This window comes from Photobacterium phosphoreum (assembly GCF_002954725.1).
GTDB lineage: Bacteria > Pseudomonadota > Gammaproteobacteria > Enterobacterales > Vibrionaceae > Photobacterium > Photobacterium phosphoreum.
Window position 1 is genome coordinate 1,399,442 of the sequence record NZ_MSCQ01000001.1, and the last position, 57,671, is coordinate 1,457,112.

Sequence of the window (57,671 nt, forward strand, 5' to 3'; positions counted from 1 at the left end):
AGCCTTTATGGCTGCTTTTTTTTACACTGTATTACCGCCCTCATACTTATCTATTGCGTAACTCTCTCTACGTTTTCACTATCGTTATAATGAAATAAATATCCCCTATAAGAAATAATATCATTAGTATCCAACAATAAATCACCTTACATACATGATTACGACATAATGACTAAATAATCATTTCATGAAAATAGTCAAATATGCAATTTAAGACATTTTTATACCTTTAAATGCTAATGCACATTTTACGTTTGCTTATTGTTAAATAAAATCATCAAAAACCCATTCTATAACCTACCAAATCGTTAAAAATTAAACAATTAAGTAACATAATGCTTTTTTTTTACATTTTACTTGCATAAGATATCGTGGTGAGTAGTATATAAATTAAGTGACAATTAATGCAGTATTAGAGCATGAGTATTCAAGTAAGTAATATCAATAAATTTTACGGCCAAAACCAAGTACTGCATGATGTGAGCTTTACTTGTAACACTGGCGAAACCCTCGTTTTATTAGGTCCTAGTGGTGCGGGAAAAAGCTCACTACTTCGCGTTTTAAATCTTCTTGAAAATGCAGCCAATGGTGAATTAACCATTGCTGAAAATGTGTTTGATTTTTCTAAGCCAATTTCAGAACAAAAAGGTTTAGCTTTAAGACGTAAAGTAGGCATGGTGTTTCAACAATATAATCTTTGGCCACACAAAACAGTGATCGAAAATTTAACCGAAGCACCTATAAAAGTATTAGGCGTAGATAAAGCGACCGCTAAACAACAAGCACTGGATATTTTGACACAATTGCATCTCGCAGATAAAGCAGACGCATGGCCATTACAACTCTCTGGTGGACAACAGCAACGGGTTGCGATTGCTCGTGCATTAATGATGAAGCCTGACGTGTTGTTATTTGATGAACCAACCGCGGCACTTGATCCAGAGATCACCAGTCAAATCGTTAAGATCATCAAAGATCTCAGTGGTACAGGAATAACCCAAGTTGTTGTTACCCACGAAGTAGATTTTGCAAAAAAAATTGCAAGTCACATTTTATACATGGAAAACGGTCGCGTTGTTGAACATGGTAGCCATGCCTCTTTCGTTACCCCAAAAACCACCCAATTTGCAGAATACCTTAACCATTAATAGGTGTCCTTTTTAAAGCCGCGTAGATAGAACTACGTAATAAACCGCATGGAGTATAGCGATGAAGAAAATTTTATTAGCCGCAATGATTGGTCTAGCATCTGGTCACGCAATTGCACAAGATCTTAAATTTGCCACTGAAGCTACTTACGCACCGTTTGAATACATGGATGCGAACAATCAAATTCAAGGCTTTGATATTGATATCGCTAAAGCATTATGTTCAGAAATGAAAGCAACCTGTACCTTCCATAATCAAGCATTTGATAGTTTAATTCCTGCGCTTAAATTCAAGCGTTATGATGCCGCTATTTCAGCGATGGACATTACCGAGGCACGTCAACAACAAGTCAGTTTTAGTAATACCTATTATGACAATGCCGCCGCGTTTGTATCATTAAAAGGCCATGTTACCGATCAAGCGGCATTAAACGGTAAGCGTGTGGGTGTTCAAAATGGTTCAACTCACCAGAGCTATATTACCGATCAAATGCCAGCAGTTACTGCTGTGCCTTATACCAGCTATCAAGATGCATTTATTGATATGCAAAATGGCCGTATTGATGCGGTATTCGGTGATACAGCAGTTGTGGCTGAATGGTTTAAAAAAGGTAATGGTGACAAACTTTCTTATGTCGGTAAGCCAGTGACTAATGCTAAATATTTTGGTAATGGTTTTGGTATTGCGGTAAATAAAGATAACCAAGCATTAGTAAAACAATTCAATAAAGCGCTGGCAGCTATAAAAGCAAATGGTCAGTACCAAGCAATCTTTGAACAGTATTTTGGTAAGTAAGTTATGATATTAACGGGATATTCACAATCCCTGCTAGAAGCCAGCTGGATGACAATCCAGCTCGCTTTTGTCAGTTTAGCGGTAGGGTTAGTTTTAGCGATGTTATTTGCAGTCGGCGAAATGTCACGTTATCGTGCTATCGCTTGGCCAACAACATTTATCGTGACTATCCTTCGTGGTCTGCCTGAACTATTAGTAGTACTTTTTATTTTTTTTGGTTCAGGCCAAATTATTTATTACATCACTGGCGAATTTATTGAAATTAGCCCTTTTTTATCGGGTGTTATTGCGTTATCACTGATTTTTGCATCATACGCTGCTCAAACGATACGGGGGGCATTAAAAGCCGTCCCTAAAGGTCAACAAGAAGCAGCCAATGCTCTGGGTATCAGTAAACAACGCACTTTTTTCAGTATTATTTTACCGCAAGCTGTTCGCCATGCATTACCTGGGTTAACCAACCAATGGCTAGTATTATTAAAAGATACCGCTCTAGTTTCGTTAATTGGTGTTACTGATCTATTAAAACAAGCCCAGTTAGCATCTGCAGCCACCCATGAAAGTTTCACTTGGTATGCTACAGCTGCGGCAATATATTTAATCATTACCTTAATTACTCAACGCATTATTAAAATAATCGAAAAGAAATTCAGCGAGCAAGATGGCTCTAATGGTATAACAAATAAAAGCCAAGGAACGATCGCATGAATGAACAAAATTTTTGGCTGATGGTACAAGGGTTAATTACTAGCCTTGAATTAACCGCTGCATCTTTATTTGTCGGCTGTAGTTTAGCTTTATTAATGACGGCAAGTTTAATATTACGTACTCCAATTATTCATTGGATAAGTCGCGGTATTATTACCCTATTTACAGGCACACCATTATTAGTACAAATATTCTTAGTCTATTATGGTCCGGGGCAATTTGAGGTTATTCGTCAAAGCTTCTTATGGGATTGGTTAAGCCAGCCGTGGTTTTGTGCAATGCTTGCATTAGCATTAAATACTGCGGCTTATAGTACTCAGTTATTTAAAGGTACGTTTGATGCAATACCTAAAGGTCAGTGGCATGCTTGTCGAGCATTAGGCATGAATACTAAAGCAACCCTCGGAGTATTATTACCTTTTGCTATTCGTCGTGCTGTGCCTGCCTATTCAAATGAAGTTATTTTAGTATTTAAAGGTACATCACTCGCAAGTACGATCACGATTATGGACATTATGGGTTATGCACAACGCATTAACGCTCAGACCTATGACACTTTAACCGTATTTGCAGTTGCTGGTGCATTTTATCTGACAGTTAATGGATTACTAACACTCGTTTTCCGTGTATTTGAGAAAAAAGCACTCGCATTTGAAACAGCACGTTAACGGTATTATTACCAATAATTCAGCCAATTAAAAAGCCGACATTATGTCGGCTTTTTAATCACTGGATATATAAATATATATCATAAATTAATGACTTAGTTTGGCATTAATCTTTAATACCATTTGTGAATTAGTATTTTGTACTACGTCAATTCTATTCTCTTTAATATGAGAAAATTGCGATAATAATAACGCAAGTTCGTCTTTCATGAGTTGTAGATGACGTGACGTTCTATGGCGGGTAATTTCGCTGACAAGCCTTTGCTTTGCTTGTGATGCAGTTGCTACCTTCTCAGACTTCTTTGAGCGAAAGAAGAAATTCATCGTTAATATCCTTATTATTTATGACTCCTTATAAAGTATTAGATTATGCCTAAAAATGCTATCAAATAGTTTAATATTTATGACCTTGTTATAATAAAGTATCCACTATAGAACTATTTACTCTATAAATTATGCCAATCTCCTTTCAAAAAAATCCTCTTATTACATTATCAACGATATATAGACTCAAACAAAAGGCGCTACTTTATCAATAATAATACCTTGAACCGTTGATTAATTAACTATGCCACTTCAATCAATCGCTATATTGAATTTTGTTCTTTCGGACTAAAGCGCACCGTAAGGCCATGCTCTTTATCTTTATCATCATCAATAACAGTGAGGAATAAACACGGTATGCCCATCGCAGCCATAAACCAAAATACATTAATATCACTGTGATGGTAAATCCACCCACAAGCAGCAGAGACTAATGCCAATGCAAATCCAGCCGGAATCGCATGGTAAAGAGCTTGTAGCCCCATATAATTATGGCATTTATTCTCTTCAACATAACGAACTGACGATAAAATCGTACCTGAAAAAGTAATACCATGCAGAATCTGACACACAATAAGCACTGGTAATTCTGTTGAGTAAGCCATTAACGCCCAACGGATAACAACAGAAATCGCTGCTAATTTAAATAATGACTTAACCTGCCAATTAGAAAACGCTTTACGGCTAATGAAATAGAAAACAATGACAGAAATTGTTGATAGGCTCCATAAATAACCGATAACTTCTGTGCTATATCCAGCATCTTTCCAATAAATAGCGCTAAAGAAATAATAACCACCATGGCTACCCTCAAGTAATGAGGCGACTAAAATAAATACTAAGGTTTTCTTATCACATAACACTTTAATAATATTAATTTTATCTGTTTTTTTATGATTACATTTCATTGGCACTGATGGTTTAATCATTGTGCCTAAGAACGTAACAAATAAGCCCAACGCACCTAAAATAGGCACAGCCGAAATACCCCAGTGTGTAGTAATTAATCCCATTGATGCTGATGCGACAGTCAAAGCAACCGCTCCCCACAAACGGGTATAACCATAATCTAACTGTCTATCTGCTGCATAATGATTTGAAATAGCATCTGATATTGCGACCGCAGGTCCAATAGCTAAATTAAACAAAATAATCAAAATAGCGAGGGCCCAGAAATTTGCTTTTAATTCACCAATGTAAATAAAAGAAATAAAGCCTAAAACACCAAGAAACATTGACCATCGAAGTGCTGGGATTAAGTGCTCAACCTTATGAAAAAGTGGTGTCAGCGTAAAATTGATAATGCAACGAGAAGTTAACCCTAATCCAACCAACATGCCAATATCAGCATCCGTTATCCCTAACTTTTCTAACCATAATCCTCTAAAAGGTAAATAAACACCGTAAGCAAAAAAAAACGTAAACTGGTAAATGGACATCCATATCGCAGGTCGACATTGAAACATAAAATAAGCAACTCTTCTTTAGAATATTAAACAATCACCCCAACAGTAACGTAAATTATTATCATTTACATATGGCAATTTTGAGTAATATCCTATTCATCATTAAAAATAAAATTGTCACAACCTCGTCTATTTTTCGTTTTTTTATTTAAAAACATTTAAATGCAGCCCTGACAGTCCTACTTTTAAGAATCAACACCCCACTGTTTTATCAATCTAACATTCCAAAAAAACATCACATCTTCTATCTTTAAAGAGCATTTTTTAACCACCTACACTTTTACTAACAACCGTAATGATAAAAGTGAGTATCAGTAATGACAAAAAACTTACGCGTAAAATTACGACTTATTCTCTATACGCTACTCTTTCCGATAACAGCGTTCGCAACAGAAGTGGTCGCTGAAACACAATTTTCACTAGGAAAGGAAAAGGCTATCGTGTGTATGACCTGTCATGGGGTTGACGGCATTTCCACAATCGATACCTACCCCAATTTACAAGGGCAAAAGCAGGCCTATTTTATCGCAGCCCTTAAAGCCTATAAGTTGCGTCAGCGTAATGATGGGTTAGCTATTCTCATGCATGCCCAAGCTGATGTTCTGAGCGATAAAGACATGCAGGATATTGCATTTTATTTTAATCAAGTGAAGTCAACCCCTGTAAAAAGTGATGATTAATATCAGCATTATTGGTTGACATAAATAGGTGTGATTAGTTTTTTGATATCACTTTTTTGACCAATAACACAGTCAAAGGTTTTTGGAATGGATATTCAATACAATTATAAAGTGGTTAAATACTTCATGGTCACCAGTGTTATTTGGGGACTCATCGCAATGACGATTGGAGTAATATTAGCCGGGCAACTTTATTGGCCAGCGCTGAATTTAAACTCAGAATATTTTCAATTTGGTCGCTTACGTCCATTACACACCAATGGTGTTATTTTTGGCTTTGTGGTTAATATTCTAATGGGTACTTCTCTTTATATTGTGCAACGCACCTGTAAAGTACCCTTGTTTAATCACAGTTTATCTTGGTTTGTTTATTATGGTTGGCAACTGGTATTAATACTGGCTGTGATCACCCTTCCGCTTGGTTTTACCACCTCAAAAGAATATGCAGAACTTGAATGGCCAATTGATATTTTAATTGCGGTTATTTGGGTACTTTATGCCATTTTATTTTTTGGCACTATCGCTAAAAGAACGGTCTCCCATATCTTTGTCGCTAATTGGTTTTATGGCGCTTTTATTATCGTGATTGCGATGATTTTTATTGTCAATAATCTTGAGTTACCGGTCACTTTTTGGAAGTCATACTCAATTTATTCCGGCGCGGAAGATGCAATCGTACAATGGTGGTGGGGCCATAATGCGGTCGGCTTTCTTCTTACCGCAGGTATTATCGGCATGAACTACTACTTCATTCCTAAAATATCTGAACGGCCTATTTATTCTTATCGCTTATCCGTGATTCATTTCTGGGGTTTAGTTGGCTTTTATACGTGGGCAGGAACACACCATCTTATTTATTCATCAGTGCCCGATTGGTTACAAAACCTTGGGATAGTTATGTCGTTGATTTTATGGTTGCCATCATGGGGTGGTGCGTTTAATAGCATTATGACCTTGCTCAACAATAAACCAAAACTCAAACATGATTATATTATGTGGTTCTTTTTCTCTGCCATCGTTTACTACGCTTTAGCCACTTTTGAAGGCCCTTTGCTGGCAATTCGATGGTTTAACATGATTGCCCACAACACTGATTGGATCATTGGGCATGTACATTCAGCCGCGCTGGGTTGGGTTGGCATGTCAGCTATTGCGGTCTTTTATTACTTTATTCCGCGGCTTTGGGGCCACCAGCAATTATGGTCAAATCGCTTGGTTAAATGGCATTTTTGGTTTGCTCATATAGGCATTCTCATTTATGCCGTCGCCCTGTGGATTGCAGGTATTGGTCAAGGTTATATGTGGTTACAGCAAGAACCTAATGGCAGCTTAACCTATAGCTTTGTGGATGCGATGAATTTTTCTTCGCCATGGATGCTCGCGCGTTTCATTGGCGGTGTCAGCTTTGTGCTGGGTTTATTATTAATGATATATAACCTTTACCGCACGCTTAAACAGCCCTTAGCAGCAGTGTCCTCAACCGAGGAGGTCAATGACCATGCTAAATAAAGATTTCACGCAATCGGTGTTTATTCTCATTATTTCCACCGTTATTGTTGCCAGTTTTTCCTTTTTAGTTTGGGTATTACCGGCTTTTTTTTATCAAGATAAATTGATTGCGGAGTCGAGTGCAAAACCCCTCACCGCACTCGAAGTCGAAGGACGTGATATCTACATCAGTGAAGGTTGCCACACTTGCCATACAATGATGGTGCGACCCTTAGATGCCGAAGTAAAGCGTTATGGCCGTTATAGCCGCGAAAGCGATGATATTTATGAGTTTCCAAACCTGTGGGGTTCTAAACGTACTGGTCCCGATCTCACTAATCTTGGGCGAAAATACTCTGATGAGTGGCATGCTATCCATCTTAATAATCCTCGCCATGTCGTACCCACATCAATTATGCCCGCTTACCCGTGGTTATTTGAACAAGTGCTTGATGGTGAAGATACAGAAGACAAACTCAAAGCATTACGCATGCTAGGCGTACCTTATAACGTTCGAGAAATACAACAAGCTCGTCTGGCAGTTAAAGGCAGCACCAAAGCCGAAGCACTGATTGCCTATTTACAAAGTTTGGGACAAGATCAGGGAATACAGCAATGAACACTTTCTGGAGTAACTGGGTTATTGTATTAACCTTAGTCTTTCTGATTTTTATGCTTATCGTTGTCGTGTATTACTGGCGAAAAAATCATACTGCCGATAAAAATAAAACAGTTGATAGCTTTGATAATATTAAAGAAAATGATGCAGCAGTACCTAAATTGTTACTGTTTTCCTATTTTATCGCTTTTGTATTCGCGGCGGGCTTTTTCGTGCTTTATCCTGGTTTAGGTAATTGGCAAGGGCTGATGGACTGGAAATCAACCAGTGAAGCGACTCAACCTCACTCTACCGACTTAAAAAAGCAAATCGCCCAAGCGAAGCTAAGTGGAAGTTCATACCAACAACTCAGTCAAGATGCAACGATCGTCAGTGCTGGTGACGCACTGTTTCAAACCCATTGTGCAGCCTGTCATTTAAGTGAAGCTGAAGGCCAAACACATTTTCCTAATCTGTCTGATGATGTATGGCTTTATGGTGGTACTGATAAAGACATTCATTATTCTATTACTAAAGGTCGAAATGGCGTAATGGCTGGTTGGAAAACCATTTTATCCGCCGAAGAGATTGATCATGTCGCTACCTATATTGCCTCTTTGCAAGCTGATCGTATTATTTCTGCTCCCGCTTTTGCATTACAACAAGGGAAAACGGTATTTAATAATAACTGCACCAGTTGCCATGGCAGTAATGCGCAAGGTAATCAACTGCTCGGTGCACCCAATTTAGCCGATAATATCTGGCTTCATAATGGCAGCATTGAGGGTATTACTCATACCATTAATAATGGCTTAAATAACGTTATGCCTGCGTTTGCCAACCAACTTTCAGATACTGAAATTCAAGCACTTGGCGCTTATATTCGCCATCAATATACCGTTCACGCCAATAAAGTCGCTCAATTAGATAAAGCGTTAATCACTAAAGGCCAATATTTAGCCTATGCGGGTGATTGTGTTGCTTGCCATACCGGTGAAGGGGGGGAGTTATTTGGCGGAGGATTAGGCTTTGTCACACCGTTTGGCACCATGTATTCAACCAATATATCATCACACCCTGAATTTGGGATTGGCACTTACACCTATTCGGAGTTTTATGATGCGCTGCATAAAGGTAAGGGGAAACACGGCTATCTCTACCCTGCTATGCCTTACTCTTCTTATCAATATGTGACAGATGCTGACACGCAAGCATTATGGGCATACATGCAATCACTCAATTACGTTAACACCCGTAATCGTGACAATCAGATGATGTTTCCTAGTAATATTCGCTTAGGTTTACTCGGTTGGAACATCGCCTTTCTTAATACCGACCCACTTGAATATCCTGCTGATAGCACTGAATCTTGGCGTCGCGGTAAATATTTAACCATGGGACTAGGCCACTGCTCTGAATGTCATACTCCAAGAAATATTGCCCAAGCTTTAATTGCCGATAAACTGTTTCAAGGTAACTTAATTGATGGCTGGATGGCGCCTGATATTACCGCCACAGAGCTTTATCAAGATCGCTGGAGTATTAGCTCACTGACTGATTTTCTAAAAACAGGTCATTCAGAAAAAGGGACTGCGTTTGGTGGCATGGCCGAAGTGGTAAAAAACAGTACCCGCTATTTAACCCGTGAAGATGTCAGTGCTATTGCTGAATATCTCATTACTGGCGATAAATATAACGTCCTTGATAAATCTGTTGGACAACTCAATCCTCCCGGTTTTGGTGATTTAATTCCGGCACAAGTTAATGTTCAGAATCCTGATTTGAGCGAGTCATCAACCGTACCAACACCAGAAACACTAAAACAAGAGCAACAACTTTATGGACTGTATATTCAAACATGTGGTGCTTGCCATGGTCCTGATGGTAAAGGTCGTGTAGGCATAGCTCCTACTCTGCTTAATAACGGCATAATTATGCATAAAGACCCTTATGACACTATTGCTGTCACCATTCGTGGCCTTACCCCAAACTATTTAGAACAAGAAATAGATTTCATGCCAATGAGCAGCTTTAACACCGTATTAAATGATGCCGATTTAGCACAATTAATTACCTTTGTACGTCAGAAATTAGGCGGCAGAGACATTCCCGTCACAGAAGCTCAAGTCACCAAAATTCGTAAAGATCTTATCAAAGCGGGATTTGCTGGCAATATTCACAATCTGACTCAGCCTATGAATAATACCCCTGAATAACGGAATAATATGCAACAGTAAAAAGAAAACATCTAGCTAACCGATTGAAACAACGATCAGTTAACGGACTTGATTGAATTTAAACCTATTACACATTTAAGCATGTTTTTTATTGCTTGTGGAAAATATCTAGGTATAGTCGAATCTTAATCCTTTGAGTAGAGGCGCGCTGCCTAAGAGTATTCGGTTGGAGGGAGATCCCCAATGAAAACCGAGGAAAGGAGTCAGCGCCGAAGTGATTATTGAGTCATCAATAGTCGCTGGTTTTGCATTTAAGAAATGCAAAACTGCCATAGTTATTTTTTGTCTATGGAGCGCTACCCTGAGGGATAAGAAGTATTATTTCTCAAGAAATCTGTTTCTCTATCCTTTCGGTAGATCTCCACCTTATTATAGGTGTTTAAGAGATCCATGAATCTAATCCAATATTCTGATTCCCTGTTATCAGTGGTACCTGCACTACTGGCAGTTATTCTTGCAATTACTACCCGCCGCGTTTTGTTATCTTTAGGCGCAGGTATTATTGCAGGATCAATCCTTCTAAATAATTACAACCCACTCGCAGCACTACAATATCTTTTACATCAAATTCTTGGCTTAGTTTGGGCTGATGGCGCTATCAACACCAGTAACGTTAACATGTTGTTATTTATGTTATTACTCGGTGGTTTGATCAGCTTAATGACCGCAACAGGTGCAACTAAGGCATTTGCTGAATGGGGTGTTCGCCGCTGTAAGGATCGTCGTAGCGCGAATATCTTAACCGGTATGATGGTGTTTGCTTTTTTCATTGATGACTTCTTCCACAGCTTATCTGTGGGCCCTATTTGTCGTCCAGTGACTGATCGCTTTCAAATTTCACGTGCAAAGTTGGCTTACTTGCTCGATTCAACGGCAGCACCTGTATGTGTAATTACCCCTATTTCATCATGGGGTGCTTATATCATTGCTATCCTTGGCGGCATTTTAGTCACTAACGATATTACTGAAACAAGCCCTATTTCATTGTTCGTACAAATGATTCCAATGAACCTGTACGCAGTGTTTACCTTATTGATGGTACTTGTGGTTATCACATTCCAACTTGATATTGGCCCGATGCGCAAGCATGAAGAGCGTGCACGTGAAGGTCAACTTTGGGATGAATCAAAAGGTCATCCCAAAGGACTAGAAATCACCACCGAAGGTGAAGGTAATGGCACCATGATTGATATGGTATTGCCTATTCTAACACTGACTGTTTCTAGCGTTGTGTTTATGATTATCAGTGGTGCTGACGTATTAGCCGCTAAAGGTCTGGCATTTAGCTTAATTGGCTCAATTGAACATACTGATGTCGGTTCATCATTAGTGTATGCAGCGTTATGTAGCCTTGCAGTATCTATCATATTGGCACTGCGCTTAAAACTACCACTAAAGACATGGTTAACAGCAGCACCTCAAGGTGTTCAAGCAATGATGCCTGCTATTATCATTCTGTTATTTGCATGGACTATTGGTACTGTTGTTAGCGACATGCAAACAGGTCAATACTTAGCATCATTAACGAAATATGGTTTACCTGTTGAATTACTGCCTGCATTAGTATTCTTACTTTCATGTGGCATGTCTTTTGCGACCGGTACTAGCTGGGGTACATTTGGTATCATGCTGCCATTAGCGGGTGATATGGCGATTGCAAGTGACGTGAACCTATTAATGCCGATGCTATCAGCAGTATTAGCAGGTTCAGTATTTGGTGATCACAGTTCACCGATTTCAAGCACCAGTATTTTGTCTGCAACAGGCGCTGGTAGTCATCATATGGATCACGTAATGACTCAGTTACCGTATGCATTAACGGTCGCGTTTGGTGCTTTCCTTGGCTACCTTGCAATGGGTATTACTGGCTCAACGATTATGGGTATCGCAGTAAGTGCCGTATGGTTCGTCGGTTGCTGTGTTTACCATGTACGCCAAGATAAGAAACAACAACAATTAGTGACGGCTACTAATTAAAAACAACCGTTATTAACGATAATCCCCGTTCGTTTTCGTGCTTATTTGATTTATTCTATAGCACGAAACTGCGGGGATTTTTTGATCAGGAGATAAACAAATGGAATATTTACACACTATGGTACGTGTCAGTGATTTGAATGCCTCACTGGACTTTTACTGCAATAAATTAGGGTTAATTGAAACAAATAGAAAAGAAAGTGAACGTGGGCGTTTTACGCTGGTCTTTTTAGCCGCGCCAGCTCAAGCAGAAGCGGCAACCCAGACTCAATCGCCACTGCTAGAATTAACCTACAATTGGGATACCGAAGCTTATAACGGCGGTCGCAATTTTGGTCATCTTGCTTTCCGTGTTGATGATATTTACCAATTGTGCCAACAGTTACAAGACAATGGCGTTATTATTAATCGTCCACCACGTGATGGTCACATGGCCTTTGTCCGTTCACCGGATGGTATTTCAATTGAATTACTGCAAAAAGGTGAGCCGCTATCCCCTGCTGAGCCGTGGATTTCACAAGCTAACATTGGCGAATGGTAAGATTTACCCCATTCGCCCGCCACAGGTATTACTACTATGCCTGTGGCAAAACTGAATAACATAACCGCTATAAAACGATAATACCTAAATTACTCAACAGCTGTTCTTGCTGCCAATCGGTAATTTGTACCCCTTCTAAAGAGACTCGGCGCACATCAACATCGTCTAAATCGACATGACATAAATTAGCCTCTTTAAATATAGCCTGTTGCCATTGCTCACTTGAAAACTCTCCGCGACTTAAGTCAGAGCCTTTAAATGATACGCCAGTTAACGTAGCTCCACGCCAGCGGTTTTCAAATAACTCACATTTTTCTAGCATTACACTCTCGAAATTGGCATAACTTAAATCACAGCCAGAAATAAATGCCGAACAAAAGAAAGTGCTTTGAGTAATGTAATTAGCAAATGAGGCATAATAAAAATCAGCACCTTTAAGGTTACATTGACGCAATTCAACCCCGAAACATTGGCCATTACGGAAATTTGCCATCGCTAGATTACAGCCTTTAAAACTGGCATCTTTTAGCTTCGCATACGCAAAACTACACCCTTCTGTTTCCCCTGCCTCAATAAAGTTACAATCAATAAAACAAGCATCGGTTAAATTGGCGCGTGAAAAATCACAGCGGTAAAACTGACACTGTTCAAAGGTTGCTTCGCTTAAATCTTGATGCGTAAAAACTTCGCCATCAAATTGTTTTTTTGTAACATGCATCAATCATTACTCTATATAGATATAAAACCTTAGGTCTATATTAATAATAAAAAACCATCGATTACCAGTAAAAAAAGTAGTGCGATTATTGTTTTTTTAGTTTTATTTAAATCGCCACACAAGCGAGACGTAACACCTCTCACACCCTTTATTTTATCGTAATCACATGCCTGATTTGTTTTTTTACATACGTGCTACTATCGCAATATAAACCCTCTTAAAATTGACATAAAAAAACAGCCGCTGTTATTGATAGACTCTCAATAATAGCGGCTGTTTTTTCATTCAAATAAGCGGTCAAATAGCGACCAGTTATAATGAATTAATTTTTTACATCACAATTTGAAACGGCATTAGTTGTCTTATCTACAGACTCAACAGAATAAGTATTTTTTAAACTGCGGAAGACTTTTGCGGTATAAATGTCATTATTTTCAATTGAAAATGTCACGTTGTAATTCATACCAGCAACAACTTGTTGAGTAACATGTAATACATTTTTTAACTGATGATCACCAGCAATGTCTTTTACAGCCGCTTGTGCAGCAGCCGTTACTTCAGGTGTGATCTCACCTTGCTGCCAACCACCAGTAATTGCTTGAGCATAATCACAACCCGTTTTCACCGTTGCCTCTTTCGTCGTTTTAATATCTTGTGCACTACACGCCACTAACGCTAATGAACCCAAAGCAACCACTAGAAGTTTCTTATTCATAACTTTTCCTTTTTATAGTAGACGTGTTTATAACAACATAAAAACAGTGTTTATTGCAAATTTAATTGAAGAAATAAAAAAATATGCAAATTTACACAACGTATTTACGATAAGATTGCTGATTGATATCTTCTATCTCAACACTGAGTGCAATATCAGAATTAAACATAGCAGCAATATGGTGCAATAATACTTCTGATAGCATATCTTTTTGTTGTTCCGTACGGCCCGGCAATATTCTTAACGTAATATGCACAAATGGCTTTTCGTTAGTTCCGGTACGATAAAGCTCATAAGGAATAAGCCGAGTTTTAATGTCTTCTTCTTCAAAAATGCCTGAGCTAAAAACAGAAAAATGTGTGGTTGTCATTAGCTCATTTAAATCAATTTGAGTTTCTAAATCTTTTGCATATTCGACGATACAATGCGGCATGTTGTTGATCCCTATTCAGTACGATTAATACTTTTGACGGTAGCACACAATAAATATCGTAACTGCCTAACATCACTAATATTAGTTCACTAAATTGGGTTTTAATTATCAATGTATCAATCTGTGATCAATGCCTTGCTTTAATGATACATTTTGATGCTAACCAATCACTTCAAACTTATCGTAAGTAAGACGAGCTTGACCATCAGCTTGAAGTTGCCATACCTCTTTATGCACGACACCAAATGCTTTATTCATTGTCCAATCAGCCATCAAAATATAACCCGTGTCATTATCTGATTGCCATACCATATTGGTGTAATTAACATCTTTAAAACCTTGATCAATAATATTCTGCCAAAATGCTTGAATCGCTTTACGGCCTTCAAAAACACCAAAGGGTTGTGCTTCCATAATGGCATCTTCTGCATATTGAGCAGCACAACCAGCAGCATCTTGATGATTAAAGGCGATTTTCCAAGCTGAAATTCCATCTTGAGCACGTACTAAAACTGACTGAGTCATCTTCATTTTCCTGTCATTACTGAATATGTGATCATACTAGAAGTAAAATTAACACTGAAAAACAGATTAATAAGAAATAACTGTTCTGTATAATCGAACAATAAACAAAGGGAATGCTAATGAATAAGCTACGTTTAATGTCTATTTTTGTTGAAGTGGTAGAGTGCGGTTCAATCTCCAAAGCTGCAGAAAAACTTGAATTGTCTAAATCGGTAATCAGTTTGGCTCTTAAACAATTAGAGCAGGAATTGCACCTTTGCCTGCTCAAACGCACCACTCGAAAACAGACATTAACAACTGCTGGAAGCCGTTTTTACCTTCAGTGCGCGCAAATGACCCAACAAGCAGAAGCTGCATGGTTAGAAGCCTCTGAATTTACAAAAATTCCATCAGGAATACTAACGGTGACAGCACCCCATGCATTAATGGGATCAATTGTTGTGCCCGCTCTAACAATGGCATTCAGTGATTATACTGCCGTAAGTTTGAATTTCATCAGTGATGATGAGCATGTGGATATTGTTCAGCAGAATATTGACTTGGCAGTTCGTGTTGGCGTATCAAAAAACTCTAATCTTAAACAACGTAAGATCGGGCAGTTTAGTGATGTGCTTTGTCATTCAAAAACGATGATGATAGATGCACAATCAGTGCCTTATATTGCACAACATTGGCAAACAGAACCTATAATGCAATTGTTTTGCTGCCAGCAGCAGCAGCAAAAAATTCAATACCAAATAAAGCACCGCGCTAATACGTTATTTGATGTTGTAAGCCTATTAGAAATGGGACTAGGAGTCGGTGTTGTACCTGATTTTATACTTAAACAAAATCAACGTCTTCAACCTGCAACAGACGCTTTACCGTCGATAGCCAATCCAATTTATGTTTTACACCCATATCAAACACATGTTCCTTTAACCGTAACATTAGCGATTGCGGCCATTGAAAAGAAAATAAATGAAATCGTGACGAATCAGTGATTTTCTTACCATATTTTCATATTTTGGACAGAATTCATGAGCATATCTTGGACTGAGCATATCTTGGACAGCCATATATTTTAGCATATCTTGAACAGCCAAACCTTTTGACTCTTAAATAGCGCCCCAACATAGCATATCTTGGAAAGATATCTTGGACAGCCAAATATTTAAATTCTTAAATAGAGCCCCTAAAAAATAAACCATTCCACCAACAACAGACTCTTTTACTATAAAAATTGCAGCCTATTATTTAAATTTTTTCGTTAAATCTGTTCTATTCCCATATCTCAGGATCGCCAATACCCACAATCCTGACGGTTCTTGCAGTATTTTTATCTGATTATAAGAAGCGTATTTAATTAGGATGTAACTGGTGACTCGCAGACTTTCCTTTGCACCACTGCCCACCAATACGTTGTTTGAAAGCACACATTTGTGACCATTTACCACTTACATTGGCATAACGCTCCATAAATTGTTCACTATGCTCAATCCAAGCATCTGCTGTTATTCCTAATTGTTGCAACATCTTTGGTTGGTTAGATCCAATAAAGCCTTTTTTGTCATTTCGAATACACCGACCAGTCCAGTCAATCAGTTCGAGATAATCGGTAAAAGCAAAATTTATTCCGGCTTTTTTAGTTTTATGCTCACCACTAACAAAGGGTAATAATTGAAAGTGACCTTTATTTGATGGTGATCGTTTAGCGGAAGTTTTCAGCTGCTGATATTCACGAATGCGCTGCTGAATCGAGGTAAAATCAGACTGTTCTAGTGACGGTGTAACACCAGCCCTGATCGGGTTTAAATCAACATACATCATGCACGATAATAATGCTTGTTCATCTAGTAATGCTTGAGATTTAAACCGCCCTTCCCAAAAAGCCCCTTTGCATTGATCTTCTTTATTGGCTTTTCGGGCTATTTCTTCATTAAGACAACGCATAAACCAGCTAATGCTACCTAATCGTTGTTGCCATTCAGCCACTAAATTTGATAATGCTTGTTGTTTATCCGAGCCGATTTGCCCCTCTTTTAAGAAATCCACTGCAATAGGATGACCATTAAATAACTGTAACCAACGCGATATTACCTCTTCAGGGGTTAACTTTTGTTGTTGCTCGGTATCTATTTTTAGCACCAAATGATAATGGTTACTCATCACAGCATAAGCACAAACATCAATACAAAACACAGCTGCTAATTGTTTGATTTTATTTACTATCCAACCTCGACGATGGTGATAGTTTTTACCGTTATACGGATCGTCCCCACATAAATACGCACGACGTACGCAGCGATTAATCACATGATAAAAAGGGGTAATTTGAGGCTCTATCAATTTCCGTCTTGAGATTGTCATTAGTTTCACCATAAGCAACTTGAAGCTTAACTATAGTAGCTCATGGTTGATGTGCAATGTTATGGCTGTCCAATGTTTTTGTAACAAATACTTTCAATGCTTCAATTGAAAAATCAGAGACTTCCATTTATACCCTTAAACTAGATAAAACACATAACAACTTACCAAAATTCGTTCTTTAAACACACTACAATATTCATCCCGCAATAATACAAAAAGCATTATAAATCAGATACATTTTTAGTTATGAATCCCGATAGTAATCACAAAATCGGGCGATTGCCGTTTAGTTTTCCATATCTATACCATTCAAGATTCCTGCGCGCGGATAATAGATTCCCTATCGCCCTCGCGGGCATTCACTGTAGGGAATGACGGGGGTTGGCTTACATGTCGCGGCAGATAATTATAGTGACGAATAAGTGATTTATAGCCACGTAAATAATACAAGCCACCCTCGCCACTACCCTGCTTTTCATATTACAAAAACCAATTAAACAATCTTTACGCCTGTTGCCATTAAGCGTTCTGGAGTTAACAGTACACTTTCAGATTCATCATCTGTTTCAGCACATAGCAACATGCACTCTGATGTTTCACCGCGCATCTTGGCTTTGGCTAAATTACACAGCACCACCACTTGCTTACCTAACAATTGCTCTTCAGTATAATAAGGTACTAAGCTTGTTACCGTTTGGAGCTTAGTCTCACCTACTTCAATTTGAACAATATACAATTTATCGGCATTTTCATGGCGAACAACATCAATGATCTTTCCAACACGAATATCTAATTTGGCAAAATCTGCGTATGAAATGGTGTCCATGGAATCTCCTTCAGGCTTAATAGTCCATTAAGCACATTAATAATTGCTATACATACACGCATAGAGTGTTAACGTTTACATTACCAATTAAACATTGATTTACAAACCATATCATTCCGAATTAGTTAGCTATATCACACCGTTAAATTGCCTTATTTACACAACCGTAGTTTAATAGCTAGAACAGTAAAGAGGTGATCATGGCAACAATCAAAGATGTGGCGAAACTCGCCGAAGTATCTGTCGCAACCGTATCAAGGGTGATCAATAAATCCCCTAAAGCAAGTGAAGCTGCGATTAAGGCAGTAACGCAAGCGATGCAAACACTTGGCTATCGTCCCAATGCCAATGCACGCGCACTGGTGAGCCAATCAACCAATACTATTGGCGTCTTAGTCGGTGACGTGTCGGATCCTTTCTTTGGCGCAATGATCAAATCGATCGACAATATTGCCCGTCAACATGGCAAGTATTTATTGATCGGTAATGGTTATCATAATGCAGATAGCGAACGTGAAGTGATCGAGCTATTGATCAATAACCGTTGCGATACGCTTATTATTCATAGTAAGAGTTTGTCTAATGCCGAATTAATTGCTTTTGCGAAAGAAGTGCCAGGAATGGTGCTGATTAACCGTTTTATTGCAGAAATTGCCGAGCGTTGTATTGCACTTGATAATCACCGTGGATCATATTTAGCGACTGAGTTCCTGATTAAAAATGGCCACCAGCATATTGGTTATATTTGTTCAAATCACGATATTGAAGATACTGAACAGCGTAAGCAAGGTTATTTAGATGCATTACAAGCATACCAATTAACTGCCCCACAAAGTTATATTGAGTACGGTACGCCAGATGAAGATGGTGGTGAAATGGCGATGACCAACCTTCTCGCCAAAAACCTGCCAATAACGGCTATTGCTGCTTATAACGATTATATGGCTGCTGGCTGTTTATCTGTACTTGAAGACAATGGATTAACTATTCCCACTCAAATGTCATTAATTGGGTTTGATGATGGTTTAATTGCTAAGTATCTCCATCCTAAACTGACAACAGTACGCTACCCGATTCAAATAATGGCAGAACAAGCGACTCAATTGGCTTTTCAGTTAGCCACAGCAGCAAAACAATCTATGCCGCAGGTAGCAGAACCAGATTCAAGTATTACCCATACGTTTGTACCCACATTGGTTAAACGATTATCCGTGGTAGAACATCAGTAATGTAGATCATGTCAGTCGATTAAGCATAAAGAAACGACCATACAAGTGACACTGTCACCTGTATGGTCGTCTTGTGTATTTAGCTTCGATTAGCTTGATCAGAAAGTGAACACTTTATCAGCAGCAAGCGTCCATTCGGCTAAATCATCTAAGGTGGCAATAACAGCATCTTCAATTAATGGTAACGCTGTTAATCCACGTGCAGCACAACAGGTTTTACAGAGCTTAACTTCACTACCTTGGGCTAAAACAATTTCAACCATTTGTTGAATATCATAACCCTCAGAAGGTGATTGTTTTGCCAAGGCACAGGTTACGGCATCAGACATTAAAAAGATTTTCACCGCAACAGGTTCAGCTTCTTGCTCATTGAGTTTGATCGCTAAACGAAGTGCGTTGAATGGTCGTTCAGATCCATAAGGAGCATCATTAATTATCATTAGTATGGTTTGCATTATTATCTTACTCTCTATGAAATTTCGACCACTGTTTTACCATGAAACTGGTTTTCAGTAGTCATTTATGAATGTAAACCACACCTAATGTCTATTTTTTATTCTCAAGCGGTATTTTTTGTAATTTTAAACTTTTAACTACTGCAATAATTTGGCACATTAACGCCCTCAACGAGCAATTGTATGTTAAATGCAGTTGCCATAACCTAACCGTCATTTACAGTGAGCATTCAATGAGCCATCGCCTCCAACTAACTTCTGCCCCATCAGTGCTGTTTTTATTTGGCTTATCGGGTGCTGGAAAGTCATTTGTCGGTGACGTAATTGGCGCACATCACGATTGGTTTGTTTATCATGCTGATGATGATCTTACTGATGAGATGCGTCAGATTATTGCAGCTAAGCAGCCGTTTACCGAAGAGATGCGAGATAAATTTTTCTGCCGTATCGTTGATAAAATTAACCATTATCGTGCTATTTATCCTCATCTGGTCATTACTCAGGGTGCTTATAAAAGAAAGCATCGTGACTACATTCGTCAGCAGATTAATAATCTAGAAATGATTTATGTGACAACGTCAGATATGTTGATTCACCAACGCTTAGAATATCGTATCAACGGCATATCGAATGCCAGTGCTGAGGCAATTAAACATATTTTTGAAGTGCCCGACGAGAGCGTTAAGAAATTACATAACGTCGACGGTAAAGAAGAAATTATCCAGCAACTTAATGCGTTTTATAATAAATAAGCACCAATAAAAAACCCACAACGCTAAGATTGTGGGTTTCAGTCATTACTAAGCGCTATCGGAATCGATAACTGGTTAAATAATGATAATGCTCATTGGGACGTAATATCGGATCATTATCCTGCCATTCAGGATGGTTCGGTGAATCAGGCAAAAACTGCGTTTCAAGCGCAAAACCACTGTGATCAGCGTACTCACCACCGATACGGTTAGGGCACCCTGCCAAATAATTCCCCGTATACAATTGCATTGCAGGCTTGGTGGTTAATACATCCATCGTTAACGAGCCGTCAGTCGCGATCACGGTTGCACACGCTGTTGTTGCTCGACATACATCAGAGCGCAATACAAACGAGTGATCGTACCCTTTTGCTTGTTGCTGATCTGCATCGATTAACCAATCTTGATGAATCACTTTAGGCTGGCGGAAATCAAAGCTTGTTGCCTCAACCGCATTAAACTCACCCAATGGGATCCCTTGCTGATCTGTCGGTAAATAATGATCAGCGTTGATCGTTAACTGATGCGATAAACAATCATGCCCGCTATCAGCGCCTAACAAATTAAAATAACCATGATTGGTTAAATTAACAATTGTTGGCTTATCTGTTTCCGCACTGTAGCGAATCGTAAGTTCATTATTTTCAGTTAATGTATAGGTCACCACAACCTGCAAGTTACCTGGAAAACCCATATCACCATCAGCAGATAACAACTTAAATTGCACTTCAGTAGCATTCAATTGCTGCATGTGCCAGCGACGTTTATCAAACCCCGTTTCACCACCATGTAAACAGTTGCCATTTTGATTGGTCGATACTTGGTAATTCTCACCGTCTACATTAAATTTACCTGCCGCGATACGATTAGCATAACGCCCAACCGTTGCGCCTAAATACGCCTGTTGCTGATAAAAATCATTCAGGGTACTTACCCCAAGCAATACTTCTCTGTATACGGTTTGGTGATCCGCAGCAACTGGTACACAGCAGCTGAGCCACGTTGCGCCAATATCCATCAAGGTTACTGACATCCCATTTTGATTAACAATAGTAATCAACTTGGCAGGCAAACCATCCGTTGCCATATCAACAGTCATAGATTGATGTAACGCAATTGCATGTTGAGGTAGGTTATTTAACATACTCAATCGCCTTTTAAATTACGCTTCAACCATAAGGTTTTCATTGATAACACCGGCACCCGCCATAGCTTTACACACATAAATAGTTGCTTGTAAGCCTGTTGCTGCCTGATATTTAGCATTCACTTCAGCGGTAATAGCGTCAACAAATGTCGGCGGTACTAGTGCCACAATACAGCCACCAAAACCACCGCCGGTCATACGTACGCCACCTTGATCGCCAATAACACCTTTCACCATATCGACCAATGTATCAATTTCAGGAACGGTGATTTCAAAATCATCACGCATTGAAGCATGTGATTCAGCCATAAGCTCGGCAAGTACCGCCATGTTGCTATTACTCAAAGCAATGGCGGCAAGTTCAGTTCGCATATTTTCAGTGATCACATGACGCGCACGTTTAGCCACCATCACATCAAGCTCTGCTTCTCGCTCAGTAAACATGGCTAGTGTTACATCACGCAATGCCGGCACACCAAAGAAAGCTGCCGCTTGTTCACATTGTACGCGGCGAGTGTTGTATTCACTATCCACTAAACCACGTTTTTTATTAGAGTTAATGATCACCACTGCCATATCTTCAGGCATGGCAACAGCAGTTGTTACTAATGAACGGCAATCAATCAGTAAAGCGTGGTTTTGTTCGCCTTCTGCCGAAATTAACTGATCCATGATGCCGCAATTACAACCGACAAATTGGTTCTCTGCTTGTTGACCATTAAGCGCTATCTCTTGCTGACTGATGCTAAGATCAAATAATGCTTTAAATGTTTGACCAATCACCACTTCAAGCGCAGCTGATGAACTTAAACCCGCACCTTGAGGAACATTGCCGCTAACAACAATGTCCGCACCACCCAACACATAACCACGATCTAATAAGCACTTAATCACACCACGGACATAATTAACCCACATGCATTGTTGATCAAATTCAAGCGGCTGAGTGATATCAAACTGATTAACTTCATTGTCGTAATCAACCGCAACCACACGCACGATGTTATCGTCACGACGCGAAGCAGCGACTATGGCTTGATAATCAATCGCACAAGGAAGCACAAAACCATCGTTATAATCAGTATGCTCACCGATAAGATTTACACGCCCAGGTGCTTGAATAATATGACTAGCTACATAGCCTAATACTGATGAAAAAACGGCAGATACGTTATCAATAAGGTGTTGAGTACGATTCGTTGTCATTATTTTTACCTACTATTACCAAGGGTTACCGTGTGGTAACGAAATTTATTAAATCAATAAAACCTATCTAGCGATTAATCTAAATAGTGCACATCACTGACTGCGCGCAATTTTTCAGCGGCTTGTTCTGCGGTTAAATCGCGTTGACTTTCAGCCAGCATTTCATAGCCCACCATGAACTTTTTCACAGAAGCTGATCGCAGTAATGGTGGATAAAACAGAGCATGAAGTTGCCAATGATCAGTCGAGGTGTCGCTAAAATTATTATCCGACTCAAAGAAAGGAGCGTAATGCCAGCCCATAGAATAAGGAAATGAACACTTAAATAAATTATCGTAACGACTGGTCAGTTTTTTAATCGCTAACGCTAAATCATCACGTTGCGCAGATGTCAGTTCATCCATACGACGAATATGGGTTTTAGGTAATAGCATGGTTTCAAAAGGCCACGCTGCCCAATAAGGCACCACCGCCAACCAATGCTCAGTTTCAACCACAGTACGAGAACCGTCTTCTAGCTCACTATTAACATAATCAACTAATAAGTTAGTGCCGTATTGCGCATAATATTCACGCAATAAGGTATCTTTACGGCTAATTTCATTGGGTAAAAAGTTATTCGCCCAAACTTGACCATGTGGATGTGGTTGTGAACAGCCCATCACTGAGCCTTTATTTTCAAACGCTTGCACCCAAACGTAATCTTGACCTAACTCTTCTATTTGTTCATTCCATGTATCAACCACTTTACGAATAGCACCAACAGATAACTGCGGCAGTGTTTTACTGTGGTTAGGTGAGAAACAAATAACACGGCTTAAACCACGCGCACTTTGGCAACGAAATAAAGGATTACTGTGTTCAGGCGCTGCGGGTGTATTCGCCGTTAACGCAGCATGATCGTTACTAAAAATATAAGTCCCCGTGTAATCAGGATTTTTATCACCAGAAACACGGGTATTGGTTGGGCATAAAAAACAAGAACCATCATAAGCAACATTTGATTCCGGTTGTGGCTGTTCATCAGCACCTTGCCACGGACGCTTAGCACGATGAGGAGAAACAAGTACCCACTGCCCTGTTAACGGATTATAACGACGATGAGGATGGTCAATCGGATCAAAACATTCAGACATAATAATTGTGCTCTTGTGATTCTGTAATGCTAAAAAGTCTAAATTGATTTTAGGTTTACTTCCGTGATCAATGACACGTTATGTAAACGTTTCCACAAAAACAATAATTGGTGCCGATCCTCACAAATTAAGATCATCTTCATTGCTTATTTAAGCCCTATGGTTCAATACTTTTAACGTATTTACACATTGCTTCCAATTTCAAGAATAAACATTCATTAACAAAAACTAAAGTATTCGAGTTTTTTACTAAATATAGATAGTATAATTCTATAAAATATAACTACATGTCCCTCAAACACACAGCAAACATTATTCAGGTTGCAGGGATTGCCGGAGGACAAATGGCAACATTAAAAGAAATCGCAACCAAAGCGGGCGTATCATTAGCAACGGTTTCTCGTGTTTTAAACGATGATCCAACCCTTAGTGTCAAAGATGAAACCAAACGTAAAATATTTGAAATTGCTGAGCAGCTTGAATACACCACCAGTCAATCTCGAAAATCAGCGAAAAAACAAACGCTGCATTTCCTTGCTTTGTATAATTACAAACAAGATGTTGAGGTCGATGACCCATATTACTTAGCTATTCGACATGGTATTGACACTCAATGCGATAAACTTGGCATTAAGCTTACCAATATCTATGAATGCAATATTGCCGCAGCCCCTAAAGCCGTAGATGGAATATTGATTATTGGTCAAGTAAGTGAAGACAACCTTGCCGCTGTACGTGCCTTATCAAGTAATACGGTTTATGTTGATTACACCGATCACCAACTTGATATTGATTGTATTGATATTGATTTAGAACGGATCAGCAAAGAGGTCATTAACCACTTTACCCAACAAGGTTACCAACGGATTGGGTTTATTGGTGGTCAGGATAACCCCGATAAATATGATATTCGTGAGTTAACGTTTACTGAATATGGCAAATTCAAAGGCGTTGTTTCAGATAAAGATATCTACCGTGGTGATTTTAGTAGTCAATCTGGCTATTCATTAGCAAAAAAGATGCTCGCGACTGATCATCCTAATGCATTATTTGTCGCATCAGATTCGATTGCCATTGGGGTATTACGCGCGATACATGAGAGTGGGTTGAATATTCCAAATGATATTAGTTTAATCAGTGTTAATGATATTCCAACAGCAAAGTTTACTTATCCGCCGTTATCAACCTTTCGAATTCACTCAGAACTGATGGGTTCTCAAGGAGTTAATTTATTATTAGAACGCAGCCGTGATGATCGAACTATTCCATTAAGAGTGTTTGTTCCTAGCCAATTAATTTTACGAGACACAACCAAAAAATAAAATAACGCATTAATTTAAAACATAAAAACGACATGAATGATGTCGTTTTTTTTGTATTAAAAATATCAAACCTTTCAAAACAAGCGCGAGATCACTCAAATAAACCGCCGTGATTGTTTTTTTGTTGTCGACCTCACAAAGCTCAAAACAGAATGTGATCGAGTTAATACAAAAAAGTTTTACCTGTATTTTTTAGTAAAAGTTTACTTAATAATGTTCCCAGATAATTAAAACATGTCTCGGAGGCATCGTGAATAACTGGGAAAACATTAACTTACTTAGCGAAAATAGACTGGCACCTCGTGCGTACTTTTTCTCTTACAACGCATTAAATAAAGCGCAACGCTTTCAGCGTGATTTAAGTCAGCATTTTATGTTGCTAAGTGGCCAGTGGACATTTAATTTCTTCACTCATCCACTATTAGTTCCTGAAGAATTCTATAACCAAGAAATGAGTGACTGGACCAGTATTCAAGTGCCAAACATGTGGCAAATGGAAGGTCACGGTAACTTACAATACACCGACGAAGGCTTTCCCTTCCCTATTGATGTACCTTTTGTTCCTTCAAATAACCCAACGGGCGCATACCAACGCACTTTCTTTTTAAGCGACAACTGGAATGAAAAACAAACCATCATTAAATTTGATGGTGTTGAAACCTACTTTGAAGTTTACGTGAATGGCCAATATGTTGGTTTCAGTAAAGGTAGTCGCTTAACGGCTGAGTTTGATATTTCAGCTTTTGTTAATTCGGGCAAAAACTTACTGTCTGTACGCGTTATGCAATGGGCAGATTCAACCTATATCGAAGATCAAGATATGTGGTGGATGGCGGGTATTTTCCGTGATGTTTACTTAGTCGGAAAAGAGCCTGTCCACGTCCGTGATTTCACTGTACGTACCGATTTTGATGATGATTACCAAGCAGCAACCTTGAGCTGTAAAGTAGATTTAGAAAACCTCAGTGGTAATGTTGTTAGTGATTACAGCCTTGACTACGCTCTTTATGATGGCCACGTTCAGGTTGCAAATGGAAACGTTTCCAAGCTAGCGATTGCAAGTACTACCCATACTGATTTTGCAATCAAAATGACAGCACTTACCCATTGGACCGCTGAAAATCCACATTTATACCACCTGTTTTTAACTTTACGCGATGCAGATGGCATTGTGGTTGAAGTTATTCCACAACGTGTTGGTTTCCGCGATATTAAAGTGCGTAATGGTCTGTTTGAAATCAATGGTCAATACGTGATGTTACATGGAGTTAACCGCCACGATAACGATCATCTTAACAGCCGTGCAGTAGGCATGGATCGCGTAGAAAAAGATATCGTGCTGATGAAGCAGCATAATATTAACGCTGTACGTACCGCACACTATCCTAACGATCCGCGTTTTTATGAACTGTGCGATCAATACGGTTTATTTGTGATGGCTGAAACGGATGTTGAAACTCACGGTTTCGCTAACGTTGGCAACCTCAGCATGATCACCGATGATCCAGCATGGGAACAAGTGTTTGTTGAGCGAATTGAACGTCATATCCACGCCCAAAAGAACCACCCTTCTATCATTATGTGGTCACTGGGTAACGAATCTGGCTACGGCTGTAATATTCGTTCAATGTACGCAGCAACCAAAGCGATTGATGATACCCGTCTAGTACATTACGAAGAAGATCGTGATGCAGAAGTGGTTGATATTATTAGTACTATGTACTCTCGTGCCCAAATGATGAATGAGTTTGGTGAATTCCCACATGCTAAACCGCGTATTATTTGTGAATATGCTCATGCTATGGGTAATGGTCCTGGTGGACTCACTGAATATCAAAACGTGTTCTATAAACATGACCATATCCAAGGTCACTTTGTATGGGAATGGTGTGATCACGGCATTTACGAGCAAGATGAAAACGGTCGTGATGTTTATAAATACGGTGGTGATTACAGCGACTATCCAAATAACTACAACTTCTGTATGGACGGCTTGATCTATCCTGATCAAACACCAGGTCCTGGTTTACGTGAATATAAACAAGTTATTTGCCCAGTTAAAATTGCTGTTAAAGATCACACTAAAGGCATTATTACAGTAACCAACAAATACTGGTTCTCTACTCTAGATGATGTTGTGTTTGATATCGCAGTACGTGCTGAAGGCGACACACTAACCTTTAATCAAATTACCGTTACCGGTTTGGCAGCAGGTGAATCACGCGACATTGAATTAGTACTACCCGTTATGGATCAGCGCGAAACGTTTGTGAATGTATCGATGCGTAAAAAATCGCGTACATCTTACAGCGAAGCAAACCATGAACTAGGCATATTCCAATACCAAGCCAAACCAAATACCGCCTATGCCGAGCACTTTGAAAATAACAATGCGATGCCACTGACTGTTATTGAAAATCGTCTTGATTGGGAAATTAGCGGTTACGACTTTACGCTTCGTTTCTCAAAAACCGATGGCAAGCTCACATCATGGCTACGCCAAAATAATGAACTAATTGCATCATCGCCTGCAATGAGCTTCTTTAAGCCAATGATTGATAACCATAAGCAAGAATATGAAGGCTTATGGCACCCAGCTCACCTGCAAATTATGCAAGAGCATTTCCGTAGCATCAATGTCGAACAAATTGCTGGCAAAGTTATTGTTACTACTAACAGTATTGTTGCGCCACCAGTATTAGATTTTGGTATGCGTTGCCAATACCGTTTTGAAATTTGTCCTCAAGGTCAAGTCAACATGACGTTAAGTGGCAATAAATACGGTGATTACCCACATGTCATTCCTGTTATTGGTCTGGATTTAGGGATCCATAATCAATTTGATCAGGTTGAATATTACGGTCGTGGTCCTGAAGAAAGTTATCAAGATAGCTGTCAGAGCAACATCATTGATATTTATAACACCACTGTTAGCAATATGTTTGAGAACTACCCATTCCCACAAAATAACGGCAACCGTCAGCATGTCCGTTGGGCAAGTTTAACTAACCGTCATGGTGTAGGTTTATTGGTTAAACCTGAGCAAGAAATTAATTTCAGCGCATGGCATTACACCAATCAACATATTCATCAAGCACAACACATTAATGAGCTTGACCCTAGTGGTTACATTACGGTCAATCTTGATCATCAAGTAATGGGCTTAGGTTCTAACTCTTGGGGTTCAGAAGTCTTGGATTCATACCGTGTTTACTTTAATGACTTTAGCTATCAAGTCAGTTTAGTACCGTTTAGCAAAGCAGATTGTGATAGTCGTTACCTTGCTAACCAAACATTTACTACAACGCGCATCGGTGGAGACAAATAATGATTATTTTAGCATCACTGGATCAATTCAAAAGCCTGTACCGCGATGGTCGTAAATGGAATCGCTGCGTTGAAGCGATTGAGAACATCGGCAATATTCAGCCCAATGTCTTTCACTCTGTCGGTGATTCACTAGCCTATCGTGTGCAACATGGCCCAGCAAAATTAGATGAACAATTTGTCGGTCACCGTCGTTACTTTGATGTTCATTATTACCTTGCAGGCAGTGAAACCATCGAATGTGCTGATAAAGATACACTCACTCTAACTCATCCATACAGCGATGAAACTGACCGTGAGTACTTTACAGGAACAGGTCAAGCACACCGCATAGAAACAGGACAAATGGTGATCTTTGAAAATCATCAAGCACACCGTTTCAGTGCTAGCGATAACCTTCAAAAAGTCGTTTTACGTGTCACTATTGAGGACGGCTACTTCCTTAATAAATAACCCTCTATAACCGCCAGTTAATCATCGCTGGCGGTTATACAGCAGCAACAGCAATCCAAAAAAATAAAACATAAAAACAATAACCTATGGTTTGGATTTAAACCAAACACATAGACATCCTACAATACTCAACGTGATCCATCGGAGATTCTCATGTCTGAATCAAAACGTAATACCATAGGGAAATTTGGTCTACTGTCGATGACCTTTGCGGCGGTATACAGCTTCAATAATGTTATCAACAACAATATTGAGATTGGTCTATCGTCAACCCCTATGTTCTTCATTGCTACCCTACTTTATTTCATCCCATTTTGTTTAATCATTGCTGAATTTGTTTCACTGAATAAAGATTCAGAAGCCGGTGTTTATGCTTGGGTTAAAAGCTCTCTCGGTGGACGTTGGGCTTTCCTCGCTGCTTATACGTATTGGTTTGTAAACCTTTTTTTCTTTACCTCATTACTACCACGCGTTATCGCTTATGCTTCCTACGCCTTCCTCGGATATGAATATATTTTCACGCCAACAACGACCACACTATTAAGTATCGCTTTATTTGCCCTCGCGACTTATGTCTCAACCAATGGCGCAAAGATGTTAGGGCCAATTACCTCAGTAACATCTTCATTTATGTTAGTGCTGACGTTGTCATATATTATCTTGGCAGGTGCTGCTGTGATGGGAGGTATTCAACCCGCAGATCCAATTACAGTAGAAGCATTAACACCGCAAATTAACTGGGCATTCTTTGGCGTAACTGCATGGATATTTATGGCAGCAGGTGGTGCTGAATCAGTCTCTGTTTACGTTAACGACATAAAAGGTGGTCACAAAGCGTTTGTAAAAGTGATTATTTTTGCAGGTATCTTTATCGGTGGTTTGTACTGTGTTTCTTCAGTACTTATTAACGTATTTGTTGAACGTGAAGCATTGAAATTTACCGGTGGTTCAGTACAAGTGTTTGAAGGCTTAGCACGTCATTACGGCTTACCTGAAATTATGATGAACCGTTTCGTTGGTGTGGTGTCATTTACCGCAATGCTTGGCTCACTACTGATGTGGACAGCCACTCCCGTTAAGATATTTTTTTCTGAAATTCCGGCTGGTATCTTTGGGGAGAAAACCGTTAAGCTAAATAAAAATGGCGTTCCAGCACGTGCAGCATGGGCGCAATTCTTTATCGTTATTCCACTGCTTATCGTACCGATGCTAGGTTCTAATTCTGTACAAGAGCTAATGAGCACAGTGATCAACATGACTGCTGCAGCATCTATGTTACCACCACTGTTTATTATGATTGCTTACTTAAACTTACGCTTAAAACTAGACCACCTACCACGTGACTTTAAAATGGGTTCACGTACAACGGGTATTGTGATGGTGTCGATTTTAATTGGTATTTTCAGTATTGGTTTCTTAGCTTCAACCTTCCCAACCGGCGCGGATATTATGACTATTATCTTCTATAACGTTGGTGGAATTGTAATATTCCTTGGCTACGCATGGTGGAAATATAACCGCTATGAAAGTCAATTAGCCGCAGAGCAAAAATCAATATTGGAAACAGTAACGCCTACAAATTAGTTATTATCACTATAGTTATATTTCATCAAAGCCTTGAGTTTTCCCTCAAGGCTTTTTTACATCTTAACAATCAAAAAACACAACCATTTAATTACATCATCGTCACATTTTTACATTCATAATCTTAACTTTATGTGTTTAATGGCATATAGTAAAGTTTATTAGATTATAGATCTAACAGTACTTTAATAAGGATGTTATGCGAAAAGCGCTAGGAACAGGTTTACTCTTCACTCTTTTATTACTGACTTTAACCGTAATAAGCGCTGTTACTTATAATCATCAAAATAATGACGAAACAATCAATAAAATAAAAAACGAACAACGCCAGCAGCAGCATCAACAACAACAACACATTGCACAACAAATTAGTCATACGGTCTCTCACTTCAAACAGCTTGATTCCTATTTGAAACAACAGTCATGGCAACAAATACTAACACTCTCACAGCGTGATGATTTCATTAACTTTGCAAATAAAATATTCACTAATAATACGACGTTAAATAGCATTAGTCTTATTGATTATAAAAATAGTTATCGCTTAAAGATTAGTACCGCAGTTAATAACAATATAACCGTTATAAACAATAAAACGATCACTTCTATAACTGAATTAAATGATATTGATCACGCATTTTCACTGGCTGCCAATCAAACCTATATTAATGCGTCACCCCTGCCACTTAACTATATTAATTATTATCAACACATTACTATTAATAACTATCAATGGGTTATAAAAATAGAACAGCAGAACCTACCACAGGTTCTCATTAATTTTTCAAATAGTGATTCCATATCACAACACTTTTGGATCATAAATAATAAAGGTCAAACTTTAATTAATACCGCTAAAAATAGCACATCTATGAATGATAACGACCACCGTTTTAAACGTCAGAATTTTTCATTGTGGCAACACATACAGCGTTATAATCATCATCAAATAATAAAAGAAAATAACCTTTATACCTATTCACCTCTTTTTATTCCAACGAAATTAAAAGCAAGCGTTGATTTTAAATACGGTAATTTATCACCATGGGTATTGGTTTCAAAAGTTAACATTACAAATAATCACAGTATGTTAGCGTTTATTCAATACCCATTAAATCGATATTTTACTATTTTTATCTTAATCATTATTAGTGGTATTTTTTCACTACTCGCGTTTAGTTATATTAATCGTCAAAAAACTGAAATCAGTCGTATCAATAGTGTTAGAGACACAACACTTCATCGCTATTATTCTTTAATAGAAAACACCGATTCTGGCATTATTGTCATCAATAACAAGCGTAAAATAACAGCGATAAATTCAGCTGCAATAACTATTTTAGATCTAAAAAAAGATGCTCTTCATAAAAACATCATTTCACATATCTCAGCAATTAATACAAAAATAGATATCGTTGCACTATTAAAAAATATTGATAATCTCGCTTTTAATGATAAGAAAAAAATGCAATTAAAAATCAACACACCTCCATTTAAACATTTAGAAATAATTGCCACAAAGATTAATAATAACGATGATAACATCATGCTACATATAATAGATGTCACTTCATGGGTTAAACGTGAGCAACAACTTAAAGGCTTATCACGGGCCGTCGAACAAAGCGAAGAAGCGGTTATTATTACTGATAGATTTGGAGTCATTGAGTATGTTAATAGTTCATATGAAAAAAGCACAGGAGAAAGTTCTAGTGAGATCATAGGGATAAACAGTAAAGCCATTTTTAAACGTTATACTGATGACACTGATAAAATAGATGACATTCAATCAAAATTGAATCAAGGTCAAACGATTCAACGTATTATTTCACAAAAAAATAATGATACTGTACATTATATTGATAATACCATTTCACCTATTCGCGATAAAAATGACCGGATCAGTAATTATATATCAACCAGTAAAGACATTACTGATCGTATCAATTATGAAAATGAATTACATCACCTTGCTCATTATGATCAATTAACGGCACTCCCTAACAGAAACATGTTTATTACTGAAGTAGATAAATCACTTTTAAACGCTAAAAAAAATCAGGCGAAGATGTCTATATTAGTGATCGAAATTGATTTATTTAAAAAATTGCATGATTCATTAGGAAATGACAAAACAGAAAAAATATTGGTTATTATATCAAAGCGTATTCGATCAAATTTAAGAGAAGTTAATCTTCTATCTCGCTTGAATAACAATCAATTTGGTATAATTATTCAATCTGTTCAGCAATCAAACTGTATCAATACACTAGCAACACGGTTACTCAATAATATTCATGCGCCAATTAGCTATGATGGCAAACTAATTTCAGTATCAGCCAGTATTGGTATTTCACTCCAAACAAAGACAACCACAACTGCTGAACAAATCATTAAAAATGCTAATATCGCTTTAAGCTATTCAAAAGATAAAGCTAAAAATCAATATTGCTATTTTAGTCCAGAAATGGAAACAGAAACGACACACAAATTAGAGCTAGAATCTGAACTGCGAAAATCAATTAATACGGATCGCTATGAGTTTTACTATCAACCGAAAGTATTAGCGCACTCACATGCACTAACTGGTGTTGAAGCATTATTACGCTGGCGTGATAAAAATGGCCACTATCAAGCCCCTGTTGATATTATTCCGCTACTTGAATCATCTGGATTAATCCTTGAGGCGGGTATATTCCTGATTGAAAAAGCCTGCTGTCAGCTTAAACAGTGGCAACAACAAGGACTCTATATAAATATGGCGATCAATATTTCAGCCCAGCAACTGCTTGAATCCGATCTAACGACAATTTTAAAAAGTGCGATAAAAAAAGCAGATTGCAACCCAGCCTATCTAGAACTAGAAATCACCGAAAGTGTATTAATGACTAATATAGAATTAGCCTATCAAAAACTGATCGACCTTAAAAAGATTGGTATTAAGATCGCCATCGACGATTTTGGCACAGGTTACTCCTCGCTTGCTTACCTAAGTCGCTTTCCTATTAACATTTTAAAAATAGATCGCGAGTTTGTAAAAGAATTACCCCATAACCAAGATAGCATCACAATCATTAAAGCAATTATTGATCTTGCCCACAATCTTGGCTTAACCGTTGTTGCTGAAGGTGTTGAAAACATTAAACAAGTTACTTTCCTTGAACAAATTGGGGTTGAAGAGTTCCAAGGCTTTTATTTCAACAAACCTCTAACTTGTAGTCATTTCAATCGTCAATATTTATATCAAAAACAACAAATCTCAGATAACACTCTATAAGAGTGTTCTCTTATTTAACGTTGTAGCTTATTATTAAAGATATACGCCATTTTATTGTTAATCATAAGTGGATTCTTTTTTGATTACTTTGTAGGACGTCACAATGAGTTTTAGTGATCACTTAGATAACTTTATTAAGCAACGGGAACAATTTGGCCACCAGCCAAATCGAATGCAAAAGCGCAATTCTTATATTGTCGTTGACGCAACAGATCAGAGCAAAGCACGTGAAGCTATGGCAAAAGAGCAAGAACATGCCACCTTACGTGCAGAGCAAGAAACAAAACAATATCATCAACGTATTCGTGGCCGCTGTGTACTCCCTAGTGAAGCACAAGCACAACAACAGCGTCAAAATGATACTCGCCCAGCAGATCCAGATCGCATTGCATACATTCAACAACTGAAAAAAGAGCTCAAACTAAAAAAATATAACACTGAATAACCTTGTGCTCTTAGAAAAAGAGCCTTTTTTACCTGATATATTCTTTTAGTGTCATTTTATCTTAATGATAGCGGTATTCTATTATCGTTATCATTAAGGTTATTCTCTTATTCATATAGCTTTTTATTACGATTCTTTTTCCTTTCTGATCTTTGTTGTCGATTATGCAAGTAAAGCAATGCAAGATTATTATTCTCACCCAATGAGATAATATCTCATAAACAATCGTTCATATTGAACTAATTTATCTTACCTATAGCTAATTATCTTTCCAAAATATTCATCAATAAAAAAATTCACTCACCTTTTATTGCTAATAACCGCAAAAAAAGCCTCTATTTGCTATTTTGTACAATGTTTAATAACTTTTTTTGTTTTTTTATCCCTCTTTTTCAAAGCCTAACCAATAGGATATCTATTACAAACCCTATTTTCTCAGATAATGAGAATTAGCACTTTTTTTTATATTACATTCACGACAACTAAATTTTCAATTTAACCTTTGCATTACAGCCTTTAAATAAAAAGAATGCCGTACCCTATACTAAAAAAACATTTAAAATAAAATATAACACCTTGATTATGAAAAATTAACAGCACAAGAGAAGTAAAAAAACGCACACTCAATTATGTTTATATTGATAATAAACACTAAAACACAATAAGATCGAACAACTAACAAAAAGAACCAAAAATTTAACAATAAACCATATAAAAAAACGACTACTCAATAATATCTAAATAGATAAACCGTAAAAACACCAACCATCTAACACGCTAGCAATTAAATAGCAATATGGTAAGAATGCCTTTTTGGAGTTAAAATTAGCACCAAAGAAGTAAAAAAGAAGATTTTAAATGACCACAACTATTCATGTTAATGAGCTCGAATCATTGCTCATCGCAATAATCGTGCTTTTTCTTGGCTACTTTATTAATACTAAAGTCAAGATTTTAAGAAAGTATAATATTCCAGAGCCAATTGTTGGCGGACTTGTCATTGCTTTTATTATCACCTTTTTCCATTTCCAAGGTTTTGACATTAATTTCAAGTTAGGTATGCAAGACACGTTAATGCAAATGTTCTTTGCAACTGTAGGACTTGCAGCAAGCTATAAATTGTTAATGAAAGGCGGTTCACGTGTATTCCTATTTTTAGGGGTAGCGACAGTCTTTATCATTATTCAAGATGCCGTCGGCGTAGGTATGAGTAAGGCGCTAGGTTTAGATCCGTTACTTGGCCTTATTGTTGGTTCAATCACTCTTTCAGGCGGTCACGGTACGGGTGCTGCTTGGTCACAAACTTTTGCTACCGACTATGGTCTAAATACGTTAGAACTATCAATGGCGGCTGCAACGTTTGGTCTGATCATGGGGGGTATCATCGGCGGGCCAATTGCACAACGATTAATCAATAAGCATAAGTTAAAATCTGATTTTGGTGAAAGTGGAAATCATCACATTGAACACCCAGACTTAATCACTTACAGCGATCGTGAAGAAGACCGCATAACCTCTAAAAATACTATTGAAGTATTATTTATTTTATTGGTTTGTGTTGCAGGTGCATCGCACTTTAAAGACTTTATTGATGGACTTGGCATCAGTGCATTACGTATTCCTGAATTCGTGTATGCCTTATTCATTGGTGTCTTTATTACCAATGTCTGTGAAGGCACTAAGTGCTATAAAATCAACAAAGAAACCGTTGATGCCCTTGGTACCATCTCATTGTCCTTATTCTTAGCAATGGCACTGATGAGCTTGCATCTGTGGGAACTGATGGATTTGGCCATGCCAATGTTGATTATTCTTGCAGTTCAGACGGTGGTATTAGGGCTGTTTACCTATTTTGTTACGTTCCGCGTAATGGGCAGTAACTATGACGCCGCGATTATTGCTGGCGGTCACTGTGGCTTTGGTATGGGCGCAACACCAACAGCAGTTATGAACATGGGTTCATTAGTGTCAAGAAATGGTCCATCACCACAAGCTTTCATGGTTGTGCCTATCGTTGGTGCTTTCTTTATTGATATCACTAACCTGCTAGTACTTCAGGGTTATATTAGTTTTCTTGGTCACTAACACTAACAACGCGTTCTAATACATTGAAAAAAGGGAAGATACTTTTTCTATTTATAGTTAAAGCATATCTTCCCTTTTTTTGTTTTAAAACTATTAACCGCTAGCCTCTTTGTAAGTTTCACCCTCACTTTTTTGCTGTTTTGTAACAAGGAATGTCTGACTAATATCATATTTTTTTTATGTTGTTACACTCCGCGCTCTTTCTAAAGTTTGACTTTAGTCATCATACTAAATCATTCTCTTATCGTTGTTTTTCTCTTTAATTTAACAACGCTAAGAATCAATTAATTGAGTTCTCTATGAAAAAATTTGATCGAGCTATACAGATCCTAGTAGCAGGTTTCTGTATCAACTTATGTATGGGTATCCTTTATGCTTGGAGTGTGTTTAAAAAAGCACTCGTTGTCGATTTAGGCTGGTCGAATGCGGACGCATCACTGCCTTACACTGTTGCAATTATTACTTTTGCTTTATCACTATTAGTTGCAGGTATTCTTCAAGATCGCATGGGCCCACGCCGCGTACTTATTCTGGGTACTGTAATGGTTGGTTTAGGCATGATCGTATCAAGCTTTGCAACCACACCAATGATGTTAGTGCTTACGTTTGGTGTTATGACAGGTAGCGGCATCGGCTTTGGTTACGCTTGTTTAAGCCCATCAGCAATGAAATGGTTCCACCCTTCGAAAAAAGGATTGGTTAACGGTTTAATTGCGGCAGGTTTTGGACTGGCGGCAGTTTACTTAGCACCACTAACATCAACACTGATTGCTGAATATGGCATCAACACTAGCTTCCTTGTTTTAGGTATTGCGGTATTGGTTATCGCTGTGCCACTCGCATTTACCATTAACAATCCACCAGCGGGCTATGTTCCTGAAGCACCAGCGGGTTATAAATCAACATCAACTAAGCCTGCTGATATTAATTGGCGTGGCATGCTAAAAACACCACAGTTTTACTCATTATGGGTAATGTTCGCATTTGCTTCAGCTGCGGGTTTGATGATCATTGGTAATATTACGTCTATTGCAGCAACACAAGCGGACATCACTGATGCCGCTTACCTGGTTGTAATTCTAGCTATTTTCAACTCTGGTGGTCGTGTTGCAGCAGGTATTATGTCAGACAAAATTGGTGGCGTTAAAACACTGATGATTGCTTTCGTAATGCAAGGCATCAATATGGTGATGTTTGCTACATTTGACTCTGAGTTCACGCTAATTATTGGTGCCGCTGTAGCGGGTGTTGGTTACGGTACATTATTGGCTGTATTCCCATCAATTATTGCTGATTTCTATGGTCTGAAAAACTACGGTGCTAACTATGGTGTACTTTACACCGCATGGGGTGTAAGTGGCTTTATCGGTCCTGTTGTTGCCGCATTCGCTGTTGATACGACGGGCACTTACACATTGGCTTATACGGTGTGTTCTGTAATGATCGCGGTTGCCGTTGTATTATCAGTTATCACTAAAAAAGTAGATACTGAAGCGCTAGAGAAAAAACTCGCTACGGCATAATCACTATTTAGCTTAAAATATTTAGCTTAAAAATAAAGCCCAACATCACGTTGGGCTTTGTCGTTTTACTTACGGCTATTACAACCTTATTTGTCTGATCTCCCATAATCATCACTGCATACGCTTTATTTCAAACCAATTCCCAACAAAACTAGACCTTTATATATATTTTCCTATACTTGTATTTGTTAATGTATTGTTAACGGCTTATTAATTATTAAGTTAGTAACGACATATTGCTTTAACTATTGACCAGACAAGGAAGGTACTAATGGCTAAAAAAATAACAGGTGTATTAGCAATACTTGCCGCATCTGCCACTCTATTTGCAGCGAATGTAAACGCCGCTGACAGCACACTTGATAAAGTTAAAAAACAGGGTTATGTCCAATGTGGTGTCAGTGCTGGCTTACCTGGGTTTTCAAACCCTAACGCTAAAGGTCAATGGGAAGGTCTTGATGTCGAATTTTGTCAAGCTATTGCTGCAGCAACATTAGGTGATAAAACCAAAGTTAAATATATTCCTCTCACTGCCAAAGAACGTTTTACCGCCTTACAATCAGGTGAAATTGATATTTTGTCACGAAATACTACGTGGACACTGCACCGTGATACCTCTCTTGGCCTTAATTTTACTGGTGTAAGCTATTATGATGGTCAAGGCTTCATGGTCAAAAAAGACATGGGAATAAAAAGTGCTAAAGAACTTGATGGTGCAGCTGTTTGTGTGCAATCAGGTACGACAACAGAGCTTAATTTAGCGGATTACTTTCGCGTTAATGGCATGAAATATAAACCTGTTGTCTTTGATACTGCACCTCAAACATCAAAAGGCTTTGATTCTGGACGCTGTGATGTACTCACCACCGACCAATCAGGCTTATATGCTCTACGCTTAAACCTCAAAGATCCAACATCAGCCGTCGTTCTTCCAGAGATCATTTCTAAAGAACCACTCGGGCCTGTTGTTCGTCAAGGTGATGATCAATGGTTCAATATTGTACGTTGGACACTGTTTACTATGATTAACGCTGAAGAATTTAATGTTACCTCAGCCAATGTTGAACAACTTAAAAAAGACTCAAAAGATCCCACTATCCGTCGCTTAATTGGCCTTGATGGTCCTAAAGGTAAAGGACTAGGATTAAATGATGATTGGGGTTTCCAGATAATTAAACAAGTCGGTAACTATGGTGAAAGCTTCCACCGTACTGTGGGTTTAGGCTCCCCACTTAAAATTGAACGAGGATTAAACGCCTTGTGGACCAATGGTGGTATTCAATACGCGCCACCGATTCGTTAATAACAACTATTAACAAATACAAAAGGGAGCTGTCATAGCTCCCTCTGTACATCTCAATGGATATGAGGATGTTGTATGGAAGTCCCCTCAAAGACGAATAGATCACAGACAAAATCTCGTCATCAAGACCTGTTTTATAATCCTACTTTTCGCGCCGTAATATTTCAAATTGTTGCGGTAGCGGCTCTGGCTTTTTTCTTTTATAGCATCATCAATAATGCATTAACTAACCTTGAAACACGTGGTATTGCGACTGGTTTTGATTTTCTTAGTCAAGAGGCAGGATTTGGTATTGGTTTAACGCTTATCGATTATGATGAAACCTTCAGTTATGGCCGAACATTTTTTGTTGGCTTGCTTAATACCGCGTTAATTGCCGTTCTTGGTGTCATTCTCGCGACAGTTTTAGGTTTTATTATCGGTATTGCCCGCTTATCACCTAACTGGTTAGTCAGTCGTTTTGCAGCTTTCTATATTGAAATTTTTCGTAATATTCCCTTATTACTGCAAATTTTCTTTTGGTACTTTGCAGTATTACAGGTTCTACCCTCGCCAAGACAAAGCCTCCAGTTTGGCGACAGTATTTTCCTTAATGTACGCGGTTTATCAGTACCAAGCCCTGTTTTTGAACAAGGCTCTAGTATGATATTTATCTCACTGCTTATCGCGTTAATCATAGCAATGAGTTATCAATATTATGCAAAGAAAAAACAACAAAATACGGGTAAACAATCTCCAGTATTGATTGTAAGTCTCGCGGTTATTATCTTACTACCGCTATTGGCTTTCTTTGTTAGTGGCAAGCCGATCAGTATTGATTACCCCGCGCTCAAAGGATTTAACTTCAGTGGTGGTATTACAGTGTTACCAGAGCTCGCCGCATTGTTACTCGCACTCAGTATTTATACCGCGTCTTTTATTGCTGAAATTGTTCGATCTGGCATTAATGCCGTCAATCATGGTCAAACTGAAGCCGCTGAAGCATTAGGATTAACCCGTAATAAAACATTGCGCTTAATTGTGATCCCACAGGCCATGCGGATCATCATCCCTCCCCTTACCAGCCAATATTTAAACCTCACTAAAAACTCCTCGCTTGCAATGGCAATTGGTTATCCTGATTTAGTGTCGGTATTTGCTGGCACCACCCTCAATCAAACAGGGCAAGCGATTGAGATTATCGCGATGACAATGGCGGTTTATTTAAGCCTAAGTCTCATCACATCACTGCTGATGAATATCTATAACAAAAAAATGGCACTGGTTGAGAGGTAACCATGAGTAAACATCAATTTCTTCCCGATTTAGCCCCACCCGCTAACACTGTGGGCATAATAGGATGGTTACGCCAACATCTTTTTTCTTCGTTTTTAAACACGATTATCACCCTCATTTTAGGTTATTTTGCTGTTATCGGTGTCTGGGGGATCCTTGATTGGGCATTCATTAATGCAAACTGGCAAGGTAACTCTCGCGATGCCTGCACACTAAGTGGCGCATGTTGGACATTTATTAAAGTACGTTTTGATCAATTCATGTTTGGCTTCTACCCCAGTACCGAGTTATGGCGACCTAAATTATTTTATGCCACTTTAGCCATTTTTATTACTTTACTCGCTTACGAAAAAACCCCTCATCGCGGTTGGATTTGGCTATTTTTCGTTAATATTTATCCATTTATGGCAGGATTTTTACTGTACGGTGGCATTGCGGGTTTACCTGTTGTCGAAACACACCTTTGGGGCGGCTTACTGATCACCTTAGTTATTGCCATTATTGGTATTGTCGTATCGTTACCCATCGGGATTGTATTAGCCCTTGGCCGCCGATCAGAAATGCCGATTATTCGTAGCATTTGTACGGTCTATATTGAAATTTGGCGCGGAGTCCCATTAATTACAGTCTTGTTTATGGCATCAGTGATGTTACCGCTGTTTTTAAGTTCTGAATTAGAAACCAATAAGCTCATCAGAGCCTTAATTGGCGTAGTGCTATTTAGTGCTGCTTATATGGCAGAAGTGATTCGAGGTGGTTTACAAGCTATCCCTAAAGGCCAATATGAAGCCGCAGATGCTTTAGGGCTAAGCTACTGGCGTAAAACCTACCTTATTGTGTTACCACAAGCGTTAAAAATCACTATTCCTTCGATTGTAAATACCTTTATTGGATTGTTTAAAGACACCAGTCTGGTACTTATTATTGGTATGTTTGATGTATTAGGCGTTGGACAAGCCGCCAACAGTGATCCTGAATGGCTAGGCTTTGCTACTGAAAGCTATGTTTTTGTTGCTTTCGTTTTCTGGATTTTTTGCTTTAGTATGTCTAGATACAGTATCTATCTAGAAAATAAATTACATACTGGACACTAACATTAGCAAGGATTGCATAATGAAAAATACTAATGACACCACCGCTAATTCTGATAACACGCAGTGGGTGATCGAATTAGCGGATGTAAACAAATGGTACGGTCAATTTCACGTTCTTAAAAACATTAACTTACAAGTGCGTAAAGGTGAAAAAATCGTTATTTGTGGTCCATCAGGATCAGGAAAATCGACCATGATCCGCTGTATTAATTATTTAGAAGAACACCAACAAGGAAAAATTTCAGTTACAGGGCAAGACATTACCGGAGATTTAAAAAATATTGAGCTGATCCGCAAAGAAGTCGGCATGTGTTTTCAGCATTTTAATCTCTTCCCTCATCTTACAGTCTTAGAAAACTGCACCTTAGCGCCTATTTGGGTTAAGAAAATGCCAAAAAAAGAAGCGAATGCGCTAGCAATGCAATATTTAGAGCGGGTTAAAATCCCAGATCAAGCGCACAAATACCCCGGTCAACTTTCAGGTGGACAACAACAACGGGTCGCGATTGCACGTTCATTATGCATGAACCCACAGGTGATGTTATTTGATGAGCCCACTTCGGCGTTAGATCCTGAAATGGTACGTGAAGTATTAGATGTGATGGTTGAGCTTGCCAATGAGGGAATGACAATGTTGTGTGTAACCCATGAAATGGGATTTGCACGCCAAGTTGCAGATAGAGTTATATTCATGGATCAAGGTGAAATCATTGAAGAAAATAACCCCCAAGACTTTTTTGATAATCCAAAATCTGATCGAACCCAACTTTTTTTACAACAAATATTGCACTAATAGTATAAAATACCACCATCAATATGAACACTAAGTGATGAAATATTTGGTTACAACTTAACAATAAATAGTCATTACTGCCGTAAGTATTTTAATCTTCAAACACTTATAATGTGCTTCATGGCAAACAAATCACTCTATAATGAGGCTTAGACTTGCAATTTATAGTGTTTAGCCTCATATATAGCTCTAATAGAATTAACATAACTACCCTAAGGGGAGCACTTATGAACGAACGTATGGTTAATCGTGACAGCGGTTACGCAGGCGTATTGTCAACCAATAAGGTTTTACGTAACACTTATTTCTTACTATCGCTAACATTGTTGTTCTCTGCTGTTGTTGCAGGTATAGCAATGGTTATGCATTTACCCCGTGTTCACTGGATTGTGACACTGGTTGGTTTCTACGGCTTAATGTTCTTAACTGAACGTAATCGCGATAGCAGCTTAGGCCTTGTATTCGTATTCGCACTAACTGGTTTTATGGGTTACACCCTCGGCCCGATCCTGAATATGTATATGGGTGCTGGCATGGGTGACACTGTAGTAACAGCCCTTGGTGGTACTGCACTGACATTCTTTGGTTGTTCAATTTACGCACTAACAACTAAGCGTGATTTATCATTCCTTAACGGCATGCTAATGGCTGGTTTTATCGCAATCCTTGTTGTAATGGTTGCGAATATCTTCCTAAAAATGCCAATGTTGTCGTTAGCAATTAGCGGTATGTTTGTATTATTCTCATCTGCGGCAATTTTATTGACTACACAGTCAATCGTTCGTGGTGGTGAAACAAACTATATTTCAGCAACAGTGACATTGTATGTTTCTATCTACAACCTGTTCTTGAGCTTGCTTCAGATTCTTGGTGTTGTGAATAGCAACGACAACTAATCACTAGTTATTAATTGCTTATATTTAGCGATAAATCATGAAAGAAGCCTGCCTTGATGCAGGCTTTTTGTTTTTTACTTGCAGGTAGACCTACGAATCACTATTCTTGCTGCGTTAGCAATAAAGAGGTCTATCATGCTTGAATTTAACGGTGTACAAATCGACACTGACGCCCAGGGTTATCTTAAAAATGTTGATGATTGGTCTGAATATTTAGTTGCATTACTTGCAACAGAAGAAGCGATTGAATTATCTGAAGCGCATTGGGAAGTTATTCGCTTTGTTCGAGAATTTTACCTTGAATTTAATACTTCACCTGCGGTTAGAATGCTTGTAAAAGCAATGGCAAAACAATACGGTGAAGAAAAAGGCAGTTCACGTTATCTGTATCGTTTATTTCCTAAAGGCCCAGCAAAGCAAGCTACTAAACTTGCTGGATTACCTAAGCCTGTGAAGTGTATTTAAGATATCATTCTAAAAACCAAACATAGCGACAACAACTTACTTTATGTTTGGTTTTCTTTTAAATACTAATGATATCGCGTTAATTCATTTTAAACCCATCTTGATGCTGCCAGGCTAATGTTTCCGTTGTTAGCTGTTCAACCGTTGCTGTTTTGGGGCCATGCCGTAGCCAATCAATTAACGTATCAATATTCACCTGCTCCCCACACGCTAAGACTTCAACACTCCCATCAGCCAAATTTCTAGCGTACCCCGTCAAATCAAGCATCAACCCTTGATGAGCAGTATGAAAACGAAAACCCACCCCTTGTACATGCCCTATTACTCGCGTTTTCACACAACATCGCGCCATGATAACCCCTATATATTGTTATATCGCCCATGGCATTATTTTAGTCAAATAATAGCAACAGACTGATCGTTAACTCACAAAATCTATTGATGCGATGATCAAGTAACGTCGTTTATTTAACACCCAATAGCGGTTTTATATGCCGACTTAGACGTTTTCATTTGATTTTACGTAGCCAGAGCAACATAATACGCCCCCACTCGAACTCCATACTGGGCATGTCATGACAGCTTCTATTTATTTGGTAAAAGGCCGTGAAAAATCACTACGCCGTCGCCACCCTTGGATTTTTTCTCGCGGTATTGATCGTGTAGAAGGAAAACCTGAACTCGGCGAAACCGTTGATGTTTACGATAACAAAGGCGAATGGCTAGCACGTGGTGCTTATTCTCCACAGTCTCAAATTCGCGTTCGCGTATGGACATTCAACAAAAATGAAGCCATTGACGTTAACTTCTTTGTTAACCGCCTTAATGCCGCACAAAGTCTGCGTGATGTCTTAGCGGCTCGCGATGGTCTTACTGGCTACCGCTTAATTGCGGCTGAATCTGATGGTCTTCCTGGTATCACTATCGATCGATACCAAGATTACTTAGTTTGTCAGTTATTAAGTGCTGGTGCTGAAGCACAGCGCGACGTACTGATTGAAGCATTACGACAGTGCTACCCTAGCTGTAATATTTACGAACGCTCAGATGTATCTGTTCGTAAAAAAGAAGGCTTAAAACAACGTACAGGCGTTCTACACGGTGAAGAGCCGCCTAAGTTTGTTACTATCGAAGAAAATGGCGTTAAAATTAACGTTGATATCGTTGGTGGTCACAAAACAGGTTTCTATCTTGACCAACGTGATAGCCGCGAAGCATCCGTTAAGTATGTCAACGGTAAGCGCGTACTAAACTGCTTCTGTTACACTGGTGGTTTTGGTTTATACGCTCTAAAAGGCGGCGCAAGTGAAGTTATTAACGTTGACGTTTCTCAACCAGCACTTGATACAGCGCAGCTTAACGCAGAAATGAATGGTTATCCGGTTGAAAATGCACAGTTTGTAAACGCTGATGTGTTTAAATTACTGCGTGAATACCGTGAACGTGGCGAGCTGTTTGATGTTGTTATCATGGATCCACCTAAATTTGCTGAGTCTAAATCTCAGCTCGTAGGTGCTTGTCGTGGTTACAAAGATATCAACATGCTAGCAATGCAGATCCTAAACCCGGGCGGCATGTTATTAACATACTCTTGCTCAGGTTTAATGGATAACGGTCTATTCCAAAAAATCATTGCAGATGCTGCACTTGATGCGCATCGTGAAGTGCAGTTTATTGAGCGTTTCAGCCAAGCAGCTGATCACCCGCTAGACAGTGCTTATCCTGAAGGTTTCTACCTTAAAGGCTTTGCGTGTTACGTCAAGTAAGCACTTATTTAGCCTAGATATACATCAAACCCAGTCGACGCTGGGTTTTTTTATGCCAACAAAACGGTTATTGATCCATTAAATTCGATAGTTATTTGTCAATGCAGTAATTATCAGAATACAATAGCCTCACTATGCTTAATACACATTATTCATTCTACGCACTCAAAAGGAATCGACATGAAACTACGTACAGCCCTACTTTCTTTAGCTGCGTGTAGCATTAGCTTTTCATCATTTGCTGATGTAACACTTAACCTACCACAATCTGCTGAACTGGTTCTCGTCAATGGCGTTAATGCTCAAGGGAATGCTCCCCAAACATTGAATAACGGTAACAACCAAATCGCTTTTCGTTACGATAAAAACTACCGTGAAAATGGTGATACCCACTTATTTCGTTCCGAAGTAGTTGTAATGACATTCGCTGGTAATGATGCGACGTATACTCTTCAGCTACCGAAAATTTCAAGCGCTTACCAAGCACAAAAATTCAACAGTCAACCGACGCTACATTTATTAGCGGCAGATGGCAGTGAAGTGGCCTTTAAACATGATGTATTGATCAAAGACGGCCTTCAAATTAGTCGTAATTTTCAACAAGAAATTGCACAATATAACTTAAGTAAAGCCCCTGCAGCATTAACTTCTGCCATTACTGCTAATGAAATGCAACGAGCACAACAGCAAGTAAGCCCTGTAGAAAAGGCGGGAGAAATAGACCAAGATTACGTCACTAAGATGTTGAATTATTGGTATAATAAAGCAGATACAGCAACTCAAAAACAGTTCAAGAAAAGTATTAATAACTAACGATTTTTCGTCTGATACCTCATTGTGTGTCAGCAACTACCAATTCAGAATTAACAAACTTTCCTTATTATATATCCCAGCATCTAATAATAAGGGAAGTGGTCACCTCCTCAAGTCATCACTTTTCCCATTGCCGATGATGACCACTAAAGCACCAATCATTAACTTCTTCTATCGATAACCACCGTTAAACGTAGTGATAACAGTTAGAGTAACTTTTTTGATATTTAACCTATACAACAGCACAGATATTATTAATAGTATCTACGTGTTGTCGCTTAATAAACTGAACAACATAAATAATCATTATTTCTTTTTCTTCATCTTATATTCAGGTTTATTTGTTTTTGTTTTCTTCCCTCTTTACTTATTTTTCTTTATATTCCTATTTTATTATTATTTTTAATATTTTTAAAATGTTAAAAAACTAAAGCAAAATATAAAAAATAATATTAAAATCAATAAATTAAAATAATAAATCACTTTGTGAGCGAGCTTTTTTTAGCTTCAGATTAATCTAACTTCATTGCGTTAATTAAATGATGTTCATATTAATAAGCCTTTGTTATCCATGATTAAATTAAACCTTAATTTAGCAAAAAACATATTAATAATATCTACAGACTACGCATGCAATACCATTAAAATCTTCTTTTTTTATTCTTATTTATGATAAAGTACCTCCCATGCTTAATTGCTAACCAGTTCTGAAACCTCTTTAAGAATAGAACGAATTAAATGAAAAAAGTTATTTACCTATTTCTATTAATGGTATGTCTTTTACCATTAACAGCGTCTGCACATGTTCTCAATACTGAGCATAAAAATACAGACATCGTCGCTGATTATGTTTATCAAAAAGCCGACTTAAAAGGCAAGATTGATTACAATGTATTCAAAAAGGCTTTTGTTGCTTACAATAAAACCCGTGGGAAAAAGAAATCTTTATTAACGATTATTGATTACAGCAAGCCTTCTACCGAAAAAAGATTTTATGTTATTGATTTAAAATCGAATAAGTTACTTTATCGTACTTATGTATCACATGGCGAAAACAGCGGTCTCTTAATGGCGGATGAGTTTTCTAACCGTGTTAATTCACACAAAACGTCACTAGGTACGTTTTTAACTGAAGGTACATACAATGGCGGTAATGGCTACTCATTAAAACTGAATGGGTTAACTCGAGGCGAAAATGATAACGCACTAAAACGCTTTATTGTTATTCATGGTGCCAAGTATGTTTCTAAGTCATTCATAAAACGTAATGGTTATCTTGGTCGTAGTTGGGGTTGCCCTGCAATTCCAACCTATTTAACAAAGAAAATAATTAATACGATTAAAGGCGGTAGTGTTATTTTTGCTTACGCGTAATACACCTCTTTAAATAAAAAGCTTTTAGTCGTAAGATTAAAAGCTTTTTTTGTATCTAAGATTTCACAATATTAAAGCTGGATATTTGATCGTATGCTTAATTAATCACTATTAGCAAGATATCAGAGAGTACAGGAATTAATATGAATAAAGCCTTAGTTATCATTGACTTCATTAATGACATTGTCGATAAAAATGGTAAAATACCAAGCTGTGCGGAACAAGTCAGTGCTCATCATGTCATTCATAACGCCAATATTGCGATACAATGGGCAAGAGAAAACAATGTACCTTGTATCTTTATCAAAGTTGGCTTCCAATCCAGTTATCTTGAATTACCCCATCAATCACCAATGTTCGGTAAAGCACAACAGTATCGAGCATTAGAATTAGGTCATTGGGGCACAGACTTTCACCCAGATCTTAATGTAACAGAACAAGATATGGTGATCATAAAATCACGCGTCAACCCTTTCTATAACACAGCATTAGATAGCGTCTTACGTGCCAATGCGATAACGGATGTGTACTTTTGTGGTGTAAGCACGTGTTGGGCGATTCAATCCGCCGTTCGAGATGCCCATGATCGTGATTATTGTGTCCATATTATCAGTGATGCTTGTACCTCTGCGACAGAACAAGATCATCAGCGTTCTTTGGCTATGCTCGCAAGGATCGCAACCTTACACCAAGCAAAAACACTCACTCATCTATAATAGCGAAGAATAAAGACAATAGTGGATAATAAAGACGCTTTAAGCTCATGGATATAGCCTCTTTATACAGAAACTAGAACCATACCAACGCGATACTCGTGAAGTTTAATTTATTTATAAATACTAATTTTTACCTTTTAGATAATCATAACCACCTTCAACAAAGGTAAATATGAAAAAATCATTCACAAACAATAGACACAAAAAAAACCGTGACGTCATGTCACGGTTTTTGTAGTAGAAAACATGACTTAAATATCATCTTCCCAAGGCATATCAGGCAAAGCAACAAGGTTTTCACGGTAACGTTTTAAATCAAACTTACCGTCATTTTTCATCACGTCAAATACTTCAATAGAAAGTGCACAAGCAATCATCTGCACCGCTTCATCACGTGCAGTACCTGTCATCATCAAGCGCATTAACGTTTCTTTAACCACTAATGGGTTACCATCAGCTAACTGATTTTCTACTGTTTCAACTAGCATATCGCCAGTCATAATTTCTTCGTTTTCCATCATAAACCTATTTGAATTATTTCAATCATGCGTAATTTAACATAGGGAATTATTACCACAAAATAATTGCCTGTTTTACAGCGTATTAATCGATAATTTATCTTTAAATAGCACGTCTAATAATGGTTTTGCTGCGACCATTGAATTAAAGGTATGATCAGCATCAGTATTGATTAATGAAGGATGTGCGTTAATTAATAAACAATAAATATCAGCATTTTTTGCTGATTGTAACCCCGTTCGACTATCTTCAATAGCAACAGCCTGATGAGAGTTGACTTTCATTGCTTGGCAAGCCTGTAAATAGACATCAGGGGATGGTTTATTATTGATGACTTCATAACCACTAAATACTTGGTCAAATAGATCTAGCCAACCATGTTGCTTCAATACACCTTCAACATAATCTCGCGGCGCACCAGTAACAACGGCCATTGGTACTTTTCCTGAAAAAGCGTTAAGCACATCATCAACCCCAGGCAATGCAGGAATACCCTGCTGACGAATTTTCGCCTCTGTTAACGCTTCCATTTCAGTTGTAATTGTTACGGTATCTACATTAAGTTGATAACTATCAATAAAATGCTTAGCAATTTTCGGCCAAGTAACACCTGCATAATATTCAATAAAATCTTCAGCTGTCAGTGTTACACCATACGTCGCTAAATAGGCACTCCAGTTATCAGCATGAAACGTTTCAGAATCAACCAGCGTACCATCAAAATCAAAAAAAAGAGTTTGCATTACTTACCAAATAACATTGTATATAAATAAAAAAGCTGTCTTTATAATATTCTCATGTTATGAATAACAGCCATATCGTAATCACTATTGTACATCTAAAACCATATTCTGATTGCGCTCTTTGAGTATAGTAATTGCATCATCAATCGTCACTGCAGGGCTATAGTAGAATCCTTGAATATAATAACATGACATCTCAGATAAAATATCTAATTGCGCTTGTGTTTCAACACCCTCAGCAACAACCTCAATCTTTAATTTCCGACTAAGATCGATAACCAATGACACCAACATTTGACTCTCTTTACTGTGTTCAATATCAACAACAAAGCTTCGATCAATCTTAATAAGATCGGGTTTAATATCAATAATGGCAGCTAACGATGAATAACCCGTACCAAAATCATCTAATGAAATCGCAATACCACGAGATCTAAACGCCGAAAGAATATCAATAATGTTTTTACCGTCATCAAGAGCTGTTGATTCAGTAATTTCAATCATTATCGCGCTATAAGGCAAGTTATAGTTATTGATTGTTTCAAAAATATATTCTTGATTATGTTGTGAAAACTCTTTCACTGAGTGGTTAATTGAAAAAACGACATCGGTAAATCCACTGCGATGAATACGATCTAAATCAGCACACGCTTTTTCAAAGACTAATTGGCCTAACATACCAATTAAACCGTAACGTTCTGCAATAGGAATAAAGATCCCAGGACAGATGAAGCCCTCTTGATCATCATACCAACGTGCTAATGCTTCAAATTTACACACTCTGCCCGTTTTATTATCAACAATCGGTTGATAGTAAACTTTTATTTTTTTAGTGTTGATCGCAGATTTTAATTTATCGCGTAATTTTAATTTACTAATATATTCATGCTGTAATTGTTGGTCATATACACAAACACCATTACGACCGAGCCATTTTTGTTCATACATCGCATAGTCAGCATTCTTAAGTAAAGCTTGGTGCGTAGTACCACTTTCAGGGTACGATGATATACCGATGCTAATAGTTAAATTTATATCAATATCATTACATTTAATCGGCTGTGAAATAATATTCACTAATTGATTAGCAATACCTTGAGCATAATTAATATCTTGCTCTTTAATTAACACCGCATATTCATCACCACCATAACGACAAATAACACTGTGCTCACACACTGTCTCTCTAAGAATAGTAGCCACTTTTTGTAACACTTTATCACCGAAATCATGCCCGTAAAGATCATTAAAAATCTTAAAGTCATCAAGATCAATAAATAAAAGTGAGCACACTGACGCCGGTGAATTATCTGCTGATACATCATTAATTTGATCGATGTATTTTTCTACTTTTTCAATAAAACGGCGACGATTCATTAACCCCGTCAGGGTGTCATTATTTGCTAATAGTTTTAATTTCTTTTCAGTTTTCTTGCGAGAGCTAATATCATGAAAAACACCAACATAATTAATCACATTATGATCATCTTCAATTTTATTGATTGTCATCTCTTCTGGGTAAATGACACCGTCACTACGTCGATTATGCAACTGTCCTTGCCACGTCCCTTGTGTTTCAAGGCTACGCCACATTTTCTGATAAAAGGCTAAATCATGATAGCCTGATGCTAATATACGAGGGTTTTTACCAATAACATCATCATGACAATAGCCTGTTACTTTTTCAAAGGCTTTATTAACTGAAATTATATTATTATCTTTATCGGTTATCACAATACATTCAGACGTATTATCGTAAACTGTTTTAGCAAGGGTTAATTGTTGTTCTGCCATTACGGTATCTGTTATATCAATTAAAATACCAACAACGCGGTTATAATGATGACTACTGCTAGATTCTATAATATTACCTTTACAATTAAACCAACGACAAATTTTATCATTGCTGCCTGATTGTAATCTAAATTCAACATCAATAGAGGTTACGTCACCATTACGTAAATTGGAAAAACATTTAATAACAGCAGATCGATCATTTTTATGAATCATGATAATCCAATCATAAACACTATTAACATTAGTTTCATTTATACCTAAAATATCCCAAAACTTAGGTGATGTTAATAATATTTTTGTTTCTAAATTATATTCCCATATACCTTCCGTAACGGCATTATATGTTACGCTTAATTTATCAGATGCTTGATCTAATTTATTTGAAAGATAATAAAATTCGGTAATGTCTTGTACAATACCTTTGACTAAGGTTGCAATGCCATTTATATCACGTAGTATATGACAATGTTCGCGTAAGTATTTATTTTTACCTTCGGCTAAAACAATTCGATAAATAACATTATAACTCATGCTATTGCTATCTAGCATATCACGTCTTAACTCAATAACTCGAGTACGATCATCAGGGTGAATATATTGATTCGTCGTTGTCTCGTTAGGCGTAAAACTCTCAGCCTCACATTGAAATATTCGATAGATTTCTTTACTCCAATAAGCACTACCCGTTACGATATCAACATGAAAATTACCAAATTGAGCTTCTTGTTGACATTCTTCCATTTCACAAAGCAATTTTTTTTGCTCTGATAGCAATGCTAAATATTGCACATCAGAACCAAGAATATCACCAAGAACTTGACACCATTCACCATGCTGTTCTTCAGAAAAAAAATAAGGATGTTCAAATAAGCATCCAATAACACCTACAATTTCTCCACGTCTAGAAAATATAGGTATACCAAGATAATGTTGTAATAAATAAGGAGTAATTATCTGATTAAATGGATATGTATGTGGAATATTATTAGAAAAAAAATAAGGTTTTCCAGAAGATATCATCTTTTCACAAAGAGAGTTATTAATTAAATATGTGAATACAGGATTCGAAAAATGATCTTCAATAGAATAAGCTAAAGATGTCGCTTTATGCTGATTTTTATCAAAGTAAGCAATATAACAATGTGCAGGCTGTAACGTTTCATACACAGTATGAAGTGCTTCTTGTATAAACTCACTACCATAACTGTTTCGTTTTAGTGCTTTTAATGTTGTAACCATAAATAATCAGTAGCCTAAGCAATATATCTAGAAAAACAATTATTCTTATACTACATACGAATAATAACCGTTCTAATATACCGTATATATCCATATAAACAAAGATATGTACTATTAATACTAACATTTATTTAATATCTTTTGATGGATATCAGTTTAACATTAAAAGCCTTAATTAAATGAACTTAAATAGACACTGGATTAGTATGACTACGCGGTAACCATAATGAAATAATAGTAGTCATTGCAATAAATACAAACGCAATCCACAAACACATTGAAAGACCATAAAGCTGATAAACTGCGCCTGAAAGCAATGTTCCAATTAAACGTCCCATGGCATTTGCCATATAATAAAAACCAACGTCTAAACTTACACCGTCCCCTTTCGCATAACTCACAATTAAATAAGAGTGTAATGAAGAATTAATTGCAAAAATAGCACCAAAGATCATTAACCCAATAACAATAGTAAATTCAGGATACCAATTAAATTGTAATGCTAATGCAATTGCACCAGTAACAAGAGCCAAGATACTTGCCCACGCGAATGCAGCAAGTCCATCAGGTACAACTCCGGCAGCTTTACCCGTAATTCTAGGCGCAATACTTTGTACTACACCATAACCAATAACCCATACGGCAAGGAAACTACCAACGAGCACGTAATCCCAACCAAATACTTGCCCTAAATATAATGGTAATGCAATCACAAACCACACATCACGCGCACCAAACAGAAACATTCTTGCGGCTGATAATATGTTGATACTACGACTTTTTGAAAATATTTGGCTAAATTTCACTTTGTTTTTAGCTTTACCTAAGTCTTTATCAAGCCATAATAAACTGCATACAAATACAACCGTTAATACACACGCCATCAAAACAACCGCACCTTGAAAACCAATCAAAGCCAGTAATGTGCCACCTAAGAAAAAGCCAACACCTTTAAGTGCATTTTTTGAACCTGTGAGCAATGCAATCCATTTATACAATGCACCTTGCTGATCGTTAGGCACTAACGTTTTAATCGCACTTTTAGCACTCATTTTATTCAGATCTTTAGCAATACCCGATAAGGCCTGAGCAAACATCACCCATATAACAGTTAAGTTTACTGATGGTACAGCCAACATTAACAACGCGATTACCTGCATAAACAAACCGATATTCATCGTCTTATTTAAACCTAAGCGAGCACCAAGCCAACCACCAATAAGATTCGTTACCACACCAAAAAATTCATAAAATAAAAATAATGACGCGATTTCTAATGGGCTATAACCTAGTTGGTGAAAATGCAGCACCACCAGCATGCGTAATGCGCCGTCAGTTAAAGTGAAGTTCCAATAATTAAACGTCACTAGCATATATTGGCGCACGCCATTAGGCAGTTGGCTAAGCTTTGCTAACATAAAAATACTCTCTAACTTATTATCAATTTTTACTGTTAGCTGATTAACAACCAACTTTACGAATTAATTCTGCAGTACGAGTGGCATAGCCCATTTCATTGTCATACCACGCATAAATTTTAACCATCCGTTGATTTACAACCATGGTTGATAGCGCATCAATAATAGTTGAACGTTGGTCACCACGATAATCAACCGATACCAAAGGTCGTGTTTCAAAGCCTAAAATACCATCCAATTCATTTTCTGATGCTGCCTTTAATAGTTGGTTCACTTCATCAATGGTGGTATCACGTTCAACATCAAAAATAATGTCCGTTAATGACGCGTTTGCAAGTGGCACTCGCACTGCATGACCATCAATTTTACCGGCTAACTCTGGAAAAATTTCAACAATCGCTTTTGCAGAACCTGTTGTGGTAGGGATTAAACTCATACCACATGCACGAGCACGTCGCAGATCTTTATGCGGCGCATCTAAAATAGTTTGAGTATTGGTTAAATTATGAATGGTTGTAAAAGACGCCTGTTTAATTCCAAGATGTTCATGGATCACTTTAACAACAGGCGCTATACAGTTTGTAGTACAAGATGCAGCAGTCACAATACGGTGTTTCTCAGCATCAAATAAATGATCGTTAACCCCAACCACAACATTCAATACACCCTCAGCTTTTACTGGCGCAGAAACCACTACCCGCTTTACGCCCTGCTGTAAATATTGATTAAGGTACTGAGTATCACGGTGAACACCTGTCGCTTCTAATACAACATCACAACCAGACCAATCAACATCTGCAAGCTGTTGTTGCTGACAATAATCAATCGCTTGGCCATTAATCTGTATTTGACCATTATTAACAGTGACCGCATGTTCCCAACGTCCTTGGATAGAATCAAACTCAAGTAAATGTGCCAAGGTCTCAACATCACCTGCAACGTCATTAATTAATACAAATTCGATCTCAGGCCAATCAAACGCAGCCCGTAATGCTAAACGACCAATACGTCCAAACCCATTAATTCCAACTTTAATTGTCATCATCTTTTCCTTGTTGTGACACACTATACATCTTAGTAACCATATATATGGAAAATCAAATATAACAGCCACAAAAAAGAAAATAAACCTTTTTATCTTAACTACCTTCCAGTGTGCCTAAAAACAAAAAACCCCGCATCAGCGAGGTTTAATGATAAATTCTTAATGGTGATTATCTATTGGTGCACTAATTCCACTGTGCAATATAATCAATGTGTGGCTGACGCGTAAAAGCCCCTGGACGTTGTGCCTGAATAACTGCGATTGTCTCTTCTAAAGGCTTACCACGAGCAAGTAAGATACGTGCGGCTAATAATCCAGTGCGACCCGATCCACCTTTACAATGCGCAACCACAAATTGACCATTATTAAGCGCTATTTGTGCAGCATCATTAGCACGTTGCCATTTAGCTTCAAACTCAGCAGTTGGTGCACAATCATCTTCAATCGGCACATGAAACCATTGCATACCCAATAATTTACACGCTTCGGCTAATAATTCGATACCTTGATCAGGTAAATCACCGTGTTCTAGCGCCGTTAATACTACTGTTGCTCCCGCCGCCTTTAACTGACGCAGACTAGTGATTGCATTGACACCTTTCGTGCCAGGACATGGCGTTAATAGCAAGCCGCCTTTAGTCGGGGTTGATTCATTTAATGCTAGTGTCCAAACGGGATGTTGATTGTCCATAATAGTAACAACTCCTACTCTATTATACTGTTAATTGATTGTGGTTTTTTTCTGTTTTTTATTGCACTTAAACGTATTTTTTCTTGATTAATCAATGCTGGTTGACCATTGCGTACAGTATCAAATATGTGGCGGATCCATAGCGGTAAATCGGGAGGAAAATGATAAAAAATCCATACCCCTTCACGTTGGTCATGTAATACACCACTATCACGTAATAAGGCTAAATGACGAGAAACTTTAGGCTGACTTACCTGCAACGCTTTGGTTAAGTCTCCTACAGATAAAGCAAGTTCATCATGAATCAGCATCAAAATACGTAATCGTAACGGATCACTCATGATTTTAAATAACTCAACAGCCCCAATAGTGTCAGATTGATTATCACCATTTAGCATTAAAAATAATGCTATCTTGGCTTTTAAGCCATCAAAAACATCATAGAACCCTTGAGAGCCAGATTGCGGCTTAGGATCTTTAAAATCCCAATGAATTAATGCATCAGAATCAGGAAAAAGTGCACATTCTTTACTGGCTTTATCACATAACGTTATCACCACATCAAAATGTTGATTTTGTAAACTTGATGCCAAGACACTGGTTAAATTATCTGAATTAACATTATGATAATTCAATACTTCATATACTCGAGGATCAACGCTTTCAGGTGCCATCCCCGCACTCATTATTTCAAATTTATCGATGGTGGCTGTACTGTCTCGGCACATATGACGCATCAATGCTTCTGCAAGTTGCGAGCGAGCGGAGTTACCAGTACAAAGAAACAAAATACGTTTCACAAAACACCTTATTTAATAACCGTTGAAAGCATTATAATATACGACAAAGCATATATAACAAGGTTCAGGCGTTTAAAAAAGTGATCAATATGACTTACTGTCTTCCTTTACATCGCCATTAACGAGCGATATCTAATTGATTACCACTCACACCATTGGTTCTAAACCAACCAGCAATACTAAATCGTTTCTGTGTTGCAGGAAGTACTTCATGTGGAAACAGTTCAGATAAGAATACGACTAACCGTCCAGCTTGAGGATCTAACGTCGCTAATTCATTATCCTCTAAATCATACATTTTAAGACATCCACCATGTTCAGGCTGCCAATCGTCATTAAGATAAAAAACGGTCGTTAATTTACGGTTTTCTTGACCACGGAAACAATCTAAATGCTTTTGATAAAAATCACCTTGTTCATATTTAGCAAAATGTGCTTCATACTCAAATAAACCCAAGAAAAAATGACGATTCACTTCCATTCGAATATCATTCATTCGTTGTAAAAAATCAGCAATAGGTGGTCCCATGTCAGATGATAACCATTGAATTTTATCGCTTCTAATCGCTTTTTTAGTCATATATTCATCATTACGACCAATACCAGCTTGACTCCAATCAGCGGGAATACAAGCCTTCAAATCCTTGACTTCATCCTGAGTCAAAAAGTCATCCCAGACAAACCATCCTTGGGTAAATAAAGCATCAATAAGTTTGCCGTAGTTCATAATCGTTCCAATGCGAAAGAAGAAAACGTTATAAGGGCAGACACACTTTACGACAAATC

General features: G+C 37.9%; 52 protein-coding genes and 1 riboswitch. Of the genes, 31 read left to right on the top strand and 21 right to left on the bottom strand.

All coding sequences use genetic code 11. From position 1 onward, the window contains the following. Positions 1–419: 419 nt before the first annotated feature. The 4 genes from artP (at position 420) to artM (ending at position 3,320) form a co-directional block, all read left to right on the top strand. Positions 420–1,148, top strand: a complete 729-nt coding sequence (gene artP, locus BTO21_RS06190; RefSeq protein WP_065193819.1) for an arginine ABC transporter ATP-binding protein ArtP — start codon at positions 420–422, stop codon at positions 1,146–1,148. Between the two features lie 61 nt (positions 1,149–1,209). Further along, positions 1,210–1,944 (top strand): lysine/arginine/ornithine ABC transporter substrate-binding protein, encoded by a 735-nt coding sequence (locus BTO21_RS06195; RefSeq protein ID WP_045032507.1) that lies wholly within the window; start codon positions 1,210–1,212, stop codon positions 1,942–1,944. A 3-nt stretch (positions 1,945–1,947) separates the two neighbouring features. Then, the gene (gene artQ / locus BTO21_RS06200) at positions 1,948–2,652 is read left to right on the top strand and encodes an arginine ABC transporter permease ArtQ (RefSeq protein WP_045032509.1); all 705 of its coding nucleotides are present in this window, start codon (positions 1,948–1,950) and stop codon (positions 2,650–2,652) included. After that, a complete protein-coding gene (gene artM / locus BTO21_RS06205) occupies positions 2,649–3,320 on the top strand; it encodes an arginine ABC transporter permease ArtM (RefSeq protein ID WP_045032511.1) in 672 nt (223 codons plus the stop codon). Before artQ ends, artM begins: the two co-directional genes overlap by 4 nt. Before the next feature lie 87 nt (positions 3,321–3,407). On the opposite strand, the gene BTO21_RS06210 is transcribed toward artM, so the two are convergent. Together BTO21_RS06210 and BTO21_RS06215 are read right to left on the bottom strand one after the other, a co-directional pair. Next, positions 3,408–3,644, bottom strand: coding sequence for a hypothetical protein (locus BTO21_RS06210; protein WP_045032513.1), 237 nt, complete (start codon positions 3,642–3,644; stop codon positions 3,408–3,410). A 263-nt stretch (positions 3,645–3,907) separates the two neighbouring features. Then, positions 3,908–5,110 (bottom strand): 3-phenylpropionate MFS transporter, encoded by a 1,203-nt coding sequence (locus tag BTO21_RS06215; RefSeq protein WP_045032515.1) that lies wholly within the window; start codon positions 5,108–5,110, stop codon positions 3,908–3,910. Between the two features lie 317 nt (positions 5,111–5,427). On the opposite strand from BTO21_RS06215, the gene BTO21_RS06220 reads away from it, so the two are divergent. The 6 genes from BTO21_RS06220 to BTO21_RS06245 all read left to right on the top strand — a co-directional run bounded on the left by BTO21_RS06220 (position 5,428) and on the right by BTO21_RS06245 (position 12,631). Further along, on the top strand, positions 5,428–5,790 hold the full coding sequence (locus BTO21_RS06220) for a c-type cytochrome (protein WP_045032517.1): 363 nt from the start codon (positions 5,428–5,430) through the stop codon (positions 5,788–5,790). Between the two features lie 87 nt (positions 5,791–5,877). Next, on the top strand, positions 5,878–7,299 hold the full coding sequence (gene ccoN / locus BTO21_RS06225; RefSeq protein ID WP_045032519.1) for a cytochrome-c oxidase, cbb3-type subunit I: 1,422 nt from the start codon (positions 5,878–5,880) through the stop codon (positions 7,297–7,299). After that, complete coding sequence (gene ccoO / locus BTO21_RS06230; protein WP_045032537.1) at positions 7,289–7,897, top strand: cytochrome-c oxidase, cbb3-type subunit II; 609 nt, start codon at positions 7,289–7,291, stop codon at positions 7,895–7,897. The genes ccoN and ccoO overlap by 11 nt, the downstream gene beginning before the upstream one ends. Continuing rightward, the gene (ccoP, locus tag BTO21_RS06235) at positions 7,894–10,092 is read left to right on the top strand and encodes a cytochrome-c oxidase, cbb3-type subunit III (RefSeq protein WP_045032521.1); all 2,199 of its coding nucleotides are present in this window, start codon (positions 7,894–7,896) and stop codon (positions 10,090–10,092) included. The genes ccoO and ccoP overlap by 4 nt, the downstream gene beginning before the upstream one ends. 151 nt (positions 10,093–10,243) lie before the next feature. Further along, positions 10,244–10,420, top strand: a riboswitch (Lysine riboswitch). 83 nt (positions 10,421–10,503) lie between these two features. Beyond that, positions 10,504–12,090 (top strand): Na+/H+ antiporter NhaC family protein, encoded by a 1,587-nt coding sequence (locus BTO21_RS06240; protein ID WP_045032523.1) that lies wholly within the window; start codon positions 10,504–10,506, stop codon positions 12,088–12,090. 100 nt (positions 12,091–12,190) lie between these two features. After that, positions 12,191–12,631 (top strand): VOC family protein, encoded by a 441-nt coding sequence (locus BTO21_RS06245; RefSeq protein WP_045032525.1) that lies wholly within the window; start codon positions 12,191–12,193, stop codon positions 12,629–12,631. Between the two features lie 67 nt (positions 12,632–12,698). Here the strand turns inward: BTO21_RS06245 and BTO21_RS06250 are convergent, their stop codons facing one another. From BTO21_RS06250 to BTO21_RS06265, 4 genes are all read right to left on the bottom strand, one after another. Beyond that, positions 12,699–13,349: a Qnr family pentapeptide repeat protein gene (locus BTO21_RS06250; protein ID WP_045032527.1), complete on the bottom strand. Its 651-nt coding sequence runs from the start codon at positions 13,347–13,349 to the stop codon at positions 12,699–12,701. A 322-nt stretch (positions 13,350–13,671) separates the two neighbouring features. Continuing rightward, positions 13,672–14,064, bottom strand: a complete 393-nt coding sequence (locus tag BTO21_RS06255) for a cystatin domain-containing protein (protein WP_045032529.1) — start codon at positions 14,062–14,064, stop codon at positions 13,672–13,674. A 91-nt stretch (positions 14,065–14,155) separates the two neighbouring features. Next, positions 14,156–14,497 carry a 5-carboxymethyl-2-hydroxymuconate Delta-isomerase gene (locus tag BTO21_RS06260; RefSeq protein ID WP_045032530.1) on the bottom strand — a complete coding sequence of 114 codons (342 nt, stop codon included), beginning with the start codon at positions 14,495–14,497 and terminating at the stop codon, positions 14,156–14,158. A 159-nt stretch (positions 14,498–14,656) separates the two neighbouring features. After that, positions 14,657–15,022, bottom strand: coding sequence for a YybH family protein (locus tag BTO21_RS06265; protein WP_045032532.1), 366 nt, complete (start codon positions 15,020–15,022; stop codon positions 14,657–14,659). Positions 15,023–15,141: 119 nt separating this feature from the next. Here BTO21_RS06265 and BTO21_RS06270 point away from each other — a divergent pair, with 119 nt between their 5' ends. After that, the gene (locus BTO21_RS06270) at positions 15,142–16,005 is read left to right on the top strand and encodes a LysR family transcriptional regulator (RefSeq protein WP_045032534.1); all 864 of its coding nucleotides are present in this window, start codon (positions 15,142–15,144) and stop codon (positions 16,003–16,005) included. A 358-nt stretch (positions 16,006–16,363) separates the two neighbouring features. On the opposite strand, the gene BTO21_RS06275 is transcribed toward BTO21_RS06270, so the two are convergent. Next, a complete protein-coding gene (locus BTO21_RS06275) occupies positions 16,364–17,371 on the bottom strand; it encodes a transposase (protein ID WP_105026731.1) in 1,008 nt (335 codons plus the stop codon). 493 nt (positions 17,372–17,864) lie between these two features. Next, a complete protein-coding gene (locus BTO21_RS06280; RefSeq protein WP_045030631.1) occupies positions 17,865–18,197 on the bottom strand; it encodes a tRNA-binding protein in 333 nt (110 codons plus the stop codon). A 200-nt stretch (positions 18,198–18,397) separates the two neighbouring features. Between BTO21_RS06280 and BTO21_RS06285 the strand changes: the two genes are divergently transcribed. Next, positions 18,398–19,426 (top strand): substrate-binding domain-containing protein, encoded by a 1,029-nt coding sequence (locus tag BTO21_RS06285; protein WP_045030628.1) that lies wholly within the window; start codon positions 18,398–18,400, stop codon positions 19,424–19,426. A gap of 98 nt (positions 19,427–19,524) precedes the next feature. Here BTO21_RS06285 and BTO21_RS06290 read toward each other — a convergent pair whose 3' ends face one another. Next, a complete protein-coding gene (locus BTO21_RS06290) occupies positions 19,525–19,881 on the bottom strand; it encodes a DsrE/DsrF/TusD sulfur relay family protein (RefSeq protein WP_045030626.1) in 357 nt (118 codons plus the stop codon). A gap of 233 nt (positions 19,882–20,114) precedes the next feature. On the opposite strand from BTO21_RS06290, the gene BTO21_RS06295 reads away from it, so the two are divergent. Next, positions 20,115–20,633 (top strand): AAA family ATPase, encoded by a 519-nt coding sequence (locus BTO21_RS06295; protein WP_045030620.1) that lies wholly within the window; start codon positions 20,115–20,117, stop codon positions 20,631–20,633. A 55-nt stretch (positions 20,634–20,688) separates the two neighbouring features. On the opposite strand, the gene galM is transcribed toward BTO21_RS06295, so the two are convergent. The 3 genes from galM to BTO21_RS06310 all read right to left on the bottom strand — a co-directional run bounded on the left by galM (position 20,689) and on the right by BTO21_RS06310 (position 24,122). Then, positions 20,689–21,777 carry a galactose-1-epimerase gene (gene galM, locus BTO21_RS06300; protein ID WP_045030618.1) on the bottom strand — a complete coding sequence of 363 codons (1,089 nt, stop codon included), beginning with the start codon at positions 21,775–21,777 and terminating at the stop codon, positions 20,689–20,691. A gap of 18 nt (positions 21,778–21,795) precedes the next feature. Beyond that, positions 21,796–22,986: a galactokinase gene (gene galK / locus BTO21_RS06305; RefSeq protein WP_045030616.1), complete on the bottom strand. Its 1,191-nt coding sequence runs from the start codon at positions 22,984–22,986 to the stop codon at positions 21,796–21,798. Positions 22,987–23,060: 74 nt separating this feature from the next. After that, positions 23,061–24,122, bottom strand: a complete 1,062-nt coding sequence (locus tag BTO21_RS06310) for a UDP-glucose--hexose-1-phosphate uridylyltransferase (protein WP_045030614.1) — start codon at positions 24,120–24,122, stop codon at positions 23,061–23,063. Positions 24,123–24,466: 344 nt separating this feature from the next. Here BTO21_RS06310 and ebgR point away from each other — a divergent pair, with 344 nt between their 5' ends. From ebgR to tusE, 14 genes are all read left to right on the top strand, one after another. Then, positions 24,467–25,444 (top strand): transcriptional regulator EbgR, encoded by a 978-nt coding sequence (gene ebgR / locus BTO21_RS06315; RefSeq protein ID WP_045030613.1) that lies wholly within the window; start codon positions 24,467–24,469, stop codon positions 25,442–25,444. A 250-nt stretch (positions 25,445–25,694) separates the two neighbouring features. Next, positions 25,695–28,772, top strand: a complete 3,078-nt coding sequence (gene ebgA / locus BTO21_RS06320) for a beta-galactosidase subunit alpha (protein ID WP_045030611.1) — start codon at positions 25,695–25,697, stop codon at positions 28,770–28,772. Then, entirely contained in the window at positions 28,772–29,224 is a 453-nt protein-coding gene (locus BTO21_RS06325; RefSeq protein WP_045030609.1) for a beta-galactosidase subunit beta, read from the top strand. Before ebgA ends, BTO21_RS06325 begins: the two co-directional genes overlap by 1 nt. Before the next feature lie 153 nt (positions 29,225–29,377). Continuing rightward, the gene (locus BTO21_RS06330; protein ID WP_045030608.1) at positions 29,378–30,808 is read left to right on the top strand and encodes an amino acid permease; all 1,431 of its coding nucleotides are present in this window, start codon (positions 29,378–29,380) and stop codon (positions 30,806–30,808) included. A 199-nt stretch (positions 30,809–31,007) separates the two neighbouring features. Next, complete coding sequence (locus BTO21_RS06335) at positions 31,008–34,085, top strand: EAL domain-containing protein (RefSeq protein WP_105026732.1); 3,078 nt, start codon at positions 31,008–31,010, stop codon at positions 34,083–34,085. Positions 34,086–34,188: 103 nt separating this feature from the next. Next, on the top strand, positions 34,189–34,530 hold the full coding sequence (locus tag BTO21_RS06340) for a hypothetical protein (protein ID WP_045030604.1): 342 nt from the start codon (positions 34,189–34,191) through the stop codon (positions 34,528–34,530). 858 nt (positions 34,531–35,388) lie between these two features. Further along, on the top strand, positions 35,389–36,615 hold the full coding sequence (gene gltS / locus BTO21_RS06345) for a sodium/glutamate symporter (protein WP_045030602.1): 1,227 nt from the start codon (positions 35,389–35,391) through the stop codon (positions 36,613–36,615). A gap of 299 nt (positions 36,616–36,914) precedes the next feature. Next, positions 36,915–38,138 carry an L-lactate MFS transporter gene (locus BTO21_RS06350; RefSeq protein ID WP_045030600.1) on the top strand — a complete coding sequence of 408 codons (1,224 nt, stop codon included), beginning with the start codon at positions 36,915–36,917 and terminating at the stop codon, positions 38,136–38,138. Positions 38,139–38,409: 271 nt separating this feature from the next. Further along, positions 38,410–39,441 (top strand): amino acid ABC transporter substrate-binding protein, encoded by a 1,032-nt coding sequence (locus BTO21_RS06355; RefSeq protein ID WP_045030598.1) that lies wholly within the window; start codon positions 38,410–38,412, stop codon positions 39,439–39,441. Positions 39,442–39,516: 75 nt separating this feature from the next. Continuing rightward, positions 39,517–40,716 (top strand): amino acid ABC transporter permease, encoded by a 1,200-nt coding sequence (locus tag BTO21_RS06360; RefSeq protein ID WP_045030596.1) that lies wholly within the window; start codon positions 39,517–39,519, stop codon positions 40,714–40,716. 2 nt (positions 40,717–40,718) lie between these two features. After that, positions 40,719–41,810: an amino acid ABC transporter permease gene (locus tag BTO21_RS06365; RefSeq protein ID WP_045030595.1), complete on the top strand. Its 1,092-nt coding sequence runs from the start codon at positions 40,719–40,721 to the stop codon at positions 41,808–41,810. A gap of 19 nt (positions 41,811–41,829) precedes the next feature. After that, on the top strand, positions 41,830–42,603 hold the full coding sequence (locus BTO21_RS06370; RefSeq protein WP_045030593.1) for an amino acid ABC transporter ATP-binding protein: 774 nt from the start codon (positions 41,830–41,832) through the stop codon (positions 42,601–42,603). Positions 42,604–42,830: 227 nt separating this feature from the next. Further along, positions 42,831–43,499, top strand: a complete 669-nt coding sequence (locus tag BTO21_RS06375) for a Bax inhibitor-1/YccA family protein (protein WP_045030591.1) — start codon at positions 42,831–42,833, stop codon at positions 43,497–43,499. Positions 43,500–43,634: 135 nt separating this feature from the next. Continuing rightward, positions 43,635–43,964 carry a sulfurtransferase TusE gene (gene tusE / locus BTO21_RS06380; protein ID WP_045030589.1) on the top strand — a complete coding sequence of 110 codons (330 nt, stop codon included), beginning with the start codon at positions 43,635–43,637 and terminating at the stop codon, positions 43,962–43,964. A 79-nt stretch (positions 43,965–44,043) separates the two neighbouring features. On the opposite strand, the gene yccX is transcribed toward tusE, so the two are convergent. After that, complete coding sequence (gene yccX / locus BTO21_RS06385) at positions 44,044–44,316, bottom strand: acylphosphatase (protein ID WP_045030587.1); 273 nt, start codon at positions 44,314–44,316, stop codon at positions 44,044–44,046. A gap of 223 nt (positions 44,317–44,539) precedes the next feature. Here yccX and BTO21_RS06390 point away from each other — a divergent pair, with 223 nt between their 5' ends. The 4 genes from BTO21_RS06390 (at position 44,540) to BTO21_RS06405 (ending at position 48,633) form a co-directional block, all read left to right on the top strand. Next, positions 44,540–45,730, top strand: a complete 1,191-nt coding sequence (locus BTO21_RS06390; protein WP_045030582.1) for a class I SAM-dependent methyltransferase — start codon at positions 44,540–44,542, stop codon at positions 45,728–45,730. 180 nt (positions 45,731–45,910) lie between these two features. Next, positions 45,911–46,543, top strand: a complete 633-nt coding sequence (locus tag BTO21_RS06395) for a YccT family protein (RefSeq protein ID WP_045030580.1) — start codon at positions 45,911–45,913, stop codon at positions 46,541–46,543. Between the two features lie 738 nt (positions 46,544–47,281). Continuing rightward, positions 47,282–47,917, top strand: a complete 636-nt coding sequence (locus tag BTO21_RS06400) for a murein L,D-transpeptidase catalytic domain family protein (RefSeq protein WP_045030578.1) — start codon at positions 47,282–47,284, stop codon at positions 47,915–47,917. A 143-nt stretch (positions 47,918–48,060) separates the two neighbouring features. After that, positions 48,061–48,633, top strand: a complete 573-nt coding sequence (locus BTO21_RS06405) for a cysteine hydrolase family protein (protein ID WP_045030576.1) — start codon at positions 48,061–48,063, stop codon at positions 48,631–48,633. 251 nt (positions 48,634–48,884) lie between these two features. Here the strand turns inward: BTO21_RS06405 and BTO21_RS06410 are convergent, their stop codons facing one another. From BTO21_RS06410 to BTO21_RS06445, 8 genes are all read right to left on the bottom strand, one after another. Continuing rightward, entirely contained in the window at positions 48,885–49,151 is a 267-nt protein-coding gene (locus tag BTO21_RS06410) for a hypothetical protein (RefSeq protein WP_036794193.1), read from the bottom strand. A 75-nt stretch (positions 49,152–49,226) separates the two neighbouring features. Continuing rightward, positions 49,227–49,895, bottom strand: a complete 669-nt coding sequence (locus BTO21_RS06415; protein ID WP_065208269.1) for an HAD family hydrolase — start codon at positions 49,893–49,895, stop codon at positions 49,227–49,229. Positions 49,896–49,979: 84 nt separating this feature from the next. Continuing rightward, the gene (locus tag BTO21_RS06420; RefSeq protein ID WP_105026733.1) at positions 49,980–52,931 is read right to left on the bottom strand and encodes a bifunctional diguanylate cyclase/phosphodiesterase; all 2,952 of its coding nucleotides are present in this window, start codon (positions 52,929–52,931) and stop codon (positions 49,980–49,982) included. Between the two features lie 185 nt (positions 52,932–53,116). Then, positions 53,117–54,349, bottom strand: a complete 1,233-nt coding sequence (gene arsJ, locus BTO21_RS06425) for an organoarsenical effux MFS transporter ArsJ (protein WP_105026734.1) — start codon at positions 54,347–54,349, stop codon at positions 53,117–53,119. Positions 54,350–54,392: 43 nt separating this feature from the next. Continuing rightward, the gene (locus tag BTO21_RS06430; protein WP_045030566.1) at positions 54,393–55,391 is read right to left on the bottom strand and encodes an ArsJ-associated glyceraldehyde-3-phosphate dehydrogenase; all 999 of its coding nucleotides are present in this window, start codon (positions 55,389–55,391) and stop codon (positions 54,393–54,395) included. A gap of 187 nt (positions 55,392–55,578) precedes the next feature. Then, positions 55,579–56,085, bottom strand: a complete 507-nt coding sequence (locus tag BTO21_RS06435; protein ID WP_045030565.1) for a phosphatase domain-containing putative toxin — start codon at positions 56,083–56,085, stop codon at positions 55,579–55,581. A 14-nt stretch (positions 56,086–56,099) separates the two neighbouring features. Beyond that, positions 56,100–56,885, bottom strand: coding sequence for a metalloregulator ArsR/SmtB family transcription factor (locus BTO21_RS06440; RefSeq protein ID WP_045030563.1), 786 nt, complete (start codon positions 56,883–56,885; stop codon positions 56,100–56,102). Positions 56,886–57,003: 118 nt separating this feature from the next. Beyond that, positions 57,004–57,612, bottom strand: a complete 609-nt coding sequence (locus BTO21_RS06445) for a 2OG-Fe(II) oxygenase (protein ID WP_045030561.1) — start codon at positions 57,610–57,612, stop codon at positions 57,004–57,006. Positions 57,613–57,671 lie beyond the last annotated feature (59 nt).

What these genes read in the sequence shown, in the direction of transcription:
- BTO21_RS06400 (WP_045030578.1), top strand. Translation starts at nt 47,282, where the DNA reads ATGAAAAAAGTTATTTACCTATTTCTATTAATGGTATGTCTTTTACCA.
- BTO21_RS06435 (WP_045030565.1), bottom strand. Translation starts at nt 56,085, where the DNA reads ATGGACAATCAACATCCCGTTTGGACACTAGCATTAAATGAATCAACC.
- ebgR (WP_045030613.1), top strand. Translation starts at nt 24,467, where the DNA reads ATGGCAACATTAAAAGAAATCGCAACCAAAGCGGGCGTATCATTAGCA.
- BTO21_RS06215 (WP_045032515.1), bottom strand. Translation starts at nt 5,110, where the DNA reads ATGTTTCAATGTCGACCTGCGATATGGATGTCCATTTACCAGTTTACG.
- BTO21_RS06210 (WP_045032513.1), bottom strand. Translation starts at nt 3,644, where the DNA reads ATGAATTTCTTCTTTCGCTCAAAGAAGTCTGAGAAGGTAGCAACTGCA.
- BTO21_RS06335 (WP_105026732.1), top strand. Translation starts at nt 31,008, where the DNA reads ATGCGAAAAGCGCTAGGAACAGGTTTACTCTTCACTCTTTTATTACTG.
- BTO21_RS06310 (WP_045030614.1), bottom strand. Translation starts at nt 24,122, where the DNA reads ATGTCTGAATGTTTTGATCCGATTGACCATCCTCATCGTCGTTATAAT.
- BTO21_RS06395 (WP_045030580.1), top strand. Translation starts at nt 45,911, where the DNA reads ATGAAACTACGTACAGCCCTACTTTCTTTAGCTGCGTGTAGCATTAGC.
- gltS (WP_045030602.1), top strand. Translation starts at nt 35,389, where the DNA reads ATGACCACAACTATTCATGTTAATGAGCTCGAATCATTGCTCATCGCA.
- BTO21_RS06405 (WP_045030576.1), top strand. Translation starts at nt 48,061, where the DNA reads ATGAATAAAGCCTTAGTTATCATTGACTTCATTAATGACATTGTCGAT.
- arsJ (WP_105026734.1), bottom strand. Translation starts at nt 54,349, where the DNA reads ATGTTAGCAAAGCTTAGCCAACTGCCTAATGGCGTGCGCCAATATATG.
- ccoN (WP_045032519.1), top strand. Translation starts at nt 5,878, where the DNA reads ATGGATATTCAATACAATTATAAAGTGGTTAAATACTTCATGGTCACC.
- BTO21_RS06360 (WP_045030596.1), top strand. Translation starts at nt 39,517, where the DNA reads ATGGAAGTCCCCTCAAAGACGAATAGATCACAGACAAAATCTCGTCAT.
- BTO21_RS06445 (WP_045030561.1), bottom strand. Translation starts at nt 57,612, where the DNA reads ATGAACTACGGCAAACTTATTGATGCTTTATTTACCCAAGGATGGTTT.
- BTO21_RS06250 (WP_045032527.1), bottom strand. Translation starts at nt 13,349, where the DNA reads ATGCATGTTACAAAAAAACAATTTGATGGCGAAGTTTTTACGCATCAA.
- ccoO (WP_045032537.1), top strand. Translation starts at nt 7,289, where the DNA reads ATGCTAAATAAAGATTTCACGCAATCGGTGTTTATTCTCATTATTTCC.
- BTO21_RS06375 (WP_045030591.1), top strand. Translation starts at nt 42,831, where the DNA reads ATGAACGAACGTATGGTTAATCGTGACAGCGGTTACGCAGGCGTATTG.
- BTO21_RS06290 (WP_045030626.1), bottom strand. Translation starts at nt 19,881, where the DNA reads ATGCAAACCATACTAATGATAATTAATGATGCTCCTTATGGATCTGAA.
- BTO21_RS06275 (WP_105026731.1), bottom strand. Translation starts at nt 17,371, where the DNA reads ATGACAATCTCAAGACGGAAATTGATAGAGCCTCAAATTACCCCTTTT.
- BTO21_RS06265 (WP_045032532.1), bottom strand. Translation starts at nt 15,022, where the DNA reads ATGACTCAGTCAGTTTTAGTACGTGCTCAAGATGGAATTTCAGCTTGG.
- BTO21_RS06270 (WP_045032534.1), top strand. Translation starts at nt 15,142, where the DNA reads ATGAATAAGCTACGTTTAATGTCTATTTTTGTTGAAGTGGTAGAGTGC.
- BTO21_RS06195 (WP_045032507.1), top strand. Translation starts at nt 1,210, where the DNA reads ATGAAGAAAATTTTATTAGCCGCAATGATTGGTCTAGCATCTGGTCAC.
- BTO21_RS06325 (WP_045030609.1), top strand. Translation starts at nt 28,772, where the DNA reads ATGATTATTTTAGCATCACTGGATCAATTCAAAAGCCTGTACCGCGAT.
- BTO21_RS06410 (WP_036794193.1), bottom strand. Translation starts at nt 49,151, where the DNA reads ATGGAAAACGAAGAAATTATGACTGGCGATATGCTAGTTGAAACAGTA.
- BTO21_RS06420 (WP_105026733.1), bottom strand. Translation starts at nt 52,931, where the DNA reads ATGGTTACAACATTAAAAGCACTAAAACGAAACAGTTATGGTAGTGAG.
- BTO21_RS06430 (WP_045030566.1), bottom strand. Translation starts at nt 55,391, where the DNA reads ATGACAATTAAAGTTGGAATTAATGGGTTTGGACGTATTGGTCGTTTA.
- BTO21_RS06295 (WP_045030620.1), top strand. Translation starts at nt 20,115, where the DNA reads ATGAGCCATCGCCTCCAACTAACTTCTGCCCCATCAGTGCTGTTTTTA.
- artQ (WP_045032509.1), top strand. Translation starts at nt 1,948, where the DNA reads ATGATATTAACGGGATATTCACAATCCCTGCTAGAAGCCAGCTGGATG.
- BTO21_RS06220 (WP_045032517.1), top strand. Translation starts at nt 5,428, where the DNA reads ATGACAAAAAACTTACGCGTAAAATTACGACTTATTCTCTATACGCTA.
- BTO21_RS06245 (WP_045032525.1), top strand. Translation starts at nt 12,191, where the DNA reads ATGGAATATTTACACACTATGGTACGTGTCAGTGATTTGAATGCCTCA.
- BTO21_RS06260 (WP_045032530.1), bottom strand. Translation starts at nt 14,497, where the DNA reads ATGCCGCATTGTATCGTCGAATATGCAAAAGATTTAGAAACTCAAATT.
- artM (WP_045032511.1), top strand. Translation starts at nt 2,649, where the DNA reads ATGAATGAACAAAATTTTTGGCTGATGGTACAAGGGTTAATTACTAGC.
- BTO21_RS06285 (WP_045030628.1), top strand. Translation starts at nt 18,398, where the DNA reads ATGGCAACAATCAAAGATGTGGCGAAACTCGCCGAAGTATCTGTCGCA.
- tusE (WP_045030589.1), top strand. Translation starts at nt 43,635, where the DNA reads ATGCTTGAATTTAACGGTGTACAAATCGACACTGACGCCCAGGGTTAT.
- ccoP (WP_045032521.1), top strand. Translation starts at nt 7,894, where the DNA reads ATGAACACTTTCTGGAGTAACTGGGTTATTGTATTAACCTTAGTCTTT.
- artP (WP_065193819.1), top strand. Translation starts at nt 420, where the DNA reads ATGAGTATTCAAGTAAGTAATATCAATAAATTTTACGGCCAAAACCAA.
- BTO21_RS06240 (WP_045032523.1), top strand. Translation starts at nt 10,504, where the DNA reads ATGAATCTAATCCAATATTCTGATTCCCTGTTATCAGTGGTACCTGCA.
- BTO21_RS06370 (WP_045030593.1), top strand. Translation starts at nt 41,830, where the DNA reads ATGAAAAATACTAATGACACCACCGCTAATTCTGATAACACGCAGTGG.
- BTO21_RS06255 (WP_045032529.1), bottom strand. Translation starts at nt 14,064, where the DNA reads ATGAATAAGAAACTTCTAGTGGTTGCTTTGGGTTCATTAGCGTTAGTG.
- galM (WP_045030618.1), bottom strand. Translation starts at nt 21,777, where the DNA reads ATGTTAAATAACCTACCTCAACATGCAATTGCGTTACATCAATCTATG.
- BTO21_RS06355 (WP_045030598.1), top strand. Translation starts at nt 38,410, where the DNA reads ATGGCTAAAAAAATAACAGGTGTATTAGCAATACTTGCCGCATCTGCC.
- BTO21_RS06350 (WP_045030600.1), top strand. Translation starts at nt 36,915, where the DNA reads ATGAAAAAATTTGATCGAGCTATACAGATCCTAGTAGCAGGTTTCTGT.
- BTO21_RS06340 (WP_045030604.1), top strand. Translation starts at nt 34,189, where the DNA reads ATGAGTTTTAGTGATCACTTAGATAACTTTATTAAGCAACGGGAACAA.
- BTO21_RS06330 (WP_045030608.1), top strand. Translation starts at nt 29,378, where the DNA reads ATGTCTGAATCAAAACGTAATACCATAGGGAAATTTGGTCTACTGTCG.
- yccX (WP_045030587.1), bottom strand. Translation starts at nt 44,316, where the DNA reads ATGGCGCGATGTTGTGTGAAAACGCGAGTAATAGGGCATGTACAAGGG.
- BTO21_RS06280 (WP_045030631.1), bottom strand. Translation starts at nt 18,197, where the DNA reads ATGGACACCATTTCATACGCAGATTTTGCCAAATTAGATATTCGTGTT.
- BTO21_RS06390 (WP_045030582.1), top strand. Translation starts at nt 44,540, where the DNA reads ATGACAGCTTCTATTTATTTGGTAAAAGGCCGTGAAAAATCACTACGC.
- galK (WP_045030616.1), bottom strand. Translation starts at nt 22,986, where the DNA reads ATGACAACGAATCGTACTCAACACCTTATTGATAACGTATCTGCCGTT.
- BTO21_RS06415 (WP_065208269.1), bottom strand. Translation starts at nt 49,895, where the DNA reads ATGCAAACTCTTTTTTTTGATTTTGATGGTACGCTGGTTGATTCTGAA.
- BTO21_RS06365 (WP_045030595.1), top strand. Translation starts at nt 40,719, where the DNA reads ATGAGTAAACATCAATTTCTTCCCGATTTAGCCCCACCCGCTAACACT.